The sequence below is a fragment of the Kribbella sp. NPDC051137 genome (assembly GCF_040682535.1).
Lineage (GTDB): Bacteria > Actinomycetota > Actinomycetes > Propionibacteriales > Kribbellaceae > Kribbella > Kribbella karoonensis.
Genome location: NZ_JBFBBI010000009.1, coordinates 111,765 through 166,890, shown reverse-complemented (window position 1 = coordinate 166,890; position 55,126 = coordinate 111,765). Strand labels below are relative to the sequence as shown.

Below are 55,126 nucleotides of genomic sequence, written 5' to 3'. Positions count from 1 at the left end.
GTACGCCGTGCGCGTGCAGCCCGTCGGTGAGCGTCCGCGGCAGCGTCGTCGCCAGCCCGGCGATCATCATCGTGAAGAACACGCCGATCGACAGCGACGTACCGGAGTTCAGGAATGTGCCGCGCATGCCGGACGCCGCGCCGCGGCGGTTGGCCGGCACGCTGTTCATGATCGCGGTGGTGTTCGGCGCCGAGAACAGGCCGGAGCCGACGCCGTTCAGGACCAGCAGGCCGGCGAACGCCCAGTAGCTGAAGTCCGTTGGCAGCGCCATCAATCCGGCGAAGCTCACGGCGACCAGAATCAGCCCGCCGGTCGCCAGAGTGCGAGCGCCGAGGCGGTCGGAGAAGTAGCCCGACAGCGGTCCCGCGATCAGGAACGCGATCGTCAACGGCAGCAGGTAGATGCCGGCCCACAACGGCGTGCTCTCGAAGCTGTAGCCATGCAGCGGCAGCCAGATGCCCTGCAGCCAGATGATCAGCATGAACTGCAGTCCGCCACGGCTGACCGACGACAGAAGGCCTGCGAGATTGCCCGCGGAGAACGCCTGGATCCGGAACAGCGACATGTCGAACATCGGATCCGTCGTCCGCGACTCGACGATGCAGAACGCCACCAGCAGAACGAGTCCGGCGATCAGCCCGCCGAGGACCCACGGACTGGTCCAGCCCATCTCGTGCCCGCCGTACGGCTGGATCCCGTACGTGATCGCGACCAGGATCGCGGTCACGCCGACCCCGAACAACGCGTTGCCCCACCAGTCGATCCGGGCCGCCGTACGGGCGCTGGTCTCGCGCAGGCTGTGGTACGACCAGACCGTGCCGAGCAGGCCGAACGGGACCGAGACGAAGAAGACGAGCCGCCAGTCGACCGGCGCCAGGACGCCGCCGACGATCAGCCCGATGAACGAGCCGCCGATCGCGGCCACCTGGTTGATCCCGAGCGCGAAACCGCGGCGGTCCGCCGGGAACGCGTCGGTGAGGATCGCGGTGGAGTTCGCGAACAGCATCGCGGCGCCGACACCTTGGACGACCCGCCAGACGATCAGCCAGAGCGCACCGGCTCCCTGCGTCAGCGGATCGAACACCAATGCCAGGGAGCCGATCGTGAAGACCAGGAATCCGAGGTTGTAGATCCTCACCCGGCCGTAGATGTCGCCGAGCCGGCCGAGCGTGACGACCAGTACGGCGGTCACCACCAGGAAGCCCATCAGCATCCAGAGCAGGTAGCTGACGTTGCCCGGTCGCAGCGGGTCGAGCTTGATGCCGCGGAAGATGTCCGGCAGCGAGATGATCACGATCGACGAGTTCACCGTCGCCATCAGGACGCCCAGCGTCGTGTTGGACAGTGCCACCCACTTGTACCGAGGGTGGTCCTTCTCGACCGAGAAACGACGTGAAGTCACAACAGCACTTCCCCAGGAGAGAGAAAATTGCTTAGCAATGCTAAGTATATCTCGCTACCCGGAGGCCGACCTCCGGTGGGGTGGTCACGGCACCACGACGACGACCGGGGCGTCCTTGCGGCAGGTGAGCCGGTGGCCCAGGGAACCGGTCAGCCGGTGCCAGCGCTTCGCCGACCGGCCGACCACGACCAGTCGCGCGTCGACCTCCCGTGCCACGTTCGACAGCGTGCCGATCGCGTCGCCGAACTCGCTGACGAAGCTCAGCTGTACGCCGGTCTCCTGCGCGCGGCGTTCCGCTTCCGCCTCGATCTCGGCGGCCAGTTGCTCGCGGTTGTCCTGCGCGGCGGCGTAGTCGTACGGAACACCGAGGGCGGCGGTCGGATCGGCGTACGGCATCACGTAGACCGCGACCAGGCGGCCGTCGGTGCGCTGCGCCTCGCCGGCCGCCCAGGCGAACGCGTCCCAACTGGTGCCGGAGCCGTCGAGGCCGACGACGATCGCCGGTTCCCCGAGGCGGCGGATCGGCGGGTGGGAAGTGCGCCGGGCTTCGGCGTCGTAGTTCATCTGGTCACCTCTTCGGCAACGGGGTGCGGCTGTCCTGGTCCTCGCCCGCCAACTGGATCAGGCGGAGGAGTGCGGGGGTGGCGTCGTGCAGCGCGTCGGCGTCGGAGTCGTCGAGCTTGTCGATCAGGTCGGTGATCGTGGCCGCGCCCTCGGCCCGCATGTCGCGCAGCCGGCGGCTACCGGCGGCGGTGATCGCGACGAGCACCACGCGGGCGTCGGCCGCGTCCCGGCGGCGCTCGGCCAGGCCCTGGTCGGCGAGCTGGGTGACCAGCGCGGTCATCGACGGCTGGGTCACCTCTTCGCTGACGGCCAGGTCGGTCAGCCGCCGCGGGCCGGTGCGTTCCAGCGTCGACAGCACCGAGGCGGCGGTCAGGCTCAGCGTCCGCGGCCGGCGCCGGATCGCGACCGTGGCCAGCCCGAACAACGCCTCGCCGATCGTGGCCGTCCGAGTACTCATGCGACAAGTATAGGCACAGTTATATAGATCAGACTATGTGAACGGCCCCGGTCTAGGCTGGTCCTCATGTGCGGTAGGTATGCCTCCAGCCGGTCGCCGTCGGACCTCGTCGCCGAGTTCGAGATCGAGGCCGGCAACGTGCGCGAGTCGGTCGAGGAGCTCGGCGAGAACTACAACGTCGCGCCGACCAACCAGGTGATGGCGGTGGTCGAGCGCAAGGACCGCGAGCAGCCGGACACCACGGTGCGGAAGCTGACCACGGTCAAGTGGGGGCTGGTGCCGTCCTGGGCGAAGGACACCTCGATCGGCAGCCGGCTGATCAACGCCCGGATGGAGACCGTGGCGGAGAAGCCCGCGTTCAAGAAGGCGTTCCAGAGCCGCCGCTGCATCCTCCCCGCCGACGGGTACTACGAGTGGTACACCGCCGAGGAGAAGCTGAACGGCAAGCCCGTCAAGCAGCCGTACTTCATCCACCCGCCGGACGGCAGCGTGCTCGCGATGGCCGGGCTGTACGAGATCTGGCGGGACAAGTCGGTCGCCGACCCGGAGCAGGACGCGGCCTGGCTCTGGACCTGCACGGTGCTGACCACCTCGGCCACCGACGACCTCGGCCGGATCCACGACCGGATGCCGCTGCTCGTCGAACGCGAGCGGTACGACGCCTGGCTCGACCCGCTGTCCTCGGACCCCGACGACCTGCTCGAACTCCTCGTCCCCGCCGCCCCGGGCCGCCTCGAGGCATACGCCGTCTCGAAGGCGGTCAGCTCCGTCAAGAACAACGGCCCCCACCTCCTCGACCCCCTCCCACCCGACGCCGAAGACCCCCAAGACACCCCCACCACCCTCTTCTGACCCACCCACCCCCCCGCACACTCCGCCTTCAGCCCCCGCACCCCCTGCACCCCCCCCCGCACCCCCCGCACGCCGCGTACTCCGCGCCCCGCCCGCACGCCGCCCGCGTCCCGCGTGCAACCCCCGGCGCCTTCCCCGGTTCCGGCGGGCCGACAGCTTGCGCACAACCCGTCCCGTACAACCCTCCACTTGAGGGGTTGGCCCCTGAAGTGGGGGGTTGCCCCGTTGGAATTCCAGGGGGCAACCCTCCACTTGAGGGGGCAACCGCGGCGTCGTCGCCGGGTGTGTGGTCGGGGATCGCGGGGTGGGTGATGACAGGATGGGGCGGGTGACCGACGAACGGATTGTGGGGACGCCGCACGGCGAGGCCCGGATCGTGGCGCACCGCGCCCGCCGCCCGGTGGCGACGCTGGCCCTCGGTCACGGTGCCGGGGCCGGGATCGAGTCGGGCGACCTGGCCGCACTGGCCGCGCGACTGCCGAAGCAGGACATCAACGTGTTCCTGATCGAGCAGCCCTGGCGGCGCGCGGGCAAGAAGCTCGCCCCGGCGCCCAAGGTGCTCGACGAGGCGTGGATCGCGATCATCGGGCAGCTCCGGGTCCGTACGCCGCTGGTGATCGGCGGGCGGAGCGCCGGCGCCCGGGTGGCCTGCCGGACCGCGAGCAGCCTCGGTGCTTCCGGCGTACTGGCGTTGGCCTTTCCGCTGCATGCCCCCGGGAAGCCGGAGAAGTCGCGGGTCGACGAGCTGCTCGGCGCCGGGCTGCCGACGCTGGTCGTGCAGGGGGAGCGGGACCCCTTCGGTACGCCGGAGGAGTTCCCGCCGCTGACCGAGATGGCCGTCGTACCGGACGCCGACCACTCCTTCAAGGTGCCGAAGCGCGCCGAGCTCGACCAGCAGGAGACGTACGACCTGCTGGTCGAAGCTGTGTTCGAATGGGTCGGCCGCGAGGTGTCCGGCTAGCACCCGGGAATGCCCCCGTGGCCGGGCGTGTTGTGACGGTCATGATGGCGACGAGCGAGGCTCCGGCGAGGACTTCTGGGAAGATCCCGGTATTCTCGATCCCGATGCCGACTCCCACCACGACCGAGACTCCCGAGCAGCGCACCGCGCGGTTCGAGCGCGAAGCGCTGCCGTTCCTGGACCAGATGTACGCCGCGGCGATGCGGATGACCCGTAATCCGTCGGACGCCGAGGACCTGGTGCAGGACACCTTCGCCAAGGCGTACAGCTCGTTCCACCAGTTCACGCCGGGCACGAACCTGAAGGCCTGGCTGTACCGGATCCTGACGAACACCTTCATCAACGGATACCGGAAGCGTCAGCGGCAGCCGACGCAATCGCCGACCGAGGAGATCGAGGACTGGCAGCTGACCGCTGCCGAGTCGCACACTCCCGGCGGCCTCAAGTCGGCCGAGGCGGTCGCTCTCGAGCACCTGCCCGACTCCGACGTGAAGTCCGCCCTGCAGGCCATCCCGGAGGACTTCCGGCTGGCCGTCTACCTGGCCGACGTCGAAGGTTTCGCCTACAAGGAGATCGCCGAGATCATGGGCACCCCGGTCGGTACCGTGATGTCGCGGCTGCACCGCGGCCGGCGCCAGCTGCGCGACCTGCTCGGCGACTACGCCCGGGATCGCGGCCTGATCCCGCCGGACGACAGCACGGACGCGGCGACGTCGGACTCCGACGCGACCGCGGAGAAGGAGGAGTCGTGAGCTGCGGCGAGCCCCACGACGCCGACTGCGGGGAGATCCTGCAGCGGGTCTACGTCTTCATCGACAACGAACTCGAAGACGCCAGTTCCGAAGAGATCCGCCAGCACCTCGAAGAGTGCGCCCCGTGCCTCGACGAGTACGACCTGGAACGCTGCGTCAAGAAACTGGTCCACCGCTCCTGCGGCTCCGACCACGCCCCCGACGCCCTCCGCCAGAAAATCCTCCTCCGCCTCACCCAAATCCAAATAGAAACGACCACCATCACCACCACCGACTGATTTGGTAATCAGGTCAGAGCGCGAAGGTGGGGATCTCGTAGTCGGCCTTTTCTCCACGGTGGAGTTTTTCCAGTAGCCGGCGCGCATCTGCGAGGTAAACCTTGGGTGCGTTCTGAAGCAGCGTGATGGCCTTGTTCAACTGCTCGTTCGCGGAGGCCGTGTTGTTCCTCGCGGCCTCGATTCTCGCCAACTCGACGTACAGCCGCCCTTCTCGCTCGGTGTCGTGAGTGATGAGCGTCGTCTGCAGGCCGGCCTCGACGTGGCTGACGGCCGTGCTGAAGTCTCCCTGAGCGGCGTACGCGATCGCGAGAGTGTGGTGCGCCTCGGCCTGAAAGGTGGCATCGCCTGCCTGCTCGACAAGACCAAGGCCGGCGAGGCCCATCTGGACTGCCTCCGCGTACCGACCGACCTGGACATGGGCGAAGGCCGCGTTAGCGCGCCGTTTGAAGACTGCTCGGGTGTCACCTGCCCGCTCGGCCAGCGCGATGCCTGCGGCGAAGGCCTCGTCCGCCCGGGCGAAGTCTCCGATGCGGTCGTAGAGGCTGCCGACCGCGATCAGCGCGACTCCCTCGAGGGTCGAGTCATGGATCGTTCGGCTCAACGACAGTGCGATTCGCCCGTACGCCAGCGCGTCGTCGATCTGCCCCTCCATGCCGAGCAGGTAGGCAAGGGACGAGCAGCACCGTGCCTGACCGAAGAGATCGTCGATCGCGGCGAACATCTGCAGGGCGACCTGGATGGTGTCGATTGCCGCGCCGACGGCACCGTTCTCGGCGTCCGGGATGGCGCTGTCGTGCTGCAGCCAAGCGGCGGTCGCTAGTCGGCCGTGCCGGCGGGCGAGTTCTGCGGCGCCGGCCCCGAGCTCACGCATCTCCTGCCACCGTCGTCGGGACTCGAGATAGCCGAACAGTGCAAGTGGCAGCTCCGCGAGCAGCGCACTGTCCCCGTGACCCGACTGGCGGATCTGCCGATAGCGGTCCATGAGGTTGCGCTGCTCCGCGTCCAACCAGCGCAAGGCCAGTTCCCGGCTGCTGAAGCTCGGAAGCAGCCCGCTGACTCCAGCAGTCGCCAAGGGCAGCCTTGGGCTGGTCGGGTGCGTGAAGGTTTGTGCAGTCCAGCCTGCCTCGATGTAGTACCGGAGAACTCGATCCAGTGCGTCCTCACGCTCGGCCGGCGAACCGATCCGCTCGGCGAGTTCCCGGCCGTAGGCCCGGATGAGGTCGTGGAAGCGATAGCGCGCTGGGGCGAGGGATTCCAGCAGATTCAGGTCGACGAGGCGCTCGACGATCGAGACGGCGCGGCTGAGCGGGACCTCGAGCAGCGCGGCCGCGACGCCGGTCGTGATGTCGGAGCCGTCCGGTATCGCCAGCCACGGTAGGGCTGCAGCCGCCTGGCGGTCGAGGTCGCGGTCGCTGCTTTCCAGGAAATGCACGGAGCTGGCGATGCTGGCGCGTACGCCGGTCTCGTCGGAGCCGAGGCTGTCGAGGCGGCGTTCCTCGTCCTTCAGCAGGTCGACGAAGTGCTGGATCGGCCAGGTCGGCCGGGTTGCGAGCCGGCCGCCGACCAAGCGGATCGCCAGCGGTAGACGGCCGGCGTACCTGGCGAGGACCTCCGTGGCGCCGGGCTCGGCGACGACCCGGGTCTGGCCGATCACCCCCGCCAGCAGATCGACCGACTCCGATTCCGACAGGGCGTCCAGCAGGATCTGCCGGGCACCCGGGAGATTGGCGAACGAGCCCCGGCTGGTGATGATCGCCGAGGACCCTGCATGCCCCGGCAGCAGCGGCAGCACCTGGGTGATGTCCGCCGCGTTGTCGAGCAGCATGAGCACACGCCGGCCGGCCAGTTGGCTCCGCAACAAGGCCGTTGCCTCGTCGACGTTGTCGGGGATCGAGGCCACGTCGGACCCGAGCGAGCGCAGCAGGTGACGCTGGGCGTCCGTCGGAGTCATCGGCTCGCCCGGGCCGTAGCCGCGGAGGTTCAGGTAGAGGTGGCCGTCCGGGTAGCTGTCGGCCAGTTTGTGGGCGGCGTGGACGGCCAAAGTGGTCTTGCCGATGCCGCCCATCCCGGTGATGGCGACGAGCCCGACGGACGGCGGATCGCGAAGTACTGAAAGGATTGCGCCCACCTGCGCGGCGCGGCCGGTGAAGTCCGGGGCGGCAGGTGGCAGCTGCCAGGGAGTCGGGGCCTGGTCGGTCGCGGGATCCTTCGGCTGCGTGCGCGGCTTGCCGAGCTTGCCGCGGGCAACGGTGCGGAACTGGTCGGCTTCGGAGGGTGTCAGGGCGAGTGCCTGGACGAGGGCCCGGACGGTGTCGGCGCGTGGGCGGCTGCGGGTGCCGCGTTCCAGGACGCTGATGGCTTGTTCGCTGAGGCCGGCCTGCTCGGCGAGGGCGGCCTGGGTGAGACCGGCACGAGTACGGAAGGTACGGAGCAGCTCGCTCAGCGTCGGCGTAGCCGGCTCGTTCACTCCCGCCCTCCTCGGATCCATATCGGTCAGTACCGGAAACTTCCGGAGCTAACTCTAGGGGGATCCGCCACCGCGTGCTGCCGGTTGTCCACAGGGAGCGCCGAAGGTCCAACGATCGTTTGAAAGATCGCATTAAGTATGCGACTGAAGACTCTTCGAATACAGGACCTCTGATTAGCTGGTCTGCTCTAAACCTGTGACCAAATCGCAAAGACCCCGGATTTCTCCGAGGTCCTCGCTGTCTGTAGCCGCCTGCGTCAGGCGTTGGGGCGCTTGCCGTGGTTTGCGCCCTTCTTCTTGCGTGCACGGCGCTTCCGGCCGGTCTTTCCCATTCCTAAGCCTCCTTGAAACAACTGCAAAGAGTCACAGTCTCTCATACCATGCCGGGTTCCTCACGTTCTCCGGCGGGTCACGGTTGGGCTTACAGTGTTTCGGCGCGGGCCTGATGAGCAAAATTGAGACGAGTCAGCGAAGAGCTGTCTGCCCCCTACGTCCGGTGATCGCCGTACGTAAGACCGCGACCGCTGATCGGAGGTGACGTATTATGACCGGCGACGTCTGGGACTGGTGAACCTTCTGTCGTGGAGGGCATGGGATGACGTGGCGCCCTCGGGTCGGGACGCTGCGGCTCGTTGTCTCGGTGACAGCGGCTGCTGCTCTCGCAGCGTTGGGTCTGGCGCTGTCGAGCCTCGATAACCCCCTGGTTGTAGCTGGGCTGTGTGTTGTCGCGCTCGTCGCGAGCTCGCTGCGATCGGTGCACACACAGCGACAGATCGAACTGGTGTCCGTTGTTCTCGTCGCGGTCTATGTCATTGCGGGGCCAGGCGCCGCGGTTGTGGTCGCCGCAGCTGGATCCCTCGTTCAAGCCCCGGCGCCGGCGATCAAACGCATCTTCAACAGTGCTCAGCGTGTGCTGTCGGCCGGTGGCGGCGCGCTCGCGTACGCCGCTCTCGGCGGTCCTGTGGGAGCCGAGGTGCTGGACCGGATCCCGGGTGCCATCATGGCGACGACCGTAGCGAGCGTCGCGCTGCAACTGGTGAATGCTCTGTTGATCTCGATGGTGCTCGGCTTGGAACGCGGCCCGAACGGGGTTCGGGAGTTTCTTCGGTACGTTGTCCGGACGACCGCGATCCCGGTACTCGGATACGGACTGCTGGGCCTGTCGATGGGCGTGATCTGGATCGGCGGACTGAACATCATCGCCGGGGTACTCATCCTCGGCCCGCTGCTGGTTGCCCGCTGGGCGTTGTCGCAGTACGAGGCTGAGCAGAAGGCGCAGGCCGCGACACTCCGCGCGTTCATTCAGGTCATCGAGACCAAGGACCTGTACACCCGTGGCCATTCCGAGCGGGTCAGCGAAGGCGTCGGTATGCTCGGCCGGCAGTTGGAGTTGCCGAGTGACCGGCAGCAGGCGCTGGAACACGCCGGACTTCTGCACGATGTCGGGAAGGTCGGCGTGCCGACGAGCATCATTCGTAAACCTGGGCGGCTGGACGACTCCGAGATGGACGCGATCCGGCTGCATCCCGCTCGAGGAGTCGAGCTGATCGGGAACATTCCGTTCCTCGAGGAGGTCAAGTCCGCGGTCCTCCACCATCACGAGAAGTACGACGGGACGGGGTATCCGGCGGGGCTGAGCGGCACGAACATTCCGTACTTCGCGCGGATCATCGGGATCGTCGACGCCTTCGACTCGCTGACCTCGACGCGGTCGTACCGACCTGCGCGCACCGTGGCCGAGACGATCGCGATCCTGCGGCAGGACAGGTACACCCACTTCGATCCAGGACTCGTCGACGCGTTCGTCGAGGTTCTCGAACGCGACGGCTGGAGGCCCGCCGCGGTTGAGCAGCCTGCCCCGAACGCGGAGCACGTCACGCCCATTGATCACGACGACTTGAGTCTCGGCAGCGGCGGCGGCGCCACCGGATCGGCGGCCGGACCGGAATGAGTGTGTCGAGTGAGACCGAGGGGCTCGGGTACCGGAGTTCCGGAAGCGGTGTGGTGATCCTGGTCGCGGGCGCCGTGCTCGGGATCATGGGTATCGCCATGACCGCCCACCGTGGGGTCACCGACTGGCCGGTCGCACTCACCTTCGGGGTGCTGATCGCCGTCGGCGAGATGGTTCAGTTCAGGGTCGATCTGACGCGCAACCGGGCCCCGATCGCGACGAGTGCCGCTCTTGGTTACTGCCTGCTGCGACCTCCGGACGTGCCGGTCCCCCCGGAGGTCGCGCAGATCGTGGCCGTGACGGTGGTTGCCACCGCCATCGGTGTGCTGCCACGGATCATCGCCGGACTCTGGTGGGACGCCGTCGTCTCGTGCCGTCGACTGCTGTCGGTCGGTGCGGCCGCGGTGGTCTTCGCCGCGATCGCCCCTGATGAGCTTTTGTGGGACGGTTCCGTGCAGCACGCGCTGCCGTTGGGCGGGGCGATGCTGCTCGCGGTCTCGTCGGCGGCAGCCCTCGATGCCATTGTCGGAGCGGGACAGGCCACCGAGCGGAACAGCAAGCCGTTCCCCGCGGCGTTACGCGATGAGCTCGGTGTGACCGCACGGATTGGGATGGCCATGGCCATCAGCGGCATGCTGCTCGCGGCAGGAACGTCGATCGTCGGCCTCTGGGCGCCACCGTTGGTGCTGGTGCCGTTGCTGTTCACCCAGTTCGCATTCCGGCGGTATTCGTCGGCGCAGCGGACTTATCGGACGACGGTGCGGTCGATGGCTCGGAGTACGGAGATTGCTGGGTTCAGTAGTCCGGGGCAGAATGCGCGGACCGCGGCGCTGGCGGTGGCGATCGGGAACGATCTGGGGCTGACGCCGGCGCGGATGGAGGCGCTGGAGTATGCGGCGTTGCTGTCCGGGGTGGGGCAGTTGGCGTTGGCGGATCCGAGTCCTGGTGGGGCTTCGTTGTTGCGGACCCGGGAGGAGCGGCAGCGGGCGGCGGAGATCGGGGCGGCGGTGATCGAGCGGTCGGGGGTGCTGGACCATGTGGCCGAGATCGTGCGGCACTCCAACGATCCGTACCGGCACGGGCGGGCGAACGACTCGTCGATCCCGGTGGAGAGCGGGATCGTGAACGTTGCGCTGGCCTACGAGCAGCTGGTGGGGGAAGGGTCGGGGCAGTCGCCGGACAAGGCGATGGAGTCGATCGGGCTGGGGATCGGGGCGGAGTACGACCCGGTGGTGGTGGACTCACTCCGGCGGGTCGTCGGGCGCGGCTTCCGCTTCTGAGGAGGAGAGCTCGCGGCCAGCCTTGGCGGAGAGCTGGAGCAGGGCCGGAGTACCGGCGCACGGTTCGAGGTCGTCCCAGACCGGGGCGGTCGACGCGGGGACGCGGCCGTCGGCGCCCATGCCGGCGTACAGCAGCAGCCCGGCGCCGGCGGCGATCAACACGTCGCCTGGGCTGATCGCCTGACCCAGGTTCGGAAGGGCCACGGGTACGACGTCTCCCAGCCAGCGCAGGCGGGTCGTCGGGCCGGCGATCTCGTGGCGGGCGTCCGTGATGACCGCGGCGCCGACGCCCGCGCGTTCCAAGGCGCGCAGGGAGACGGGCATCGCGCCGTTCAGTGCGACGACGACCGCGTTGCAGAAGAAGCCCAACGCCAGCAGGCCGACGCCGGGATGTCGCAGGTTCAGACGCAGGAAGACCGCGATGCAGACGGCGGATCCGATCAGCCCGACCGGGTACGCCGTACCGCCGATGAGGGAGCCGAGAAGCTGGCCGATCGCTGCCGCAGCGAGCCAATGGACGCCGGTCAACGTGTTGCCGGCCAGGTTGCCGAAGCGTCCGCCGGTCGCGAGTGCCGCCCCGCACGCGAGCACCATGACGAGGAGGACCAGCAGCACGGGGGTGATTCTGCCGAATCAGCGGCCCGAAACCGGGCAAGCTGACCCCGCAGCGTGTCGACTTAACCGCAAGAAGTAGCGGCGGCCCGGGAGTCCCGGACCGCCGCCATGGACAACGGCTCAGGGCTTGACCGGCGCCGGCCCTTCCTCGATCACGTCGGCCACGCCCGGGTCGCCCCGGTCCGCGGTGTAGTCCGACGGGTGGGTGGTGTCCTGCCCGTCGGCGACCTTCAAGGCCCGGAACAGGAACGTCAGCACGATCACCACGATCACGTTCAGCACGAACGCGGTCAGGGCGATGTACGCCTGGGTGTCCGTGAACGGGATCTTCGCCAGCGATCCGCCGAAGTGTTTCTTGGTCGCCGGGTTCACCACGTTGTACGCCGAGATCGTGCCGAACACCATCGCCACCGCCCAGCCGGCCAGCAACGCGTACCGGTGGAACCAGCGGGTGTAGAGCCCGACCACGATCGCCGGGAACGTCTGCAGGATCCAGATCCCGCCGAGCAACTGCAGGTTCAGCGCGATCGTCTTGTCCATCCCGAGCACGAACACCAGCGCGCCGACCTTCACCAGGAGGGACGCGAGCTTGGACACCTTGGCCTCCTCCTTCGGCGTCGCCGAAGGCTTGATGAAGGCGCGGTAGATGTTCCGGGTGAACAGGTTCGCCGCCGCGATCGACATGATCGCCGCCGGTACCAGCGCGCCGACCGCGATCGCCGCGAACGCGATGCCCGCGAACCAGGACGGGAACTCCTGGTCGAACAGCCGGGGGATCGCCAGCTGCGGGTTCGCCAGGCCGTCCAGGCCCTTCACGTTCACGTTCGCCTTGATCGCCATGAAGCCGAGCAGGGCGAGCAGACCGAGCAGCAGCGAGTACGCCGGGAGGATCGCTGCGTTGCGCCGTACGACGTTCCGCGTCTTGGTGGACAGGACCGCGGTCACCGAGTGCGGGTACATGAACAGCGCCATCGCGGAACCGAGGCCCAGCGTCCAGTAGGACACGTAGCCGGCGTCGCCCGGGATGAACGCCCCGGTCGGTTTGCCGGTCACCGGGTTCGGCTTGGCCATCTTCTCCTGGGCCGCGTTGAAGATCCCGTCCCAGCCGCCGAGCACGTGCGGCAGGTAGAAGATCGCGACCAGGATCACCACGTAGATCAGGAAGTCCTTGACGAACGCGATCATCGCCGGCGCCCGCAGACCCGACGAGTACGTGTACGCCGCCAGTACGGCGAACGCGATCAGCAGCGGGAGGTCCTTGGCCAGCGTGTTGTTGCCGCCGAGGCCCATCGTCTCGAACACGGCCTGCATACCGACCAGCTGCAAGGCGATGTACGGCATCAGCGCGAGGATGCCGGTGACCGCCACCGCCAGCGAGAGCAGCTTGCTGCCGTAGCGTCCCTGCACGAAGTCCGCCGGCGTCACGTACCCGTGCCGGTGCGAGACCGACCACAACCGGGCCATGAAGATGAACACGATCGGGTACGCCACGATCGTGTACGGCACCGCGAAGAACCCGCTGATCGCACCGGTGGCGTACATGGCGGCCGGTACGGCGATGAACGTGTACGCCGTGTACAGGTCACCGCCGAGCAGGAACCAGGTGATGAACGTGCCGAACCCGCGACCGCCAAGACCCCATTCGTCGAGGCTCTCGAGGTGGCCGGCGCTGCGCCAGCGAGCGGCCATGAAGCCCATCGCCGTGACGGCGGCGAAGATCACCACGACGATGATCAGCTGCACCCAGTCGATGTTGGTGTTCACTGCTCACCGTCCTTGTCCGGGTCGCCAAGGCCCTGCTCGGCCCGGCGCCGGCGCTCCTCGGCGCGGAGCAGACGGTAACTGATGCTGACCAGGATCGCGGACAGGAAGACCCACAGCAGCTGGTACCAGTAGAAGAACGGGAAACCCCACAGGTGCGGGTCCTTCCTGGCGTACGTCGGCACCAGAAGTGGTACGACAATAGCCACCACCAGGAGCACACCGGAGATCCAGTACGCGGGTCTGATCGCGGACAATCGGGACACTGCAAACCTCCTCGGAGGGACACACAGGCGCAACGGAGCACGCTACCGTTCGTCCGGACAAGCGACCAGACCATCGGCCAGGTGCATGGATAACGAAAAGGCATGGTTCGTCCGGCGGCTCGTGCTGTCCGTACTGTTCCTCATCATCGTTGCTCTGCCGCTGTTTCCGGAACTGTTCGGGCTCGACGAGCTGACCCCGTTCACGCAGGTCGCCGCCTTCCGCCCGCAGGCCCTGGCGGTCGTCCTGGTGCTGGCCCTGCTGATGCTGGTACGCCGGGGCTGGCGGATCGCGTCGGCGCTGATCGGCGTACTGGCGTTGAGCGGTGCCGCGCTGACCGCGCCGCGGCAGTTCTCCTCCGCGAGGCCGGCGCCGGCCGGGGCGCGGGTGCTGACGATCATGGTCGCGAACGTGCTCGGCGGCGGCGCCCGGGCCGCGGACGTGGCCCAGTTGATCCGTGACCGGAAGCCCGATCTGGTTTCGTTGCCGGAGGCACAGGCCGACGTCCGCGAGCAGATCCGCGCGCTGCTGCAGGACCAGCAGTACAAGGGATACACCGCCCAGCCGAGCGGTGCGGCGCCGAGCGCGACGAGCGTGCTGGTGTCACCGGCGCTCGGCGACGTCGCGTTCAGGTCCGAGCCCGGGACGACGTTCGGGAACGTCGTGGTGACGGGTGGCAACCTCGGCGCGGCCCGACTGATCGCGTACCACGGCTACCCGCCGCTCCCGGACGCCGTGACGACCTGGGCGCACGACCTGCTGAAGGTTCGCGAGTGGTGCTCGCAGGATCCACCGACGGTGATCGCGGGCGACTACAACGCGACCGCCGACCACGCGGAGTTCCGGGCCGCGCTCGGCGGGTACTGCCGCAGCGTCGGGCCGTCCGTCGGCGGCGGGCTACAGGGCACCTGGCCGGCCGACCAGCCCGCCGTGCTGCGGACGCAGATCGACCACGTCGTGGTGACGCGACAGGTCGAGCCCGAGGACTTCACGACGTACCCGATCCACGGCACCGACCATCGCGCCGTGGTCGCCACGGTCGCGGTGAAGCCCTAAGAGGTCGTCGCGGGCCGGTAGATGTACGGCTGCGAGGCCTGCACTGCTTCGGTCAGCATCAGCAGCAGGTCCGCGCGGGCCTCGATCGGGCGGCCGAACAGTTCGTCGTCGCCGGGGATCGGGAACCCCTTCACGCCGATCGCGAGCTGGCTGAGCAGGACGTGCAGCACGCCGCGGGCGTTGAACACGTTCGGCGACGGCCACTCCGGGAGCGTCTCGTGCATCAACGGCTGCTGCCCCGCGGTCGCCGCGATCGGCTTCAGCCAGCGCTCGAGCTCGTCACTGGACAGCATGTTCCGGTGCAGGATCGTCATCACCGCGTGCGCCACCCGGTCGTGCTCCTCGTGCACCCAGCGGTACGGCGTCTCCTTGACGATCCGGTCCGCCAGTACGTCGAGCAGCGCCCGCAGCACACCCGCGTCGCAATGCCGGGACCGCGCCAGCGCACCGATCGCGTCGGCGCCGTGGGCAACGGCATGCGCCCACCCGCAGTCCTGCACGTAGCCGCGCAGGTCGCGCTCGCGCAGCAGCCAGGTCGCCAGCCGGTCGCCCCAGCGCATCACCACCTCGTCGTGCACCAGGAACTCGGCGTTGTCGCGGTGGATCACCTCCGCCAGCGTCAGCGCGGTGAACGAGCGGCGGAAGACCGTATCGGTACCGTCCTCACCGAGCCCGTAGTTCAGTCCGGCGCACAGGCCGTCCCCGAAGCCGGGCAGCAGATCGTCGTACACCCCGCGCTCGAGCCAGGTGGCGAGCGTCGGGTAGGCGAGGGCGTCCCGGACCTGCGGGTTGGTGCTGGCCAGACCGCGGACGAGCTCCTCGGTGAGATCGGTCAGCGTACGGTCGTGCGGTACCGCGTAGTCCGCGGCCATCACGTCCTGCCAGTACGTCGACTCCACCCGAGCATCCTTTCATCTGTCGCTGCTCAATCAACACCCACACACGCCAACTTGTCGAGCGGACCACTGATCACCCTGGTATAAGCCGATCGATACCATCGGACCGTGCCGTCTTTGACCGATGTGGCGCGCAACCACACCACGCTCGACCAGGCCGACCTGGACCGCCTGCAACTGCTCGTCTCGGACTGGCAGATGCTCGCCGACCTGTCGTTCGCCGACCTGGTGCTCTGGCTCCCGGACACCGAGGGGCTGGGCTTCTGGGCCGGTGCGCAGATGCGTCCCACGACCGGGCCCACCGCGTACCTCGACGACATCGTCGGCAGCTTCATCCCGCGCGGCCGCCGGCACCTGCTCGACCAGGCGTACGACGGCGGCCGGATCTGCCGCGAGGGCGACCCCGAGTGGCGCGACGACGTACCCGTCCGGGTCGAGACGATCCCGGTACGGCGCGGCTCCCGGGTGATCGCGGTGATCGCCCGGAACACCAACCTGCTCGGCGTCCGGACCCCGTCCCGGCTGGAGATCGCGTACCTGCAGAGCGCGACGGACCTGGCCCGGATGATCACCGACGGCATCTTCCCGTACGGCGGCGAACGGCTGCTGTCCACCACCCCACGGGTGGGTGACGGCTGTATCCGGGTCGATCGGCACGGGATGGTGACGTTCGCCAGCCCGAACGCGTTGTCGGCGTACCGGCGGATGGGGCTGGTTACCGATCTGGTCGGCTCCCGGCTGAAGGACATCACCGCGGAGCTGCTGCATTCCGGACACAAGGTCGACGACGTGCTCGCATCGGTGGTCACCGGCCGGGCGGCCAAGGAGATCGAGATCGAGAACGCCGACGCGACGCTGTTCCTGCGGGCGATCCCGTTGCGCTCGGACGGCCAGCACGTGGGGGCGCTGATCCTGCTCCGGGACGTCACGGAGCTGCGCAGCCGGGAACGGGAGTTGGTCACCAAGGAGGCGACCATCCGGGAGATTCATCATCGCGTCAAGAACAACTTGCAGACGGTCGCCGCGTTACTCCGGATGCAGGCCCGCCGGATCACGGTGCCGGAAGGACAGGACGCGCTGGCCGAGGCGGTCCGCCGGGTCGGGTCGATCGCGATCGTGCACGAGACGCTGTCCGAGTCGTTCGACGAGCACGTGGACTTCGACGACGTGGCGGACCGGGTCGGGGCGATGGTCGCGGACGTGTCGACGGTCGCGACCGCGGTGGAGACACGACGTACCGGGTCGTTCGGCGTGCTGGACTCCGAAGTCGCGACTCCGTTGGCGATGGTGCTGACCGAGCTGATGCAGAACTCGGTGGAGCACGCGTTCGGGGCGCGCGACGGGGGAGCCGCCAGCGGGACGATCGAGCTGGTCGCCGAGCGGGCGCTCGGCCGGCTGCACATCGACGTACTCGACGACGGCAAGGGGCTGCCGACGAACTTCGACAGCGAACTCTCCGGCAATCTCGGCCTGTCCATCGTCCGCACGCTGGTGATCGGCGAGCTCGACGGGACGCTGGAGTTCGGCTCCCGGCATGACGGGAAGCCCGGTACGCAGATCACGCTGGACATCCCGGTCAGCGAATGACTGTGCTCACCACGCAACGGGGAAACACAAAGGCCCCGCGGTGCGTTCCGCGGGGCCTCGAAGAGGACTTGCTCAGGCGGTGCGAATGCGTTGCCGGGCGTTGCGGCGCTTCAGCGCACGACGCTCGTCCTCGCTCAGGCCGCCCCAGACTCCGTGGTCCTGGCCGGCTTCCAGCGCCCACGCCAGGCACTGCTCACGCACGTCGCAGCGACGGCACACCTGCTTGGCCTCCTCGATCTGCATGATCGCGGGCCCGGTGTTGCCGATGGGGAAGAACAGTTCCGGGTCCTCGTCGAGGCATACGGCCCGGTGGCGCCAATCCATGGCGGATCCCATCTCTCTCAGTAGTTGACGTATGCTGACGGGTAGGTCTGTGCCCAATCAGCGGTGCTGTACTCGTCGGTTCGTGAGGCACGGGGTTTGGTGCCCGCGTTCGTTGTGAACGCTTTCACGAACGAGACCATGTTCCCAATCTTGGGGGATCGAAACAAGGGTTATTGAGTTGTCGATCCGATCACAACGCTTCCTTAACACTCCGAACTGGCACGCAGCGGCACTCTTCATCCGGTTATCGGACGAAGCGGCCCGTCTGCATGTACCCGTTCACTGCAGGTAACCGTTCCAACCATCTTTTGGTTACGCAGAACCTCAAATCCCTGTGGGGCCGGGGTTTCGCGTGCCGCCCGGGCCGACGGCACTAAGCTGGTGAAGTGCCGACCGACTCCCCAGTTGCCGCAGTCCCGAGACCGCTCAAATTAGCGGCGGTAGTGGTCGCTGTGGAAGGGCTGGTGCTCATCGTTCTCGGAATTGCCCAAGCCTTGACGGTCGACAGTTCCCGCCTGGTGCTCGGACTGACCACCACCGGCTTCTTCCTGGTGTACGGCGCCGGCCTCGTCTTCGTCGCGGTCCGCGGCCTCTGGAAGGCCGCGCGCTGGAGCCGCGGGCCGACGGTGTTCACGCAGCTGATCCAGCTGCTGATCGCCTACAGCCTGTGGGACGGCGGTTCCAAGGCAGTTGCCGCCGGCCTCGCCGTACTCGCTGTCGCGATCCTGGTGTGCGTTTTCCAGAAGGCGTCGACCGACGCCCTGACCGCTGGTGACTCCAACGATCACGTCCTGTAGCACTACTCCTTGAGCAGCCCGGTCCGGAGTTCGGTGAGGGTCCGGGCGAGCAGCCGGGAGACGTGCATCTGCGAGATCCCGATCTCCTCGGCGATCTGGGACTGCGTCATCCCGCGGAAGAACCGCAACGTCAGGATCCGCTTCTCCCGGGTGTCCAGCTGGGCCAGCAACGGCTTGAGGGACTCCCGGTACTCGACGCTCTCCAGCGCCTCGTCCTCGCCGCCGAGCCCGTCCAGCACAGTGGTGGCGTCGGTCTCGTTCTGATCGGGAGCGTCCAGGGACAAGGTGTTGTACGCGTTCGCGGACTCCAGGCCCTCGATCACCAGGTCCGGCGACAGCCCGAGGCGGTCGGACAGCTCGGCCACCGTCGGCGCCCGACCGAGTTCCTGGGTCAGCTCGGCGGTCGCCGCGGTCAGCGACAGCCGCAGCTCCTGCAGCCGCCGCGGCACCCGGATCGCCCAGCCCTTGTCCCGGAAGTACCGCTTGATCTCGCCGAGGATCGTCGGCGTCGCGTACGTCGAGAACTCGACGCCGCGGTCCGAGTCGAACCGGTCGATCGCCTTGATCAGCCCGATCGTCGCCACCTGGACCAGGTCGTCGTACGGCTCGCCGCGGTTCCGGAAGCGGCGGGCCAGGTGCTCCACCAGCGGCATGTGCAGCGCGACCAGGCCGTCGCGCGCCACCGGGTACGCCGGATCCCGCGGCCCGGCCGCCATCCGCTGGAACAGGTCCGCGGTCCGGGTCCGGAGATCAGGCGATTCCTGTGTCTGCTCGTCGGTCACGCCTTCGCCTCGCTGGCGCTCGGCGCAGACCTGACCGATAGCGGTGCTGTGCTCATGGTTCGCTCGCTCACAAGCTCTCCGTGGCGGAGGCGGTGGCCGTCACGGTGATCGTCAGCCGGCCGTCGATGGTCTCGGCGGCAGCCGACTCCACCAGAGCGGTCAGCACGGTCCAGCCGAACGAGGTGGTGTCCGGCCGCCAGCCGTTCGGCACGACGGCGCTCGTCCGCACCGTGAGCTGCGGCGGGGCGATCTGGAACACGCATTCCAGCTCCCCGTCCGCGGACTGCGGCAGCAGCAGCGCGCACGCTTCGTCGACCGCGATCCGCAGGTCGTCGATCGCGTCCAGCGTGAAGTCGTTGCGGGCCGCGAGGTTACCCACCACCGACCGCGGCACGGCGATGTACGCACTGTCCGCCGGGATACTCAGGCGAACCTCGGCGGCCCCTGCGCTGCTGCTCACGTCGTCTCCCTCGTATCGACCCACTCGCCGTACATCATCCAACCTCAAAGGGTTTGATGCACGGCGAACGGGGTCGATCGAGGCGAGAAAAGTACTACGGGTGTTCGTGTTCGGAGCGGAGGCGGGTGAGGAAGGTCTTCGTGCGGGAGTGTTGCGGGTTGCCGATCACGTCTTGTGGCGGGCCGGACTCGACGACTACGCCGCCGTCCATGAACACCACGGTGTCCGCGACCTCCCGGGCGAACGACATCTCGTGGGTGACCACGATCATCGTCATCCCGTCCAGCGCGAGCTCGCGCATCACCGCGAGCACCTCGCCGACCAGTTCCGGGTCGAGCGCCGACGTCGGCTCGTCGAACAGCATCAGCTTCGGCTGCATCGCCAGCGCCCGGGCGATCGCCACCCGCTGCTGCTGACCGCCCGACAGCTGCGCCGGGTAGGCGTTGCAGCGGTCCGCCAGGCCGACCCGGTCGAGCAGCTTCATCGCCCGCTCGCGGGCACCCTTCTTCGCTTCTCCCCGGACCTGGGTGGGCGCCTCGACGATGTTCTCCAGCGCGGTCATGTGCGGGAACAGGTTGAACCGCTGGAACACCATCCCGATCTCGCGCCGCTGCGCCGCGATCTCCTTGTTCTTCAAGCGGTACAGCTTCCCGTCCCGGTCGGCGTACCCCATCAGCTCGTCGTCGACCCAGATCCGGCCGCCGTCGATCGTCTCGAGCTGGTTGATACAGCGCAGGAACGTGGTCTTCCCGGACCCGGACGGGCCGAGCAGACAGACCACCTGCCCGCGCTCGACGTCCAGGTCGATGCCCTTCAGTACTTCGTTGTGGTGGAACGACTTGGTCACGTTGACCGCGTGCACCAGCGGCATCAGGCGCCTCCTGCCCCGGCCGGACGCGCAGCGCGCGGCGCCTTGGTACCGAACCCGCGGCCGAAGTGCCGCTCCAGGAAGTACTGCCCGACCATCAGCACGCTGGTCGCCGCCAGGTAGTACAGCGTCGCCGCCACCGCGATCGGGAACGTCTTGTAGAAGTTGCTGCCGATCGACTGCAGTTGGTAAAAGAGCTCGCCGATCACCGGCACCGCGACCAGCAGCGAGGTGTCCTTGAGCATCGCGATGGTCTCGTTGCCGGTCGGCGGCACGATCACCCGCATCGCCTGCGGCAGCACCACCCGGCGCATCACCTTGCCACTGCTCATGCCGAGCGCCTGCGCGGCCTCGGCCTGGCCCTTGTCGACGCTCATGATCCCGGCCCTGGCGATCTCCGCCATGTACGCCGCCTCGGACAGGCCGAGCCCGATCACACCGGCGACCAGGCCGGTGAACACCTGGTTCGCGTCCAGGTTCAGGAACCGCCAGTCGCCGGACAGCCCGAACCAGTCGATCAGCTTCCAGTCGAACGGCACACCGAGCGCGATGCCCTTCGGGAACAGGATCCCGAGCGTACCCATCGTGAACAGCAGGATGTACCGCGGGATGCTCCGGAAGAACCAGGTGAACACCCACGAGACACCGGACAGGATCGGGTTGTCCGAGAGCCGCATCACGGCGAGCAGTACGCCGCCGCCGACCCCGACGACCATCGACAGCGCGGTGACCAGCAGCGTGCCCTTCAGGAAGCCGTTGATGACCGGCTGCTGGTTCATCGCCTGGAAGACGAACTTCCAGTCGAAGGCGCTGTTCGTCACCAGTAGGTGCAGCAGCATCGCGGCCAGCACCGCGATCACGGCGATCGCGACCCAGCGGCCGGGATGCCGCACCGGCACGGCCTCGATCGCGCCCGGCCGCTGAGGAGCGTCCTGCGGCCGGGCTTCGGTTTCGGTACTCATCTCTCAGCTCACGGGTTGACGGCGAAGTCGGTGATCGCACCCGAGTCGTTGTTCCACTTCTGCAGAACCGACTTGTAGGTGCCGTCGGTGTTCAGTGCCTGCAGCGCCTTGACGAGCGCCTGGGCGAACGCCGTCTCCGACTTCGGGACCACGTACCCGTACGGCGCCGCGTCGTAGATCTGGCCGAGCTGCTCGAGCTGGCCGTTGGTCTGCTTGATCGCGTCCAGCACGACCGGGGAGTCGGCGAGCATCGCGTCGGTCTTGCCGGACGCCAGGTCCGCGGTCGCCTGATCCTGCTTGTCCCGCGGCAGCACGTTGATCGCCGGCTTGCCGGCGTCCTTGCACTTCTTCTGCCGGACCGGCAGGTCGTCCTGCTGCTGCGTCGTACCGGTCTGCACGCCGATGGTCTTGCCGCACGCGTCGTCGGCGTTCACGCCCTTCGGGTTGCCCTTCTTGACGGCCCACAGCGTGCCGGCGCTGAAGTAGCTGACCATGTTGACCTGCTTCTTGCGCTCGGCGTTGATCGTGAACGACGAGATTCCCATGTCGTACTTGCCACCCTGCACGCCGGTGATGATCGTGCTGAACGTGGCCGGCTGCCACTCGACCGTGACCCCGAACTTCTGCGCCACGGCGTTGAAGAGGTCGACATCCATGCCGACCACGGTCTTGCCGCCCTGCAGGAACTCGTTCGGCCGGTAGGTCGCGTCGACGCCGACGACGATCTTGCCGGCCGCCTTGATCTTCGGCGGCAGCGAGCCGCTCAGGTCCGGGCCGTTGCTCGCCGGTGCGCTGGAGGGGGCGCTGGACGGAGCGGTCGACGGCGACGTGGACGAGCCCCCGTTCTCGAGTGAGTTCGAGCCGCAGCCGGCGGCTGCGAGAACCAGGACGCCGGACAGCACCAGCGTCCTTCGCAGGACAGACATCTGGTCCTCCAAAACCGGGCACCGGTCGGCCCGGTGCCGTGTGTCCGCATCTTGACACAGCGCCCTGCGGACAACGCACGGACCAACCCGGAACAGAGACCTATTCGTAGTCTGGTGCGTGGTCTGACCGGGGCCACGCTGCGTATCCGTCGATCACCCGGACACACAGCGTGACTCAGCTTGCTCTCAGGTCTCCACGTGGGTCGGATCCAGGACCCGGCGGAGGAAGGTGCGGGTGCGCTCCTCCTTCGGGGCGCCGATCACGTCCGCGGGCGGGCCCTGCTCGACGATCACGCCGCCGTCCATGAACACCACCCGGTCCGCGACCTCGCGGGCGAACGCCATCTCGTGGGTGACGACCAGCATGGTCATCCCGTCAAGCGCGAGCTTGCGCATCACGGTCAGCACGTCGCCGACCAGCTCCGGGTCCAGCGCGGACGTCGGCTCGTCGAACAGCATCAGCGCCGGGTCCATCGACAGCGCCCGGGCGATCGCGACCCGCTGCTGCTGGCCGCCGGACAACTGGGCCGGGTACGCGTCGATCTTGTCGCTCAGCCCGACCCGCTCCAGGTTCGCGCGGGCGACCCGGTCCGCGTCCGCCTCGGTGCGCTTCAGAACGGTGCGTTGGGCAACGGTGCAGTTCCCCAGGACGGACAGGTGCGGGAACAGGTTGAACTGCTGGAACACCATCCCGATCTGCTGCCGGGCCGCGTCCAGGTGACAGTCGGGGTCGGTGATGTCCTCGCCGCGGACGATCACCTGTCCCTCCTGGGGCGCCTCCAGCAGGTTCACGCAGCGCAGCAGTGTGGACTTGCCGGACCCGGACGGGCCGATCACGCACACCACCTCGCCCTGCTCGACGGTGAAGTCGATACCGCGCAGGACGTGGTTGCTGCCGAACGACTTGTGCAGGTTCTTGATTTCCACCAGTGCCATCAGCGGGTCCTCGCAGTACGGGCCTCGAGCCGGCGGGCGAGGATGCCCAGCGGCAGGGTGATCACCAGGTAGCAGAAGCCGCAGACCACGATCGGCGTCAGGTTCGAGTCCGTGTTCGCCAGGTCGCGGCCGAAGCCGGTGAGTTCGTACCCGTCCGCGGCGACGCCGATCATGAACACCAGCGACGAGTCCTTGACCAGCAGGATCAGGTCGTTGGTCAGCGGCGGCAGCACGATCCGGAACGCCTGCGGCAGCACGATCTTCCGCATCGCCAGCCCGGCCGGCATGCCGAGCGAGCGGGCCGCCTCGACCTGTCCCTTCGGCACCGCCTGGATGCCGGCCCGGATCACCTCCGCCATGTACGCCGACGCGACGATGCCGAGCGCCAGCCAGACCACGCCGTACGGGTCCCAGGGAATCGTCAGCCCCGGGAACGCCAGCGGCAGCAGGCTGAACGCGATGAACACCACGATCGCCGGCAGCCCGCGGAAGAACTCGATGTACGCCGTCGCGATCCAGCGGTACGGCGCCACCTGGCTGAGCTTCATCAACGCCAGCAGGGTGCCGCCGGTGAGGCCGATCACGAACGCGCCGGCGGTGTACTCGAGCGTCTTCACCAACGCCAGCAGGACCCCGTTCTCGAACGTCGACTTGATGAACGACGGCCGGAAGAACACGCTCGCGATCTGGTGCCAGTTCGCCGAGAACACCGCGGCGACGATCAGCACGACGAGGATCGCGTACTGGATCCAGCGGGACCGCTGGGCCCGCTGCCGCGGGCTCAGTCCCTTTCGGTCAACGGTTTGGGTAGTCACTTCTTCGGCTCAACCCCGAACCACTTCTTGTAGATCTCGTTGTACTTGCCGTCCGACTTCGCCTTCTTCAGCAGCTCGTTGAACTTGGCCACCAGCTTCGGGCCGCTGCCGTCCTTGAGCGCGCCGAACCCGTACTGCTCGCCGGTGTTGAACTCGGCGACCACGCCCATGTCCGGGTTGTCCTTGACGTAGTCGTACAGCACGCCGTTGTCGTTGATCGCGGCATCGACCCGGCCCGACTTCACGTTGTTCTCCTGCAGCGCGAGGTCGTTGAACGGGATGACCGTGTAGCCGTTCGCCTGGGCGTTCTTGTCGGCGTACGCCTTACCGGTGGTGTCGGCCTGCGCGCCGAGCTTCTTGCCGCGCAGGTCGGCCAGCGACTTGATGCCCGAGTCCTTCTTCGCCATCAGCACCTGGGTGGCGTCCATGTACGGGTCGGTGATGCTGATCGCCGCCTGGCGGGCCGGCGTGATCGTCATCGCGCCCATGCCCATGTCGCACTTCTTCGCCTGGAAGGCGGCGCCCGAGGTGACCTGCGACCACTCGATGTTGACCACGTCGTACTGCACGCCGAGGTCCTGGGCGACCAGGTCGAGCAGGTCGACGTCGAAGCCGACGACCTTGGTGCCGTCCTTGTACTGGAAAGGCTTGTACGGGAGATGCGTGCAGATGGTGAGCTTGCCGGGCTTCACCAGTGTGATGCCGGCCGCCTTCGCCTTGTCGTCGGATCCGCCGCTGCCGGAACCGCCGCAGGCGGTGAGCGCGAGCGCGAGTACGGCGACCGAGGCGACAGCCTGCGCCCGGCGCTTGCGGAGAGTGGGGACGATGTTCATCGCGGATTCTCCTCGACAGGGGTTGTGAATCCCCGCATCCTGGCACACCCCGGGATGATGTGGGGCCCCTCACAGCAGACCAGTTGGTGCTGTGGTTTACTCGTGGGAGACGGGTGACCCCCTGGCAACGGCGCCGTTCGACGCACCCTCATCGAACGCCCACCACTTCACGTTCCGCTCGATTTCCCGAAGGGTCCCCGCATGGTCGCCCAAGCTGTTGAGTCTCCCGTTCCCTCTGACCGGACTGCTGCCGACGCGTTCGGCGGTGACGCCGTGTTCGAGCTGCACCGCGGCGGCAAGATCGAGGTCACGTCGTCGATCCACGTCCGCGACGCCGACGACCTCTCCAAGGCGTACACCCCCGGCGTCGCGCGGGTCTGCACCGCGATCGCCGAAGACCCGTCGCTGGTACGGCGGTACACCTGGAAGTCCAACGTGGTCGCGGTCGTCACCGACGGCACCGCGGTCCTCGGCCTCGGCGACATCGGTCCGGCCGCGTCGCTGCCGGTGATGGAGGGCAAGGCCCTGCTGTTCAAGGAGTTCGGCGGCGTCGACTCGGTGCCGATCGCGCTGGACTGCACGGACGTGGACGAGTTCGTCGAGACGGTCGCGCGGATGGCGCCGACGTTCGGCGGCATCAACCTCGAGGACATCTCCGCGCCGCGCTGCTTCGAGATCGAGCGCCGGCTGAAGGAGCGGCTCGACATCCCGGTGTTCCACGACGACCAGCACGGTACGGCGGTCGTCGTACTGGCGGCGCTGCAGAACGCGCTCAGGGTGACGGGCAAGGCGATCTCCGAGATCCGCGTGGTGATCTCGGGGGCGGGCGCTGCCGGGGTCGCGTGTGCGCGGATCCTGCTGCAGGCGGGCGTCGGCGATCTCGCGGTGGTCGACAGCAAGGGAGTCCTGCACGAGGACCGCTCCGACCTGAACCCGGTCAAGCTGTCGCTCGCCCGCGACACCAACACCGGCGGGCTGTCCGGCCGGCTGGTGGACGCGCTGGCCGGTGCCGACCTGTTCCTCGGGGTCTCCGGCGGCACCGTGCCCGAGGAGGCCGTCGCGCGGATGGCACCCGGCGCGATGATCTTCGCGCTCGCGAACCCGAACCCCGAGGTCCACCCCGACATCGCCCACCGGCACGCCGCGGTGGTCGCCACCGGCCGCTCGGACTTCCCCAACCAGATCAACAACGTCCTGGCCTTCCCCGGGATCTTCCGCGGCGCCTTCGACGCCAACGCCTCCCGCATCACCGAAGGCATGAAACTCGCCGCCGCCAATGCCCTCGCCGACCTGATCACGCCCGAGGACCTCCGCCCGGACTACATCATCCCGTCCCCCTTCGACCCCCGCGTCGCCCCCGCCGTAGCAACCGCCGTAGCCACCGCCGCCCAGACGGACGGCGTAGCCCGCCCGTAACCCGCCCCCACCACCCCACCCATCTCCGGCGGGGCGTCCGGCCCCGCCTCCGGTGGAGCGTCCGTCACCCGGCGTCCGGTGGAGCGTCCGTCACCCGGCGTCCGGTGGAGCGTCCGTCACCCGGCGTCCGGTGGAGCGTCTGCCACCCGACGTCCGGTGGAGCGTCCGCCACCCGCGCCCGGTGGAGTGTGCGTCACCGGCGTCCGGTGGAGTGTGCGCCGCCCGCGTCCGGTGGAGCGTCCGCCGACCCTCGAACCAGGAGGGCAGGCTCTCGTGGCACCCCCCGAAGGCCTTGGCCTTCGGCTGGGGAGGGTGGTGATGTCGGTTACTGAGGGGCGGGGTCGTGGGGCCTAAGGTGGTTCGCATGCTTGCTGCCTACGCTGCCAAGTTCGACGCCGAGAACCCCGTCGCCGCCCTGGAGGTGGGGGAGCGCCCCGAGCCGGCCGTGCCGGACGGGTGGGTGACGATCGACGTACGGGCGACTGCGCTCAACCATCACGACCTGTGGTCGCTGAAGGGCGTCGGGCTGGCCGAGCAGAGTCTGCCGATGATCCTCGGCTGTGACGCGGCCGGCGTGGACCCGGACGGGAACGAGGTCGTCGTACATGCGGTCGTCTCGGACCCGGCGTGGAAGGGCGACGAGACGCTCGACCCGAAGCGGTCACTGCTCAGCGAGCGGTACCAGGGCACCCTCGCCCAGAAGGTCGCCGTACCGGCGCGGAACGTCGTACCGAAGCCCGCCGGCCTGTCCTTCGAGCAGGCGGCATGCCTCCCGACCGCCTGGTTGACGGCGTACCGGATGCTGTTCACCCAGTCCGGCCTCAAGCCGGGCGACACCGTGCTCGTGCAGGGCGCGGGAGGCGGTGTCGCGACCGCGCTGATCACGCTCGCGCGGGCCGCCGGGATCCGCGTCTGGGCGACCAGCCGGGACGAGGGCAAGCGGGCGAAGGCGCTCGAGATCGGCGCGCACGACGCGTTCGAGTCGGGTGCGCGGCTGCCGGAGCGGGTCGACGCCGTGATGGAGACCGTCGGCCAGGCGACCTGGTCGCACTCGCTGAAGTCGCTCAAGCAGGGCGGCACGCTGGTGATCTCCGGCGCGACCAGCGGCCAGGCCCCGAAGTCGGCCGAGCTGAACCGGATCTTCTTCCTCCAGCTCCGCGTCCAGGGCTCCACGATGGGCACCCGCACCGAGCTCGCCGAGCTGGTCCAGTTCATGGCGAACGCCGGGATCGCCCCGCACATCGACACCGTCCTCCCGCTGGCCGACGCCCGGACCGGCTTCGAGAAGATGAATGCGGGCGACGTCTTCGGCAAGATCGTCTTTACTGTCTGAGTGCATCAACCCGAGATCAGGCCCGCGACGGTCGATGACGCCGAAGCGGGAGCGTGGTGTCACCTGCTGTGCTGGCGGGAGGCGTACGCCGGTCTCGTGCCGGCTGACGTGCTGCTCGAGCGTACGTCGGACATCGCCCGGCGTACCGAACGCTGGCAGGCCAACCTCGGCGCCGGGCGGACCCGCTGGATCGCGCTGAACCCGGACCCGTCGGCGCCCGTCGAGGACCGGGTCGCCGGTTTCATCGGCACCGGACCGGGGCGGGACGACGATGCGCCGGTCGCGTTCGAGCTCGAGGCGATCTACACCCGCCGGGCGTTCTGGAAGACCGGCCTCGGCACCCGCCTGCTGGACGTTGCCGTGGGCAAGCAGCCAGCGTTCCTGTGGGTCTTCGAGGGCAACACCCGGGCGCGCGCCTTCTACCAGCGCCACGGCTTCGCACCCGACGGCACCGCGAAGTACGACCCGTACTTCGACCTCCAGGAGATCCGCATGGTCCGTCACTAAGTTTCATGCCTGAAACATTCGCGTCGCACCGAGGCAACGCGATGGGGTGAGGCTGTTCCTACCGCCCGAGCGACGAGGAGCAGCTGATGAGGCCTACTTTGACGGTGATCGTTGACCCGGCCGACAACTGGATGACGAAGGCCGCGTGTGTCGGGCACGCGCCGTCGTACGACGAGACGGCCAGCCCGTGGGAGCAGCGGAAGGCGCAGGCGATCTGCCTGACGTCCTGCCCGGTGATCGATCAGTGCCGCGAGTGGGCCCGCCGGACCAAGTTCACCGGCACCGCCGCCGGCGAGAAGTTCCTCTCCGGCCGTCGCCGCGGCCGCCCCGGCCCGCAGGAACGCCGTACCCGCCCGCCGGTCCTGACCCCCGACATCCTCGGCGACCAGCAGGCCAGCTAGCGCTAGGCGTTGACGAGCTCGCGATCCGCCTCGGCGACGTCGGCGGTACGGCGGAACGGGGCGGTGATCGTGGGGATCAGCTGCTTGCGGTTGTGGATCGCCGCGCCGACGGCCAGCACCAGGTAGATCGCGCTGATCACGTAGCGACCCGTCTGGCCTGGTACGGCGAACTGGACGGCGAACAGGCCCAGCAGCGTGCAGGCCGCCCAGCGGGGGAAGCGCAGGTTCAGCAGGATCGCGATGCCCAGCAGGGTCTGCGTCGCGGTCAGCAGGAACTCCTCGACCTGCCGTCCGTCCAGGTGCAGCGCGGCGCCACCGCCGCCGATGCCGTACGCGATCGGCAGGCTGCCGATCAGCAGGGTCCACTGGTTCACCTTCGCGGAGATCAGCAGGCCGAGCGCCGCCGCGCCCTTGCCGCGCCACGCGAACAGGATCGCGACGATGAACTCGGGCGCCTCGGACGCCAGCGGCGCCAGCCACTGCACCAGCAGGAACTGGTCGATCCCGAGCGCCTGACCGCCGGCGACCAGCGAGTCCGCGAACGGCTCAGCGGCCGCCAGGATCACCCCGGCGGAGACCAGGAACATCGAGGTCACCAGGATCCGGCGCTGCAGCCGCGGCAGGGCCCCGATCGTCGCGGCCGGGCCGATCAGGTCCGGCTCGTCGTCGTGGCCGGCGGTGGCCGCGCGGTACAGGTAGAAGGCGAAGAACGCGAGCAGCAGTACGCCGAGCACCAGGTGGATCTGCCCGGTGACCGGGATCACGAACGCGACCACGCCGGCGACCGCGAGGAAGCCCAGCTCGCGGCGGTAGCCGGAGTCGAGGACCAGCGACTTCACGGTGCGCCCGCTGCGCCGCGAGGCGACGTACAGGCTGATCAGTACGACGACCGACCAGCCGAGGCCGAGGAGCAGGCGGTTCGACCCCGTCATGTTGGCGGCGGCGTACTGCACGTAGTCCGGGTTCGAGCCGGCGGTGTGCGCGAAGTACAGGTCCACCGCGTACTCCGGCAGCACCGCGATCACCGCGAGCAGCGCGATCGCCAGGCCGCCCGAGATGTCCATCTCCGCGGCCTCGGCGGCCCAGGCGAGCACGAACGACGCGGCGACCACGGCGAGGCCGAAGATCGCGATCGAGGCGGCTGCCGGCGGATGGGTGCCGGTGAGGCGCAGCACGACCGCGGGGATCGCCACCAGGAGCAGCAACAGCACGGGGCGGATCGCTCGGAGCATGGTTCCAGCCTGCCACCGTTTTGATAGTTTCGCAATTGCGAAAGTATGAGACCGTGCTCACCTCGGCACGCCGGACTGCCCACGGACCGCTCGACCGGTCACAATGACTGCGCGATGACCAACCCTGATCCGACGAAGGCGCAGCTCGAATCCGCCGCGGGCACCTTCGCCATGCTCTCCGCTCCGGTCCGGCTGCACCTCGTGTCGCTGGCCGCACAGGGGGAGTACGACGTCGGCACCCTGGCGGAGCGGGTCGGCGTGAGCATCGCCACCGCAAGTCAGCACCTCGGCAAACTCCGCCTGGCCGGCATCATCACCGCCCGCCGCGAAGGCCGCCGCCACATCTACACGGTCGACGACCCCCACGTCCTCAACCTCGTCGACCAGATCTTCGAACACATCGCCCCCGACGGCTCTCTGGCCCCCGACCCACCCCTCCGCACCCGACCACCACACACGGACTAGAGGACGTGCCGGAGGTACCGCTCGGGGGCCTGGAGGTAGGACTTCCAGTTCTGGACGAGTTGTAGGTCGTCCCAGGTGGTGCGGCGGATGCCCCAGTCGCCTACTTCGAGGATGGTGGCGCCGGGGAGGGCGGCGATGACGGGGGAGTGGGTGGCGCAGAGGACCTGGGAGCCGGACTCGGCGAGGCGGCCGAGGACGCCGACGACGGCGAGGCTGCTGGAGAACGAGAGGGCTGACTCGGGTTCGTCGAGGCAGTAGAAACCCTGGCGGGTGAAGCGGTCGTTGATGAGGGTCAGGAAGCTCTCGCCGTGGCTGAGCTCGTGGAAGACCGGCTCGGGCGGGCCGGACTCCTTCGGGTTGCGTTCGAGGTAGCTGTAGAAGCCGTGCATCGTCTCCGCGCGGAGGAAGAACCCGGCGCGTTTGCCGCCGACCCCGCGGGTCAGCTGGAGGTCGTCGGCCAGTGAGGACTCGGTCGCGCGGGTGGTCAGCCGGGCGCCGGTGGAGCCGCCCTCGGGGGACAGGCCGAAGGCGACGGCGATCGCCTCGACCAGCGTCGACTTCCCCGCGCCGTTCTCCCCGACCAGGAACGTCACCCCCGGGTCGAGATCCAGCCCGTCGGTCAGGAGCTGGCGTACGGCGGGAATCGTGTGCGGCCAGGCCCCGGACACACGAACGCCCTCCGCCGCGGCGACCCGTCGTACGGGCTGCGTGGCGAAGGGCATTCGCACAGATTAACTACTCGTCCTCGTCGTCCAGCCTGGCGAGCCAGGTGGCGAAGCGTTCGACGGGGGTCTCGAACTCGGGGTTCAGGTCGACGAACTCACGGAGCCGCTCGGCGACCCACGCCAGCGTGACGTCCTCCTCGCCACGCCGCTTCTCGAGTTCCTCGATCCCGCGGTCGGTGAAGTACATGTCAGCTGAACGCCTGCTTCAGCAGCGTGGCCTGCTCGGTGCCGTGCACACCGTGCGAGCCGACCGCCGGAGCGGACATCGCCGGCCGGGACACCCGGTAGAACGGCTTGCCGCCCAGGTGCTCGGTCAGGTTCAGCGCCATGAACGGCCACGGACCCTGGTTCGCCGGCTCGTCCTGGACCCAGCGGATCTCGGTCGCGTTCGGGAACTTCGCCAGTTCCGCGACGATCTCCTCGTGCGGCAGCGGGTACAGCTGCTCGACCCGGAGGATCGCGGTGCTGATCTTGTCCGGCTCGACCTTCTTCCGCTCGGCGAGCAGGTCGTACACGATCCGGCCCGAGGCCAGGATGACGCGCTCGACGGCGGCCGGGTTCGCCTCCGCCTCGGCGTCGCCGAGCACCGGCCGGAAGGTGCCGTGGGTCAGCTCCTCCGGCTGCGACACCGCCTCCTTGCGCCGGAGCAGCTGCTTCGGCGTGAAGACGATCATCGGGACGTGCTCCTCGCCGAGCGTGTGCCGGCGGAGCAGGTGGAAGTACGACGCCGGCGTCGACGGCTGCGCGACGGTCATCGCGTCCTCGGCGCACAGCTGCAGGAACCGCTCGATCCGAGCCGAGGTGTGGTCCGGGCCCTGGCCCTCGTAGCCGTGCGGCAGCAGCAGCACGACACCGGACTTCTGGCCCCACTTCGCCTCACCGGACGAGATGTACTCGTCGATGACCGACTGGGCGCCGTTCACGAAGTCGCCGAATTGCGCCTCCCAGAGCACCAGCGCCTCCGGTCGCGCCACGGAGTACCCGTACTCGAAGCCGAGCGCGGCGTACTCGCTGAGCAGCGAGTCGTAGACGAAGAAGCTGGCCTGGTCGTCGTCCAGGTGCTGCAGTGGGACGTGGTCCTGGCCGTTCACCCGGTCGATGATCGCCGCGAACCGCTGGACGAACGTACCGCGGCGGCTGTCCTGGCCGGCGAGCCGGACCGGACGCCCGTCGAGCAGCAGCGAACCGAACGCGGTGATCTCCGCGCTGGCCCAGTCCAGCGGGCCTTCGGTGATCGCGTGTGCCCGGCGCTGCAGCTGCGGCTGCACCTTCGGGTGCACGGTGAAGCCCTCCGGCAGCGTGGTGTACGCGTCGGCGATCTTCTTCAGCACCTCGCGGCTGATCGCGGTCGCGTCCGGGCCTTCCGGCTTGTTCGGGTAGACGGGGACGGTGACGTACGGCGCCGGCGTCTCCGGCTCGTTCTTCGCGTCCCGGACCTCGGCGAACACCCGCTCGAGGCGCTGCTGGAAGTCCTGCATCGCCTGCTCGGCCTCTTCGATCGTGATGTCGCCACGACCGATCAGGGCCTCGGTGTACAGCTTCCGGACCGAGCGCTTCTGCTCGATCAGGTCGTACATCAGCGGCTGCGTGAAGCTCGGGTCGTCGCCCTCGTTGTGACCGCGGCGGCGGTAGCAGACCAGGTCGATGACGACGTCCTTGTTGAACGCCTGGCGGTACTCGAACGCGAGGTCCGCGACCCGGATGCAGGCCTCGGGGTCGTCGCCGTTCACGTGGAAGATCGGCGCCTGCACCATCCGCGCGACGTCGGTGGAGTACATCGACGAGCGGGACGAGGCCGGTGAGGTGGTGAAGCCGACCTGGTTGTTCACGATCACGTGGATCGTGCCGCCGGTCCGGTAGCCGCGCAGCTGGGACAGGTTCAGCGTCTCCGCCACCACGCCCTGGCCGGCGAACGCCGCGTCACCGTGGACGAGCACCGGCAGCACCGGGAAGGCCGCGCCGCGGTCCAGCAGGTCCTGCTTGGCCCGGACGATGCCCTCGAGCACCGGGTCGACGGTCTCCAGGTGCGACGGGTTCGCCGCCACCGAGACCTTGATCTTGTCGCCGAACTCGGAGACGAACTCGCCCTCCGCGCCCAGGTGGTACTTGACGTCGCCGGAGCCCTGCACGGTCCGCGGGTCGATGTTGCCCTCGAACTCGCGGAAGATCTGGCCGTACGACTTGCCGACGATGTTCGCCAGCACGTTCAGCCGGCCGCGGTGCGCCATCCCGATCGCGACCTCGTCCAGCCCGGCGCCGGCGGCCTCCTCGCAGAGCTCGTCGAGCAGCGGGATGGTGGTCTCCGCGCCCTCGAGCGAGAACCGGCGCTGACCGACGTACTTGGTCTGCAGGAAGGTCTCGAAGGCCTCGGCCTCGTTCAGCTTGGCCAGGATCCGCAGCTGCTCCTCGCGCGGCGGCTTGGTGTGCGGGCGCTCGACCCGCTCCTGGATCCACTTGCGCTGCTCCGGGTCCTGGATGTGCATGTACTCGATACCGGTGGTCCGGCAGTACGAGTCGCGCAGGATGCCGAGGATCTCGCGGAGCTTCATGAACCGCCGGTCGCCGCCGCCGAACGAGCCGGTGGCGAACTCGCGGTCCAGGTCCCAGAGCGTCAGGCCGTGGGTGGCGACGTCCAGGTCCGGGTGGCTGCGCTGCTTGTACTCCAGCGGGTCGGTGTCGGCCATGATGTGGCCGCGCACCCGGAACGCGTGGATCAGCTCCAGGATCCGGGCCTGCTTGCTGATGTCCTCCTCGTGGCTGTGCGGGAGGTCGGCGGCCCAGCGGATCGGCTCGTAGGGGATCCGCAGCGACTGGAAGATCTCGTCGTAGAAGCCCTCGCCGCCGAGCAGCAGCTGGTGGATCCGGCGCAGGAACTCGCCCGACTGGGCGCCCTGGATGATCCGGTGGTCGTACGTCGAGGTCAGCGTCATCACCTTGCTGACCGCGAGCTTGGCCATCGTCTCGTCGGCCGCGCCCTGGTACTCCGGCGGGTACTCCATCGCGCCGACGCCGATGATGCAGCCCTGGCCGGTCATCAGCCGCGGCACCGAGTGCTGGGTGCCGATGGTGCCCGGGTTGGTCAGGCTGATCGTGGTGCCCTGGAAGTCCGGCAGCGCGAGCTTGTTGTCCCGGGCCCGGCGGACGATGTCCTCGTAGGCCATCCAGAAGTCCGCGAACGTCATCGACTCGGCGGCCTTGATCGACGGCACCAGCAGCTGCCGGGTGCCGTCCGGCTTCTGCATGTCGATGGCCAGGCCCAGGTTGATGTGGGCCGGCTGCACGTGCGTCGGCTTGCCGTCGGTCTCGTCGTACGACGCGTTCATCTCCGGCAGCGTCTTCAGCGCCTTGACCAGCGCCCACCCGATCAGGTGGGTGAAGGACACCTTGCCGCCACGGGCGCGCTTCAGGTGGTTGTTGATGACGATCCGGTTGTCGATCAGCAGCTTGACCGGCACCTGGCGGACGCTCGTCGCGGTGGGGACCGTGAGGCTGGTCTCCATGTTCTGCGCGGTGCGCGCGGGGGCGCCGCGGAGGATCTGCCGCTCGGAGTCCGCGCTGGTCGCGGGGGCCGGCTTGGCCTGGGCGCTGGGCGGCTGGTTCACCGTGCCTCCGGTCGGGGCGCCGGACTTCGCCGGTGCTTGCTTCGCTGCGGGCTGGGTCTGCGGCTGGGCGGCCTGCGCAGCGGCCGGGGTGGGCTGGGTCGCGGCGGTGGTCGCCGCGGGTGCGCTCGAAGCCGGCGCGGACGTCGCCGTACCGCGGCTCGGCGCCTCGGGCGTCTTGTTGTCGGACACCGGGTCCGGTCGGGGAGCGTCGGCCGGGGTGGTCGTCACCGGCTTCGCTGCACCATCGGGGTTGTACGTCTTGAAGAAGTCGTGCCACGCCGGATCCACCGAATTCGGGTCCTGCTGGTACTTCTCGTACAGCTCGTCGACCAGCCATTCGTTCGCACCGAAGGCTGCTAGGGGATTGGTGTCTGATGGCTCGGTGGCCACTTGGCAGTTCGCCTCTTCCGATTTCGGGTCCGGTACCACGGGTTGGTTAATGCTGATGTTATGGGTGGTGCCCCAAGCAAAGGCTAATAGCACGCGGAGTACTTCCACAGCCGGGGACCACCGGACCAGTGTGTCGAGTGGTCGGGCGTCGGCGGGACGATCCATCGGCGCCTGAAACACTGCCCACAAAGGTGTTTCAGGCCACACGCCCTCCTCTCACCTTTGCCGGATGCGGAGAGCGACGGCCGGGGGTCCGAGACCCCTTGCAGTTGTGGATTTCCGGCACCCTTTCCGGTCGCGTCCGGATGCTCCGGTGAGCGTGGCTGCCCACTGTATGCAACTGTGCACTCGCCGCGGGTGATGATCAGCACTGTGCAGAAGTGTGGCCAACGTCACGCTCCGAATCAGTCCACCTGGGCATGATTGGCCTTCCGCCCTCGGGCGCCGGCACCGCCGGCGCCATACTGAGGGGATGGCGCTGACGGATGAGGCGATCGTCAAGATCAAGGGGATGATCACCTCGGGGGAGCTCGGACCGGGGGACCGGCTGCCGAAGGAGGCGGACCTGGCCGCCCGGCTGGGGCTGTCCCGGAACTCGCTGCGGGAGGCCGTCAAGGCGCTCACGCTGGTCAACGTGCTGGACGTCCGGCACGGCGACGGGACCTATGTGACCAGCCTGGACTCCGCGCACCTGCTGGACGCGCTGAGCTTCATGGTCGACCTGCACCGCGACGACTCGGTGCTGCAGTTCTTCGAGGTACGCCGGTTGCTCGAGCCGGGCGTCGCCGCGCTGGCCGCGACCCGGATCAGCCCGGAGCAGGTCACCGGGCTGCGGCTGTTGTGCAGTGATCTCGCGCCGGACGCCGGGGTCGAGGAACTGGTCGCCAACGACCTGCAGTTCCACCGCGGGATCGCCGAGGCGACCGGCAACCAGGTCGTCTGTTCGCTGCTCGACGGCGTCTCGGGTGCCACCCAGCGGGCCCGGATCTGGCGGGGTGTCACCCAGGCCGGGGCGGTCGAGCGCACGCTGTCCGAGCACGCCGCGATCCTGGACGCGATCGAGAGCGGCGACGCGGAGGCGGCCCGGGCCTGGATGACCGCCCACATCGCCGGCGTCGAAACCTGGCTGCGCAAGGCGCCCTAGGGCCATGTACGAACCGCCGCCACCTCGTAGCGCGTTGACGTTGCGGGTCGTGCTGTCGGCGTTCGGGGTGGCGCTGTTCGCGGCGTCGACCGTGCTGGCGGTCTGGTTCGGGTTGCCGTTCGGTTGGGTGATCGTGTTCGGGCTGCTCACCGGGGTCGCGCTGGTGGATCTGGTGGTGGTTGCCTGGCGCAAGCACTCCGAAAACGGTTGAACGGTCCGGCCGGACTCCGTAAGCTTCAGGAGTCACATTCCCGACGACAGGGGTTCGAGTTGTCGAACTGAGGTCCTCTCTGCAGCCGATCGATCGCCGCCGTTCTGGCGCGCGATCTCGTCCGAGACCTCAGTGGGAGTCGACACCTCATGAGCTTTTCCCTGTCCTGTACCGACCTGTCCTTCGCCTGGCCCGACGGCGAGGTGCTCTTCGACGGCCTGACGTTCGTCGCCGGCCCGGTCCGCTCCGGGCTGGTCGGCCGCAACGGCGCGGGCAAGTCGACGCTGCTCCGGCTGATCGCCGGCCGGCTGACTCCGCAGCGCGGGGCGATCCGCGTCGCCGGCGAGCTCGGGTACCTGCCGCAGGACCTGACCCTCGACACGTCGCTGCGGGTCGACCAGGCGCTCGGCATCGACGCCGTACGGCGGGCCGTGACCGCGATCGAGTCCGGTGACGCCTCCGAGCAGAACTTCGCGATCGTCGGCGACGACTGGGACGTCGACGAACGCGCCGAGGCGATGCTCGGGAAGCTCGGCCTGGGCGCGATCGGCCTCGACCGCAGCGTCGGCGAGCTGTCCGGCGGCGAGACGATCCTGCTCGGGCTCGCGGCGGAGCTGCTCCGGCGACCCGACGTACTGCTGCTCGACGAGCCGACCAACAACCTCGACCTACGGGCGCGGCGGCACCTGTACGACGCCGTCGACCAGTTCCGCGGTGCGTTGCTGGTCGTGTCGCACGACCGGGAGCTGCTCGACCGGGTCGAGCAGATCGGCGATCTCCGCAAGGGCGAGGTCACCTGGTACGGCGGCAACCTGACCGCGTACGAGGAGGCGGTCGCGATCGAGCAGGAGGCCGCGGAGCGGATGCTCCGGGCGGCGGAGGCCGACGTACGCAAGCAGAAGAAGGATCTGGTCGAGGCGCGGACGAAGATGGACCAGCGCCGGGCCCGGGGGCAGCGGGCCTTCGAGCAGGGCGGGATCCCGAAGATCATCGCCGGCGGGCTGAAGCGGTCCGCGCAGGTGTCGGCCGGCAAGCACCTCGGGATGCAGTCCGAGCGGCTCGAGTCCGCACAGGAGGCGCTCGCCGACGCGGAGGAGAAGGTCCACGACGACGACACGATCCGCGTCGACCTGCCGAAGACCGCCGTACCCGCGGGCCGGATCGTGCTCCGGCTGGAGGATCACGTACTGCGGACCGGGGCACACGTCGACCTGGAGATCCGCGGACCGGAGCGGATCGCGCTGACCGGGCGGAACGGCGCCGGGAAGACCACCCTGCTGCAGTCGGTCGTGGCGGGGGAGCTGCCGGTGGTGCCGTTCCGGTATCTGCCGCAGCGGCTGGACCTGCTCCGGGACGACCTGTCGATCGTCGACAATCTCGCGTTGCTGGCACCGAGTACGGAGAACCAGGAGCGGCGGGCCCGGCTGGCGCGGTTCCTGTTCCGCGGGCGGGCGGCGGATCAGCTGGTCAGTACGTTGTCGGGTGGGGAGCGGTTCCGGGCGACGCTGGCGGCGCTGCTGCTCGCGGAGCCACCGCCGCAGCTGCTGATGCTGGACGAGCCGACGAACAACCTCGACCTCGCAAGCATCGGGCAACTGAAGGACGCGCTCGCGTCGTACAACGGAGCCCTCGTCGTCGCGAGCCACGACGTACCGTTCCTCCGCGACATCGGCATCACCCGCTGGCTGGACCTGACACCAGAGGGACTCTCCGACACCGATCCGCTGTAGGTCGCGGTACCAGCCCCGTCACCCCGTCGGGTGGCGGGGCTTCTCTGTGCGCTTGAACTTGATACCCCCTAGGGGTATGGTCTGAGGCATGGACGAGCACGAGCAGCATCAGCACGGTGGACACGAAGGCCAGATGAGCCACGGTGGGCACGACGGGCATGGTGGGCACGGGGATCATGCGGCGCAGTTCAAGGATCGGTTCTGGATCAGCCTGGTGCTGGCGGTGCCGGTGGTGGTTTTCAGTCCGATGTTCGGGGATCTGCTCGGGTACATGCCGCCGGAGTTCCCGGGTTCGGGGCTGATCGCGCCGGTGCTCGGCACGGTGATCTTCCTGTACGGCGGGCAGCCGTTCCTGACCGGCGGCTGGAGCGAACTGAAGACGCGCCGTCCCGGGATGATGCTGCTGATCTCGATGGCGATCACGGTGGCGTTCGTCGCCTCCTGGGTGACGACGCTGAAGCTCGGCGGGTTCGACCTGGACTTCTGGTGGGAGCTCGCGCTGCTGATCGTGATCATGCTGCTCGGGCACTGGCTGGAGATGCGGGCGCTCGGCGCCGCCTCCGGAGCGCTCGACGCACTGGCCGCGTTGCTGCCGGACTCGGCCGAGAAGGTGACCGACGACGGTGTGGTCGAGGTGTCGCTGCACGAGCTGGAGGCGGGTGACGTCGTACTGGTGCGGTCCGGCGGACGCGTGCCTGCCGACGGAACGGTCATCGAGGGGCAGGCGGAGGTCGACGAGTCGATGATCACCGGCGAGTCGCGGCCGGTGTCGCGCACCGTCGGAGACCCGGTCGTCGCCGGGACCGTTGCCACCGACAACGCGTTGCGCGTCGAGATCACCGCGGTCGGCGACGACACCGCGCTGGCCGGCATCCAGCGGCTGGTCGCCGAGGCGCAGGCGTCCTCGTCCCGGGCGCAGGCGCTGGCCGACCGGGCGGCGGCGTTCCTCTTCTACTTCGCCTCGATCGCGGGGCTGATCACGTTCGTGGTGTGGGCGTTGCTGGGCAAGCTGGACGAGGCCGTCACGCGGACCGTGACCGTGCTGGTGATCGCCTGCCCGCACGCCCTCGGGCTGGCCATCCCGCTGGTGATCGCGATCTCGACGGAGCGGGCCGCGCGGGCCGGCGTACTGGTGAAGAACCGGTTGGCGCTGGAGCGGATGCGGACGATCGACGCGGTGCTGTTCGACAAGACCGGCACGCTGACCAAGGGCGAGCCGGCCGTGACCGGGGTCGCCGCCGTGGGAGCGGTCTCGGAGGACGAGCTGCTGGCGCTGGCCGCGGCGGTCGAGGCGGACAGCGAACACCCGTTGGCGAAGGCGATCGTCCGAGCACACGCGACTCACCCCGCCGCCGCCCGGGTCGGCGGGGGCGCGACGAACGGCACGACGAACGGGACGGCGGGCGGTGGCGGCGGTGGGGTTGCTCGTGGCAACGGCGGGCTTGTTGCCTCGGACTTCCGGTCGTTGACCGGGCGGGGTGTGCAGGCGGTCGTGGACGGGTCTGAGATCGCGGTCGGCGGGCCGGCGTACCTTCGGGAGAACGGTCTCGGAGAGCCGGACGCGTTGGCGGCCTCGGTAACGGAGTGGAAAGAGCGGGGTGCCGCGGTCCTGCATGTCGTGCGGGACGGGCAGGTGCTCGGGGCGATCGCGCTCGAGGACGAAGTCCGCGAGGAGTCCCGGCAGGCGGTCGCGGCGCTGCACCAGCGGGGCGTGAAGGTCGCGATGATCACCGGTGACGCACACCAGGTGGCCGATGCGGTCGCGCGGGAGCTCGGGATCGACGAGGTGTTCGCGGAGGTACTGCCGCAGGACAAGGACGCCAAGGTCGCCGAACTGCAGGCGCGCGGGCTGAAGGTCGCGATGGTCGGCGACGGCGTCAACGACGCGCCGGCGCTGGCCCGGGCCGAGGTCGGGATCGCGATCGGCGCCGGGACGGACGTCGCGATCGAGTCGGCCGGGGTGGTGCTCGCCGCGGACGACCCGCGCGCGGTGCTGTCGGTGATCGAGCTGTCGAAGGCGAGCTACCGCAAGATGTGGCAGAACCTGGTGTGGGCGACCGGGTACAACGTGATCACGGTCCCGCTGGCCGCCGGCGTCCTGGCCTTCGCCGGGGTGGTCGTCTCACCGGCCGTCGGGGCGCTGCTGATGTCGATCTCGACGATCGTGGTCGCGCTCAACGCGCAGCTCCTCCGCCGGCTGGACCTGTCACCGCGGCGGCTCGTCGCGTAGTCCGCTCAGAGTCACCGCCACCAGGCGCCGTACCGCCGCTTTCGACGGTACGGCGCCTGCCGCGCCGAGGGCGTGCACGGCGTAGGCCGCCAGCTCCTTCTTCGGTACGTCGGTCCGCACGTCGCCGAGGCGCTCCGCGACGAAGTCGATCAGGTGCGAACGCGCGTGGTCGACGTGCTGCTCCCGATGCAACGACGGCGCTGCCGTCGGTGGGTGTTCGTGGCAGATGAAGGCGTAGGCCTCGAGTACGTCGTCGATCCGCTTCGTCCGCTCCCACACCTCTTCGAGCTGCCGCAGATGCGCGGTCACCTGACGCTGATGCCACCCGGACAGCACCGCGTCGACGTCCCCGAAGTACTTGTACAGCGTGGCCCGCCCGACCCCGGCCCGCTGCGCGATCTCCGCCATGCTGACGCCGGCCGGCCCGCCCTCGGCCACCAGCACGGCGGCCGCGTCGAGGATCGCCTCCTGGACGGCGGACCGATGCGAGGCGATCGTGTGCTCCCACAACTTCGGCATATCTGGATTCTAGCTGGCCACTCTGCCTATGATCGAGACACAGTGTCTCGAAAAAGGAGTCCGCCGTGCCTGCTCTCGAAGCCCACGTGGAAACCGCGCGCGCCGATCGCTACCTAGCCCAGCTGACCAGCCACCTCGGCCACGGCCCCGGCGGACTCCGGGTCCTGTCCGAGTCCCCCGACGAGCTGGTGGTCGACCTGGGCGCCGCAACCTGGACGATCCGCTCGACCCCCGAGCAGCTGATGCTGCACCTGGAGGCGGACGACCCGGTCGCCCTGGAAGAGCAGAGCAACCGGGTCGCCCACCGGGTAGAACAGCTCGGTCGCCGAGACGACCTTCGAGTCAGCTGGCAAGCATCCTGACGGGGACGGACGGACCGGCGGACCGGCGGCCGGCCCCGACCTGCGCCTGCTCCGCGGTCGTCAGGCTGTTGGGAGTCCGCGCAGTAGGCGTTGCATGGTGGTGATTTCGGTGGTCTGGGCTGCTTGGATCTTCTTGGCGAGAGCGACGGCGGCTGTGTCCTTGCCGGTTGTCTCTTCGGTCTTGGCCATCGTGACCGCGCCCTGGTGGTGCTTGATCATCATCGTGACCCACATGCGGTCGTACATGCTGCCGTCCGCCTTGGAGAGGTCGTCCATCTCCTGCGGGCTCATCATCCCGGTCATGGTGTGACCGGCGTGTTCGCCAGGTGTCGGGACCGGCTTGCCCCAGGCGGTCAGCCACCCGGACATCAGCTTGATCTCCGGGTCCTGTGCCGCCTTGATCGCGGTCGCCAACTGCTTGACCTCCGCGTTCGTCGCCTTCCGCAGCGCCGAGTCGGCCATCACGACGGCCTGCTGGTGGTGCGGGATCATCTGCGACGCGAACATCACGTCCGCGTCGTTGTGGCTCGCCGACGGAGTTGCCGACGTACTCGAATGGCTCATCCCCGGCATCGACCCGGAGTCCGAGGAGCCGCAAGCGGTTGCGCCGAGCAACAGGAGAAGTACAGCGGTCGTACGGTAGACGTGCGTCATCACATTCCTTGGGTAGTTGTGGGTACGGCGGAAGCAGGCGCACGTCGGCCTATATCCGCAGTACTCCCAAGGAAGACAGCACCGGTCCCGGCGGCGATCGCTCGCTCCGGACGCGACCCGGCGCGTAGGCCGGCACTTCCACCGCACGCCATACCAACAGGCTGCGCAGCCCGAGCATGAGCGCGAGCAGCAGCACGAGCCCGGTCAGCACCGCGACGCACGCCCCGCCCATGCCGGCCATCTCCTCGGCCGGAGTGACATGCACGTCGGCAGGGGCAACGGGCGCGATGTGAACGGCCATCGCGGCGTCGTGGTTCGATGTGAGGCCGTGCATGGCGAAGACACCGGCGACCACGGTGAGTACGCCGAGGACGCGAAGCAGTCGCGCTCCGCAGTCGGGTAAGTGTCCGGCCATCGCGACAAGAGTACCGAGCTGGGCGAGATGCACAGTCAGCACGCGCCGGGTGTGCACACTGGACGGTGAGGCAGGGCCGCCGGCAGACGTACGTTCGGTGAAATCCCAGAGCTGGAGGTTCCACCATGGCCGGTTCTTCTGTTGGTGCTGACGACTACGCGCTCGCCCGGGTCCCGGAGCACGCGCGCTACTCGTGGTGGTCCGTCGCGACCCAGCGGTTCGGGCAGATCTCCGCGCTCAGCCAGTTCCTGCTCGGCGCGACGCTCGGGTTCGGGATGAGCTTCTGGCACGCGTTCTGGGCGCTCACCCTCGGCGCGGTCATCCTCGAGCTGGTCGCGATCCTGATCGGCGTGATCGGTGCGCGTGAGGGACTGCAGACGTCGGTGATCGCGCGCTGGACCGGGTTCGGTCAGGCGGGGTCGTCGCTGATCGGGCTGGCGATCGGGATCAGCCTGATCGGGTGGTTCGGGATCCAGTCCGCGGTTTCCGCGGCCGGCCTCAGCCAGCTGATCGGCGTACTCCCGACCTGGGGCTGGTCGCTCGTCTTCGGTCTCGCGGTGACGCTCGTCGTGCTGCGCGGCTTCCACTCGATGGCATGGGTCGCCTACGTGACGGTGCCGGCGTTCCTGGTCCTGGTCGGATGGTCGATCATCAGTGAGCTGTCCGACCACAGCCTCGGTTCGCTGGTCGCGTCGGCGCCGCCGGGTCCGCACCTGAGCCTGCTGCAGGGTACGACGCTCGTCGCCGGCGGGTTCATCGTCGGTGCGGTGATTACCCCGGACATGACCCGCTACAACCGCAGCGTCGGCGACGTGGTCAAGCAGACCGTCCTCGGCATCACCCTCGGCGAGTACGTGATCGGCCTGGTCGGCGTACTGCTCGCGCATGCCGTTGGCTCGGCCAACGTGATCACGATCGTCACCTCGTCGGTCGGCTGGGTCGGCACGCTGGTGATCATCCTGGGCACGATCAAGATCAACGACTGGAACCTCTACAGCTCCGGTCTCGGCGTGGTGAACTTCATCGGCACGGTCTTCGGATGGCGGGTCAACCGGGCCGTCGTGACACTGGCGGTCGGTGTTCTCGGCAGCGTACTCGCGGCCGGCGGGATCCTGGACAAGTTCACCGAGTTCCTGATCGTGCTCGGGGTCGCGTTCCCGCCGATCGCCGGGATCATGGTCGCGGAGTACTTCGTGGTCAAGCGCTGGCGCCCCGACCTGGACGCGACCCGGACCGCGGGCACCCTGCCGGCGACCGCCCCGACGTGGGTGCCGGCCACGCTGGTGATCTGGATCGGCGCCGCCCTGATCGGCAAGTACGTCGCGTGGGGCCTGCCGAGCATCAACTCGCTCGTCGTCGGCTTCCTCGCGTACGTCGTCGCGGGCAAGCTCGGCCTGATCCGCGGCCTCGGTACCAGCCGCACCATGGAGAGTGCGCCGACCGGAATCACTACCGCCGTACAACCTGGGAGGATCTGAATGCGTATCGGCATCGATGTCGGTGGCACCAACACCGACGCCGTGCTGCTGGACGGCAGCACCGTGCTGGCGGCGAACAAGTCCGCGACCAGCGCCGACGTGACGGCCGGCATCATCGACACCCTGGACCGGCTGCAGGCGGAGCGATCCTTCGACCCGGCGCAGGTGCAGGCCGTGATGATCGGCACCACGCACTTCATCAACGCGCTGATCGAGGCCCGCCGCCTCGCGCCGACCGCGGCCCTGCGGCTCGGTCTGCCCGCGACCGCGTCCCTGCCGCCGCTGGTGGACTGGCCCGAGCGGCTGGTCGAAGCGATCAGCGGGCGCAGCTACCTGGCGCACGGCGGGCACGAGTTCGACGGCCGGCACATCGCGGAACTGGACGAGGACGAGCTGCGCCGGCACGCCGACGACATGCGCCGGCACGGCGTCCGGTCGGTGGCGATCTCGTCGGTGTTCTCGCCGGTGAGCAACGAGTTCGAGCTGCGTGCCGCCGAGATCCTGCGCGCCGAGCTCGGCGACGACGTGGCGATCTCGCTGTCCCACGAGATCGGCCGGATCGGCCTGCTGGAGCGGGAGAACGCGACGATCATCAACGCCGCGCTCCGCGAACTCGCCGCATCGATCGTCGACGGACTGGCCAGCGCCGTCGAGGGTCACGGCATCTCCGCGCCGCTGTACCTGAGCCAGAACGACGGCACGCTGATGGACGTCGACTTCGCCCGCCGGTACCCGGTCGCCACGTTCGCGTCCGGCCCGACGAACTCGATGCGCGGCGCGGCGCTGCTGTCCGGCCTGGACACGTGCGCGGTGGTGGACGTCGGCGGTACGACGAGCGACGTCGGCGTCCTCACCCACGGGTTCCCGCGCGAGGCGACCACCGAGGTGGACGTGGCCGGCGTACGCACGAACTTCCGGATGCCGGACGTGCTCAGTATCGGCATCGGCGGTGGCAGTTTGGTGGCCGAAGGCAACGGTCAGGTGACGGTCGGGCCGCGGTCGGTGGGCTACCGGCTGACCGAGGAGGCGCTGGTCTTCGGCGGCCGGACGGTGACGGCGACCGACATCGCGGTCGCGGCCGGGCGGGCCGAGGTGGGTGACGCGGACGCGGTGGCCGACCTGGATCCGACGCTGGTGAAGGCCGCGCTCGCCCGGGTGGCCGCGGACATCGCGGACGCGGTGGAGCGGATGCGTACGTCGCCGGACCCGCTGCCGGTGGTGGCGGTCGGCGGCGGGTCGATCCTGCTCCCGGACGACCTGCCCGGCAGCCTCGCGGTGCACCGGCCGGAGAACTTCGCGGTCGCGAACGCGATCGGTGCCGCGATCGCGCAGGTCGGCGGCGAGGTCGACCGGGTGTACGCGATCGACCCGGGTCGCCGCGACGCGGTCGTCGACGAGGCCCGCCAGGAGGCCGTCGACCGCGCGATCGCGGCCGGCGCCGACCCCGCGGCCGTCCGGATCGTCGACTTCGACGAGGTCCCGATCCCGTACCTGCCCGGCAACGCGACCCGGATCCGCTGCAAGGCGGTCGGCGACCTCCGCCTGGGGGTGGCGTGATGGCCTGGGCATCCGGAGTGGAGTGGTTGCGATGAAGTTGCGGGCTGAGGACCTGGGAGCGCTGGCCCGTGGGGCGGCTGTGCTGGGCACCGGCGGTGGCGGTGATCCGCATATCGGGCGGTTGCTGGCGCAGCAGGCGTTGAAGGAGCACGGGCCGGTGCAGGTCGTTGCCGTCGGCGACCTCCCGGACGACGCGTGCGTACTGCCGGTCGCGATGATGGGTGCGCCGACGGTGATGGTGGAGAAGCTGCCGTCGGCCGACCAGATCTCGGTCGCCGTCCAGACCCTCGCGAGGTACGTCGGCAAGACCCCGACGCACCTCGCCTGTATCGAGGCCGGCGGCGTGAACTCGACCGTACCGGTGATCGCCGCCGCACAGCTCGGCCTGCCCCTGGTGGACGGTGACGGGATGGGCCGGGCGTTCCCCGAGTTGCAGATGGTGCTGCCGACGCTCGCCGGGATCGAGGCGACGCCGATGGCGATCGTCGACGAGAAGGGCAACCGCGGCGTCTTCGACACGGTCACCAACGAATGGGCCGAACGCCTCGCCCGTTCCGCCACCGTCGACATGGGCTGCTCGACGATCGTCTCGCTGTACGCGATGACCGGCGCCGAGGTCCGCGGGGCGTTCGTCGCCGGCACGCTCAGCAAGTGCGTCACGATCGGCCAGGCGATCGAGCGGGCGCAACGCGCGCACACCGATCCGGTCGCCGCGGTCGTGGACGAACTCGGCGGCCGCCTCCTGCACGTCGGCAAGGTCGTCGACGTGCAACGCCGTACGACGACCGGTTTCGCCCGCGGTGACGCGGTCGTCGACGGGCTGGACGCGTCGCACGGGCGGATGCTGACGCTGCGCTTCCAGAACGAGCACCTGGTCGCGGAGCTCGACGGTACGGCGGTGGCGACGACGCCGGACCTGATCATCGTGCTCGACACCGAGTCCGGCGAACCGATCACCACCGAGGCGCTCCGCTACGGCCACCGGGTCAGCGTGCTCGCCGCCCCCGCCGACGAACGCTGGCACTCGCCGGAAGGCATCGAGCTGGTCGGCCCGCGGTACTTCGGCTACGACCTCGACCCGATCCGCGCCCTGGAGACGGTATGAGCCGGCAACTCGGAATCGAGCACCTGAGGGATCTCGCCCGCGGTGCGGCGATCCTCGGCACCGGCGGTGGCGGCGACCCGCTGATCGGGCGGCTGCTGGTCGAGCAGGCGATCCGCGAACACGGGCCGGTGACCGTTCTCGACCCGGACGAGCTCGACGACGACGCGTTCGTGATCCCGACCGCGCAGATGGGCGCGCCGACGGTGATCGTGGAGAAGATCCCGCGCGGCAGTGAACCGGTCGGCGCACTGCGGGCGCTGGAGAAGCACCTCGGCCGCCGCGCCGACGCCACGATGCCGATCGAGTGCGGCGGCATCAACTCGATGATCCCGCTGCTGGTCGCGGCCCGGACCGGGCTGCCCGTCGTCGACGCGGACGGGATGGGCCGGGCGTTCCCGGAGCTGCAGATGGAGACGTTCTCGGTGTACGGCGTACCGGGGTCGCCGATGGCGATCGCGGGGGAGCACGACGAGACCGTGGTGATCGACACCGGTACGGACAACCGGCAGATGGAGTGGCTGGCGCGGGGGATCACGATCCGGCTGGGCGGGGTCGCGCACATCGCGGAGTACTCGATGACGGGTGCCGAGGTGAAGCGGACCGCCGTACCGCGGACCCTGTCGCTCGGGCTGTCGATCGGCCGCGCGGTGCGGGAGGCGCGGGCGGCGCACGAGGACCCGGTCGAGGCGGTCCGGGAGGCCCTGGCGCCGACGCTGTACAGGCATCTGCGGGTGCTGTTCCGCGGGAAGGTCGTCGACGTGGAACGGCGTACGGTCGAGGGCTTCGCGCGTGGTCGGGCGAGGTTCACCTCGTACGACGGGACCTCGCAGCTGGAGTTGCGGTTCCAGAACGAGAACCTGGTCGCGGAGGTGGACGGCGAGGTGGTGTGCACGGTGCCGGACCTGATCTGCGTCCTCGAAGGGGACACCGCGGAGCCGATCACCACCGAGGGTCTGCGCTACGGGCAGCGCGTGACGGTCGTGGGCATCTCGACGCCGGACCTGATGCGGACGCCGGAGGCGCTGGCGGTCTTCGGCCCGTCGTGCTTCGGTCTCGACGTCGAGTTCAACCCCGTCGAGCGGCACGCCCTCGTTCTCTAGCCCCCTGGCCCGCCGTGCTGACCCCTCCGCGGCGGGCCGGGGTTCCACCCGGACTTCCAGCACTCAGCAACCTCGGGGCGCGGGCCCGTGCCACGCTCAGGGGTAGCGTGGCGTGGCCGGTTCGGCGCAGTTGATGAGTGGTGGAGGTCCGCGGTGGGAGGATCGGGCCATGAGCACGGTCGTCCGGGAGCGGGATCTGGGGGCGTTGGTTGTCGGGGTCACGCTGCTCGGCTCCGGCGGTGGTGGTGACACGGGGGCGTTCGGGCGGATGTTGCGGCGGCGGCTCGGGACGGGGGAGCTGGTGCTGCGGGACGCGGTGGACCTGCCCGGCGTCTCGGTGAGTCCGATCGGTGTCGTCGGGGCGACGAGTGTGTTGATGGAGAAGCTGCCCAGCGGTGGGGAGTTCGAGACTGCAGTACGGGCGGTCGGCCGGTGGACCGGGGCGGACGTGACCGGGTTGATGTCGCTGGAGGCCGGCGGACTGAACGGGTTGACGCCGTTGATCGCCGCGCTGGACCTGGGTCTGCCGGTGGTCGACGCGGACCTGATGGGGCGGGCGTTGCCGCGGCTGGACCAGTTCTCGTGGGCGGTGGCGGGCCGGTCGCTGACGCCGTGTGCGCTGAGTGAGCCGAGCGGGCAGGTGATCGTGGTCGACAACGTCGACGCTGCCGGGCTGGAGCGGGCTGTGCGGAGCTTTGTTGCGCAGACCGGTGGATGGGCCGTGCTGGCCCTGGCGCCGACGCCGATCGAGGCTGCGGCGGTGGACGCGGTCGAGGGGAGTCTCACGCGGGCGTTGGCGCTTGGGCGGGCACATGCCGCGCTCGAGCCGGGTGCGTCGCCTGCTGCTGTGGCCGGCGGTCTGGGTGGGCGGTTGCTGGGGAGCGGGCGGGTGGAGGAGGTCGCTCGGCATGTCATCGCTGACGGGGGTGCGGCGTTCGGCCGGGGGAGCTTGTGCGTGGTGGACACCGCCAGCCGAGCAGTCATCCGCATCGAGACCGAGAACGAGTATCTGCTCGCGTTGGTCGACGGTACGCCGGTTGTCACCACGCCAGACCTCCTGTGCGTCCTGGACCACCGCACGCTCCAGCCGATCGCCGTGGACGCCGTACGCACCGGCGACGAGGTCGTTGTACTGGCCCTTCCCGGTCCCACCTGGTGGCGTCGCCCTGACCGTCTCCGGCACGTAGCGCCAGAAGCCTTCGGTCTGGCCTGCGATCCCCAACTCCTGGAAGCCTCGTGACAACCCCGCTGACCGCCATGCTCACCTCCCCGGGCTGGCGAGACGTAGTCGTCCTGGCCGGCCCTCCGCTCGAGCAGGGTGTGCGGCTTACCGGGTCTTCTGTGGTGTTGGGCCTCGGAGCCCGGCCGGAGAGACTCGAGGGGCGAGTGCTGGTGGTGTTGGTGGTTGAGGACCACCGGGACTGGCGAGTGGATGCTCTGATCAGCCGGGCCTCGGCTGCCGGTGCTGCAGCCTTGTTGCTGGCGGGAACCGAGCCGCTGGGACGTGGGGCTCAACTGCTGGCGGAGCGGTTGCAGCTGCCTGTGTTGGGCTGTCCCGATCCGCTGGCGGCCCACGAGTACCTGCGACGGGTGACGGCCGAGCCCGACGTGGTGCGTTCGGACCTCGTACTGCGGGCCGTGTCCGAGCTCAGGCGGGCCGACCGCGACCTCACCTCGGTACTGCGGACGACGTCCACCGTGCTGGACCGTCCCGTGACGCTGGCCGGTGCGGACGGCGGCACGCTCGCCGGAGACCCGCTGGACCCGGCGGACCGCGCAGCACTCATCGACGTGCTGCCGCGAGTACCGGTCGCCTGGGCTGCGCCGTACCGGGTCGATCTGCAGGGCGGTGCGGTCCTGGTCGCTGTTGCAGTCCTCAGCGCGGGTCCTGTGTGCTGGCTGGTCGCACGGCTGCCCGGTGTGGTCCCGGCTGAGGTTGCCGCCGTACCTGAGGTGCTGTCGGTGGTCGCGCCCGCGGTGGGGGAGCGGCTGGCGCTCAGACGGCTGGAGCTGGAGCGGGACGCGCGTCAACGTACGTCGTTGCTCGGCGAACTGCTGCACGGTGAGCCGTCGGAGGCGACACGACGGCGGGCGGTCGACCTGGGCTGGCAGCTCGACGGCTGGCACACCGGGATCCGGATCGGCGCCGACGGGCAGGTGGACGTGGCCGGTCGGCGTACGGACGTGGTGGAGGCCTTCGACGCCGAGGGGCTGCGGGCGGTGGTGGTCGAGCAGGGTGACGGCTGGTCCGCGTGGATCACCGCCGTACGCGAGCCGACCGCCACCGAGGTGCAGCAGCAGGCCGCCGCGATCCGCCGCGTCCAGCGCAGGCTGGCGCAGACTGTCGACACGTACGTCGGGGTCGGCCGGGTCCAGCCCGGTCCGAGTGGTATCGCCACCACGTTGGCGGAGGCAGGCGACGCGGCCGGGCTGGCCCGGGGACGGGCCGAGACCGGGCGGTTCCTGCATGTCGACCGGCTCGGACTGGCGCAGTTGTTGCTCGCGTGGACCCGCACCGACACGTTCCAGCCGGCGGCGCAGGCGCTCCTCGCCCCGATCAAGGACCAGCCTGGCGATCTGGTCACCACGCTGGCCGTTTACCTGGACACAGAGTCGTCACTTGCGGAGACAGCAGCAGTGCTAGGCATCCACCGCAACACGGCGTCGGCCCGCATAGCCAAGATTCAGCACCTGCTCGGCGTAGACCTCACCAACCCGGACGAGCGCCTGGCACTCCACCTCGCCTCCCGCACAACGCCTACGGAGTAGGAAGCTACCTACGGGGTGGGTGCGTCTGCTCGCAGCAAGCCCGCTGACTTCAGGTCTGACCAGAGAGCTGACGGGACCTCTGCTCGCGCCAGCGTTGCGTTCGTGTGGACCTCGTCTGCGTTGCGGCAACCTACTGCGATGCCTGCGACGGCCGGGTGCGCCAACGGGAACGCCAGCGCCGCCGCCGGAAGCGTGGTGCCGTGGGACTCGCAGACGTCCGCCAGCTTGTTGGCCTTGTCGACCAGTGACTGTGCGGCCGGCTCGTAGTTGAACGTCGCCCCGGCAGCCGGCCGGGGCTGGGACAGCAGACCGGAGTTGAAGATGCCGACGGCAACCACCTGGACGTCGTTCTCGACACACGCCGGCAGTACGTCGTCCAGCCCGTCCGGGTCGATCAGTGAGTACCGCCCGGCCAGCATGATCACGTCGATGTCGATCTCCCGGACGAACCGGGTCAGCATCGCGGACTGGTTCATCCCGGAGCCGATCGCCCCGATCACGCCCTGCTCGCGGAGCTCGATCAACGTCGGGAACGCGGTCGCGACCGCCTCCTCGTAGTGGTCGTCCGGGTCGTGCACGAACACCACGTCCAGCCGGTCGGTCCCGATCCGCCGCAGCGAGTCCTCGATGCTCTGCAGGACGCCGTCCCGGGAGAAGTCCCACCGCCGGCGTCGCGTCGTACTGACGTCGAACCCCTCGTCGTCCGGCGCCGCGCTGTCCGACGAGTAGATGATCCGCCCGACCTTGCTCGACAGCACGTACTCGTCCCGCGGCTTGCCGTGCAGGGCGCGACCGAGCCGTTCCTCGGCGAGCCCGAGCCCGTAGTGCGGGGCGGTGTCGAAATACCGCCAGCCTTCGTCCCAGGCGGCGTTCACCGCGGCGACGGCGTCGGCCTCGTGGACCTCACCGAGCAGATTGCCCAGCGGGGCGCTGCCCAGCCCGACGCGCTGACCTTCCGGAAAGAGCCTCATGACTTCACCGCCGGGAGCCGCAGGTTCTGCATGCCGCCGTCGACGGCGAGCGCCGTACCGGTTGTCGACCCCGACAGCGGACTGGCGAGGTACGCGATCGCGGTCGCCACCTCGTCCGCCGACACCAGCCGGCCCATCGGCTGCCGCGCCTCGAGCGCCGCGCGCTCCGCGGCCGGGTCCGCCGCGACGTCGAGCAACCGCCCGACCCACGGCGTGTCCGCCGTACCGGGGTTCACGCAGTTCACCCGGATGCCCTCGCGGACGTGGTCCGCGGCCATCGCCATCGTCAGTGCCAGTACGGCGCCCTTGCTGGCCGAGTACAGCGCCCGGTTCGGCAGGCCGGCGGTCGCGGCGATCGAGCAGGTGTTGACGATCGCGGCCGCGGACGACTTCCGCAGGTGCGGCAGCGCGGCCCGGGAGACGCGGGCGATGCCGACCACGTTCACGTCCAGGACGCGGTGCCATTCGGCGTCGTCGTTCGCGCTCACGTCGCCCTGGGCACCGATGCCGGCGTTGTTCACGAGTACGTCGATGCCGCCCAGTTGCAGCGCCGCCGCGGCGACCGCGTCCCGGATCGAGCCGTCGTCGGTGACGTCGGCCGCGATGCCGGTCAGCGGCGCGTCCACGTCCGGCTTCAGGTCGAACACGACCACCTGGGCACCCCGGGATGCCAGCAGTTGAGCCGCCGCGAGCCCGATCCCGGATGCGCCTCCGGTGACAACAGCCCGCAGACCGTCGAAGTCGCTCACTTGTTCTCCTTCGTCAGATCGGTCCAGATCTTGCCACCCGGGTACCGGAAGTCGGTCAGCGTCTCGGCATCCATCTCCGCGCCGAACCCGGGCCGTACCGGTGCCACGTAGTGCCCGTCCCGGATCACCACCGGGTCCAGGAAGTGCTCGTGCAGGTGGTCGACGTACTCGATCACCCGGTCGTCCACCGATCCGCTCACCGCGACGTAGTCGAACATCGACAGGTGCTGGACCAGCTCACACAGTCCTACCCCACCCGCGTGCGGACACACCGGTACGCCGAACTTGGCCGCCAGCAGCAGGTTCGCGATGTTCTCGTTGACGCCCGCGACCCGGGCCGAGTCGATCTGCAGGAAGGACAGCGCCTCCGCCTGGAGGAGCTGCTTGAACACCACCCGGTTCTGCACGTGCTCGCCGGTGGCGACCCGGATCGGCGCGATCGCGCGGGCGATCGCGGCGTGCCCGAGGATGTCGTCCGGGCTGGTCGGTTCCTCCACCCACCAGACGTCGTACGGCGCCAGCGCCTCGATCCAGCGGATCGCCTCCGGGACGTCCCAGCGCTGGTTGGCGTCGATCGCGATCCGGATGTCCGGGCCGACCGCCTCGCGGGCCAGTCGCATCCGGCGGACGTCGTCGTCCAGGTTCGCGCCGACCTTGAGCTTGATCTGCGTGAACCCCGCGGCGACCGCCTCGTGGCACAGCCGGACCAGCTTCGCGTCGTCGTACCCGAGCCAGCCAGGGGTCGTTGTGTACGCCGGGTAACCGCGGTCGCGCAGTACCGCCTCGCGCTCGGCCCGTCCCGGCTCGGCCGCGCGCAGGATCCGCAGCGCCTCCTCCGGGGTCAGCGCGTCGGTCAGGTACCGGAAGTCGACCAGGTCGACGATCTGCTCCGGCGTGAGATCCGCGAGCAGCTTCCAGAGCGGTACGCCGGCGCGCTTGGCGGCCAGGTCCCACACCGCGTTCACGACCGCGCCGATCGCCATGTGCATGACGCCCTTCTCCGGGCCCAGCCAGCGCAGCTGCGAGTCGTGCACAAGCGACTTCCAGAACCCGCCGAGGTCACTCAGCGTGGCCTCCAGGTCGAGCCCGACGACGTGCTCGCGGAGCGCCTCGATGGCCGTGGTCTGGATGTCGTTGCCGCGGCCGATCGTGAACGCGAACCCGTGCCCCTCCAGCCCGTCCCCGGCGTCGGTCCGGAGGATGACGTACGCCGCGGAGTAGTCCGGGTCGGTGTTCATCGCGTCGGACCCGTCCAGGTCCAGGGACGTGGGGAAGCGGACGTCGTACGTCTCGAACTCGGTGAATCGTGCCATGCGGGAGCCGTTCTACGCGGGCGGGTGTCGACCAGATCCTATAGGATATGTGGCAGGTTTGGGCAGTCAGGCGCCTGTCGTCGCTCCGGCGGACGCCCGCGGGCGCCCGGGCGTACCCTGAAATTGCCGGACGTCGCGACTCGGTCGCCGTCGACCTGGGGCGGTACTGGATTCCATCGGTCTGCGGGATCGAGGTGGGGGAGTGTCCGGCGACGAACAGGTGCCGTTCGCCGACGCGTTGCGCTCGGTGCAGTCGCTGCTGCTGTCCGGTCCCGATCTGGAGGACCTGCTCGCGAAGGTCGCCGACGTCGCGGCGAAGATCGTCGAGCCGCCGGCGTCGTGCGGGATCACCACACGGTACGACGGCGAGCCGGTGACCCTGGTGGCCAGCGATCCGCGGGCGGCCCTGATCGACGAGCGGCAGTACAGCCTCCGTGAGGGGCCGTGCCTGGACGCGCTGGACAGTGGTGCCGCGGTCGAGGTCCCGGACCAGGAGCGCGACCGGCGATGGAGCCGGTACGGCGTCGCGGCGCAGGAACTGGGAGTGAAGGCGTCGCTGGCGCTCCCGTTGGTGGTCGACGGGAGCACGATCGGCGTGCTGAACCTCTACGGCTACGACCGTCCGGACACCTTCAGCGAGGCCGATCGGGAGCGCGCGGTGGCCTATGCCGACCAGGCGGCGCGAACGCTCGCGCTGGCCGCGCGGTCGGTGCGGCAGTCCCAGCTCGGCGCGGAGCTCGAGCAGGCGCTGGCGTCGCGGTCGGTGATCGACCAGGCGCTGGGCGTGCTGATGGGGCAGCAGCGGTGCGACGCCCGGACCGCGTTCGAACTGTTGCGCCGGCACTCGCAGAACAACAATCGCAAGTTGCGCGACGTCGCCGCGGACCTGGTCGCGAAACTGACCGGACAGCCGGCGGTCGACAGCCGGGCCTTCGAGTCCGGACTCGAGCGCCCGCCGGGGAGTGGTGACGCCGGCGCATGACCCTCCACACGCCTGCCCTGGCGTCCGACGGTGCACCATCGGACGCCAGGGCCGGCGACACCCGTTCGCGGGGAGGCGACCCGGCCCGCCGTTCTGGCCGCACACCTCCGGGCGACGATGTCGCCGGATCCTCGTCAGCGGTCTTGGCCGGCACCTCCTGTCCGGTCGTGCGACAGCCGGCTGCTCGCCAGCTCACACACCACGTCTTGATGACCCGTTCTGGCGTCCGCGAGGCAGGACCACCTCCACGTCCGGGCCCGTGCACCGCCGATCGGATGCAGGACGGTCTCGAAGACCGGCGCTTCGCGGGCAGGCAGGTACAGCCCCAGCCAGATGGTGATGACCGGCGCGCGACCTCCGGCGAGGTCGACGAGGTCGCTCGCGATCACGACGTACTCGGGCCGCGCCGACAGGGCGCGCCACGTCGTGCGATTGATCCGGTGCCCGTGCCGATCGACGTAACCGATCCTGGCCGGCGAGGTCATCGCCGTTCCTACCGGGCCTCAGCTCCCGAATCTCGTTGCTCGGCGCAACCATTCGACGCCGGTCGCGGACTGCTGAGACGGGTTGTGTACCGGGAGTTTCATCAGCTTCCCCTGTGTTCGCTACACAGTTGGCCCCTGGACACGGGCCGCAGGCTGTTCTCCCAACCCGCAGCCACCATAGACAGCAATCACCTTCCTGACAAGGTTTGTCCGGTCTACGGAGTCTGGCGCGGCGCCCGCGCCGCCCGCCCCGTACAGTCTGTTGGGTGGCAGACGACGGCACCCTGCGGCTGGGCAAGCGGGCGTTCGGGCCGGGGGAGTTCGCGGTGATGGCGATCGTGAACCGGACCCCGGACTCGTTCTTCGACGGCGGCGCGACGTTCGCCACCCAGGCGGCGCTGACCGCCATCGACCAGGCGGTCGCCGACGGCGCGG

At 69.2% G+C, this 55,126-nt stretch carries 55 protein-coding genes (2 of these 55 only partly in view); 27 read left to right on the top strand and 28 right to left on the bottom strand.

Features of this window, described 5'->3' with window-relative positions:
* The 3 genes from AB0M51_RS40735 to AB0M51_RS40725 form a co-directional block, all read right to left on the bottom strand.
* Positions 1 to 1,402 carry the 5' portion of an MFS transporter gene (locus AB0M51_RS40735; RefSeq protein WP_344202318.1) on the bottom strand. It extends 320 nt beyond the left edge of the window, so the window shows 1,402 of its 1,722 coding nt (coding positions 1-1,402); its start codon is at positions 1,400 to 1,402; the stop codon falls past the left edge of the window.
* An 84-nt stretch (positions 1,403 to 1,486) separates the two neighbouring features.
* The gene (locus AB0M51_RS40730; protein ID WP_344202321.1) at positions 1,487 to 1,966 is read right to left on the bottom strand and encodes a universal stress protein; all 480 of its coding nucleotides are present in this window, start codon (positions 1,964 to 1,966) and stop codon (positions 1,487 to 1,489) included.
* 4 nt (positions 1,967 to 1,970) lie between these two features.
* Positions 1,971 to 2,423 carry a MarR family transcriptional regulator gene (locus AB0M51_RS40725; protein WP_344202323.1) on the bottom strand — a complete coding sequence of 151 codons (453 nt, stop codon included), beginning with the start codon at positions 2,421 to 2,423 and terminating at the stop codon, positions 1,971 to 1,973.
* Positions 2,424 to 2,489: 66 nt separating this feature from the next.
* On the opposite strand from AB0M51_RS40725, the gene AB0M51_RS40720 reads away from it, so the two are divergent.
* The 4 genes from AB0M51_RS40720 (at position 2,490) to rsrA (ending at position 5,266) form a co-directional block, all read left to right on the top strand.
* Positions 2,490 to 3,275, top strand: a complete 786-nt coding sequence (locus tag AB0M51_RS40720; RefSeq protein ID WP_344202326.1) for an SOS response-associated peptidase — start codon at positions 2,490 to 2,492, stop codon at positions 3,273 to 3,275.
* Positions 3,276 to 3,594: 319 nt separating this feature from the next.
* The gene (locus AB0M51_RS40715; protein ID WP_344191439.1) at positions 3,595 to 4,236 is read left to right on the top strand and encodes an alpha/beta family hydrolase; all 642 of its coding nucleotides are present in this window, start codon (positions 3,595 to 3,597) and stop codon (positions 4,234 to 4,236) included.
* 104 nt (positions 4,237 to 4,340) lie between these two features.
* On the top strand, positions 4,341 to 4,988 hold the full coding sequence (locus AB0M51_RS40710; protein ID WP_344191433.1) for a sigma-70 family RNA polymerase sigma factor: 648 nt from the start codon (positions 4,341 to 4,343) through the stop codon (positions 4,986 to 4,988).
* The gene (gene rsrA / locus AB0M51_RS40705) at positions 4,985 to 5,266 is read left to right on the top strand and encodes a mycothiol system anti-sigma-R factor (protein WP_344191431.1); all 282 of its coding nucleotides are present in this window, start codon (positions 4,985 to 4,987) and stop codon (positions 5,264 to 5,266) included. Before AB0M51_RS40710 ends, rsrA begins: the two co-directional genes overlap by 4 nt.
* 13 nt (positions 5,267 to 5,279) lie before the next feature.
* On the opposite strand, the gene AB0M51_RS40700 is transcribed toward rsrA, so the two are convergent.
* Positions 5,280 to 7,733 (bottom strand): helix-turn-helix domain-containing protein, encoded by a 2,454-nt coding sequence (locus AB0M51_RS40700; RefSeq protein WP_344191429.1) that lies wholly within the window; start codon positions 7,731 to 7,733, stop codon positions 5,280 to 5,282.
* Positions 7,734 to 8,487: 754 nt separating this feature from the next.
* On the opposite strand from AB0M51_RS40700, the gene AB0M51_RS40695 reads away from it, so the two are divergent.
* Entirely contained in the window at positions 8,488 to 9,684 is a 1,197-nt protein-coding gene (locus tag AB0M51_RS40695) for an HD-GYP domain-containing protein (RefSeq protein ID WP_363754106.1), read from the top strand.
* Between the two features lie 2 nt (positions 9,685 to 9,686).
* Positions 9,687 to 10,964, top strand: a complete 1,278-nt coding sequence (locus AB0M51_RS40690; RefSeq protein WP_363754103.1) for an HD domain-containing phosphohydrolase — start codon at positions 9,687 to 9,689, stop codon at positions 10,962 to 10,964.
* Here AB0M51_RS40690 and AB0M51_RS40685 read toward each other — a convergent pair.
* The 3 genes from AB0M51_RS40685 to AB0M51_RS40675 form a co-directional block, all read right to left on the bottom strand.
* Positions 10,926 to 11,579, bottom strand: coding sequence for a DUF5317 domain-containing protein (locus AB0M51_RS40685; RefSeq protein ID WP_344191423.1), 654 nt, complete (start codon positions 11,577 to 11,579; stop codon positions 10,926 to 10,928). The two genes, AB0M51_RS40690 and AB0M51_RS40685, sit on opposite strands and share 39 nt — an antisense overlap.
* A gap of 120 nt (positions 11,580 to 11,699) precedes the next feature.
* Positions 11,700 to 13,343: a monocarboxylate uptake permease MctP gene (mctP, locus tag AB0M51_RS40680; protein WP_363754099.1), complete on the bottom strand. Its 1,644-nt coding sequence runs from the start codon at positions 13,341 to 13,343 to the stop codon at positions 11,700 to 11,702.
* On the bottom strand, positions 13,340 to 13,606 hold the full coding sequence (locus tag AB0M51_RS40675) for a DUF3311 domain-containing protein (protein WP_344191421.1): 267 nt from the start codon (positions 13,604 to 13,606) through the stop codon (positions 13,340 to 13,342). Before AB0M51_RS40675 ends, mctP begins: the two co-directional genes overlap by 4 nt.
* A gap of 85 nt (positions 13,607 to 13,691) precedes the next feature.
* Between AB0M51_RS40675 and AB0M51_RS40670 the strand changes: the two genes are divergently transcribed.
* On the top strand, positions 13,692 to 14,660 hold the full coding sequence (locus tag AB0M51_RS40670; protein ID WP_344191419.1) for an endonuclease/exonuclease/phosphatase family protein: 969 nt from the start codon (positions 13,692 to 13,694) through the stop codon (positions 14,658 to 14,660).
* On the opposite strand, the gene AB0M51_RS40665 is transcribed toward AB0M51_RS40670, so the two are convergent.
* Positions 14,657 to 15,559: a DUF2785 domain-containing protein gene (locus tag AB0M51_RS40665; protein ID WP_344191417.1), complete on the bottom strand. Its 903-nt coding sequence runs from the start codon at positions 15,557 to 15,559 to the stop codon at positions 14,657 to 14,659. The genes AB0M51_RS40670 and AB0M51_RS40665 overlap by 4 nt on opposite strands.
* 105 nt (positions 15,560 to 15,664) lie before the next feature.
* On the opposite strand from AB0M51_RS40665, the gene AB0M51_RS40660 reads away from it, so the two are divergent.
* Positions 15,665 to 17,143: a histidine kinase N-terminal domain-containing protein gene (locus AB0M51_RS40660; protein WP_344191415.1), complete on the top strand. Its 1,479-nt coding sequence runs from the start codon at positions 15,665 to 15,667 to the stop codon at positions 17,141 to 17,143.
* Between the two features lie 72 nt (positions 17,144 to 17,215).
* Here AB0M51_RS40660 and AB0M51_RS40655 read toward each other — a convergent pair whose 3' ends face one another.
* A complete protein-coding gene (locus AB0M51_RS40655) occupies positions 17,216 to 17,467 on the bottom strand; it encodes a WhiB family transcriptional regulator (protein ID WP_130383822.1) in 252 nt (83 codons plus the stop codon).
* Between the two features lie 464 nt (positions 17,468 to 17,931).
* On the opposite strand from AB0M51_RS40655, the gene AB0M51_RS40650 reads away from it, so the two are divergent.
* A complete protein-coding gene (locus AB0M51_RS40650) occupies positions 17,932 to 18,264 on the top strand; it encodes a hypothetical protein (RefSeq protein ID WP_344191413.1) in 333 nt (110 codons plus the stop codon).
* Between the two features lie 2 nt (positions 18,265 to 18,266).
* On the opposite strand, the gene AB0M51_RS40645 is transcribed toward AB0M51_RS40650, so the two are convergent.
* The 8 genes from AB0M51_RS40645 to AB0M51_RS40610 form a co-directional block, all read right to left on the bottom strand.
* Positions 18,267 to 19,046: an RNA polymerase sigma factor SigF gene (locus AB0M51_RS40645; RefSeq protein ID WP_344191411.1), complete on the bottom strand. Its 780-nt coding sequence runs from the start codon at positions 19,044 to 19,046 to the stop codon at positions 18,267 to 18,269.
* Positions 19,047 to 19,113: 67 nt separating this feature from the next.
* Positions 19,114 to 19,506: an anti-sigma regulatory factor gene (locus AB0M51_RS40640; protein ID WP_344191409.1), complete on the bottom strand. Its 393-nt coding sequence runs from the start codon at positions 19,504 to 19,506 to the stop codon at positions 19,114 to 19,116.
* A 94-nt stretch (positions 19,507 to 19,600) separates the two neighbouring features.
* Complete coding sequence (locus tag AB0M51_RS40635) at positions 19,601 to 20,377, bottom strand: amino acid ABC transporter ATP-binding protein (RefSeq protein ID WP_344191407.1); 777 nt, start codon at positions 20,375 to 20,377, stop codon at positions 19,601 to 19,603.
* Complete coding sequence (locus AB0M51_RS40630) at positions 20,377 to 21,336, bottom strand: amino acid ABC transporter permease (protein ID WP_325037423.1); 960 nt, start codon at positions 21,334 to 21,336, stop codon at positions 20,377 to 20,379. Before AB0M51_RS40630 ends, AB0M51_RS40635 begins: the two co-directional genes overlap by 1 nt.
* Before the next feature lie 8 nt (positions 21,337 to 21,344).
* Positions 21,345 to 22,262 (bottom strand): ABC transporter substrate-binding protein, encoded by a 918-nt coding sequence (locus tag AB0M51_RS40625; protein ID WP_344191402.1) that lies wholly within the window; start codon positions 22,260 to 22,262, stop codon positions 21,345 to 21,347.
* Between the two features lie 186 nt (positions 22,263 to 22,448).
* On the bottom strand, positions 22,449 to 23,198 hold the full coding sequence (locus AB0M51_RS40620; RefSeq protein WP_344191400.1) for an amino acid ABC transporter ATP-binding protein: 750 nt from the start codon (positions 23,196 to 23,198) through the stop codon (positions 22,449 to 22,451).
* Positions 23,198 to 24,013, bottom strand: a complete 816-nt coding sequence (locus AB0M51_RS40615; RefSeq protein ID WP_344191398.1) for an amino acid ABC transporter permease — start codon at positions 24,011 to 24,013, stop codon at positions 23,198 to 23,200. Before AB0M51_RS40615 ends, AB0M51_RS40620 begins: the two co-directional genes overlap by 1 nt.
* Positions 24,010 to 24,846, bottom strand: a complete 837-nt coding sequence (locus tag AB0M51_RS40610) for a transporter substrate-binding domain-containing protein (protein WP_344191396.1) — start codon at positions 24,844 to 24,846, stop codon at positions 24,010 to 24,012. Before AB0M51_RS40610 ends, AB0M51_RS40615 begins: the two co-directional genes overlap by 4 nt.
* A 201-nt stretch (positions 24,847 to 25,047) precedes the next feature.
* Between AB0M51_RS40610 and AB0M51_RS40605 the strand changes: the two genes are divergently transcribed.
* The 4 genes from AB0M51_RS40605 to AB0M51_RS40590 all read left to right on the top strand — a co-directional run bounded on the left by AB0M51_RS40605 (position 25,048) and on the right by AB0M51_RS40590 (position 28,503).
* On the top strand, positions 25,048 to 26,262 hold the full coding sequence (locus tag AB0M51_RS40605; protein WP_344191394.1) for an NADP-dependent malic enzyme: 1,215 nt from the start codon (positions 25,048 to 25,050) through the stop codon (positions 26,260 to 26,262).
* A 364-nt stretch (positions 26,263 to 26,626) separates the two neighbouring features.
* The gene (locus tag AB0M51_RS40600) at positions 26,627 to 27,595 is read left to right on the top strand and encodes a zinc-binding dehydrogenase (protein ID WP_344191392.1); all 969 of its coding nucleotides are present in this window, start codon (positions 26,627 to 26,629) and stop codon (positions 27,593 to 27,595) included.
* Positions 27,596 to 28,102: a GNAT family N-acetyltransferase gene (locus AB0M51_RS40595; RefSeq protein WP_344191390.1), complete on the top strand. Its 507-nt coding sequence runs from the start codon at positions 27,596 to 27,598 to the stop codon at positions 28,100 to 28,102. It begins immediately after the preceding gene.
* A gap of 86 nt (positions 28,103 to 28,188) precedes the next feature.
* Entirely contained in the window at positions 28,189 to 28,503 is a 315-nt protein-coding gene (locus AB0M51_RS40590; protein WP_344191388.1) for a WhiB family transcriptional regulator, read from the top strand.
* 2 nt (positions 28,504 to 28,505) lie between these two features.
* Here the strand turns inward: AB0M51_RS40590 and AB0M51_RS40585 are convergent, their stop codons facing one another.
* A complete protein-coding gene (locus AB0M51_RS40585) occupies positions 28,506 to 29,735 on the bottom strand; it encodes a sodium:proton exchanger (RefSeq protein WP_344191386.1) in 1,230 nt (409 codons plus the stop codon).
* Positions 29,736 to 29,849: 114 nt separating this feature from the next.
* Between AB0M51_RS40585 and AB0M51_RS40580 the strand changes: the two genes are divergently transcribed.
* A complete protein-coding gene (locus AB0M51_RS40580) occupies positions 29,850 to 30,200 on the top strand; it encodes a metalloregulator ArsR/SmtB family transcription factor (protein WP_344191384.1) in 351 nt (116 codons plus the stop codon).
* Here AB0M51_RS40580 and AB0M51_RS40575 read toward each other — a convergent pair.
* From AB0M51_RS40575 to AB0M51_RS40565, 3 genes are read right to left on the bottom strand one after another with little or no spacing between them, the layout of a single operon-like run.
* A complete protein-coding gene (locus AB0M51_RS40575; protein ID WP_363754083.1) occupies positions 30,197 to 30,922 on the bottom strand; it encodes an AAA family ATPase in 726 nt (241 codons plus the stop codon). The two genes, AB0M51_RS40580 and AB0M51_RS40575, sit on opposite strands and share 4 nt — an antisense overlap.
* Before the next feature lie 13 nt (positions 30,923 to 30,935).
* On the bottom strand, positions 30,936 to 31,112 hold the full coding sequence (locus tag AB0M51_RS40570; protein WP_185759093.1) for a DUF6104 family protein: 177 nt from the start codon (positions 31,110 to 31,112) through the stop codon (positions 30,936 to 30,938).
* 1 nt (position 31,113) lies between these two features.
* Complete coding sequence (locus AB0M51_RS40565; RefSeq protein ID WP_344191371.1) at positions 31,114 to 34,917, bottom strand: multifunctional oxoglutarate decarboxylase/oxoglutarate dehydrogenase thiamine pyrophosphate-binding subunit/dihydrolipoyllysine-residue succinyltransferase subunit; 3,804 nt, start codon at positions 34,915 to 34,917, stop codon at positions 31,114 to 31,116.
* A gap of 472 nt (positions 34,918 to 35,389) precedes the next feature.
* Here AB0M51_RS40565 and AB0M51_RS40560 point away from each other — a divergent pair, with 472 nt between their 5' ends.
* The 4 genes from AB0M51_RS40560 to AB0M51_RS40545 all read left to right on the top strand — a co-directional run bounded on the left by AB0M51_RS40560 (position 35,390) and on the right by AB0M51_RS40545 (position 40,232).
* Positions 35,390 to 36,061 carry a FadR/GntR family transcriptional regulator gene (locus tag AB0M51_RS40560; RefSeq protein ID WP_344191369.1) on the top strand — a complete coding sequence of 224 codons (672 nt, stop codon included), beginning with the start codon at positions 35,390 to 35,392 and terminating at the stop codon, positions 36,059 to 36,061.
* Between the two features lie 4 nt (positions 36,062 to 36,065).
* The gene (locus tag AB0M51_RS40555) at positions 36,066 to 36,272 is read left to right on the top strand and encodes a DUF6343 family protein (RefSeq protein ID WP_344191367.1); all 207 of its coding nucleotides are present in this window, start codon (positions 36,066 to 36,068) and stop codon (positions 36,270 to 36,272) included.
* Between the two features lie 149 nt (positions 36,273 to 36,421).
* The gene (locus AB0M51_RS40550; protein WP_344191365.1) at positions 36,422 to 38,002 is read left to right on the top strand and encodes an ATP-binding cassette domain-containing protein; all 1,581 of its coding nucleotides are present in this window, start codon (positions 36,422 to 36,424) and stop codon (positions 38,000 to 38,002) included.
* A gap of 88 nt (positions 38,003 to 38,090) precedes the next feature.
* Positions 38,091 to 40,232 (top strand): heavy metal translocating P-type ATPase, encoded by a 2,142-nt coding sequence (locus tag AB0M51_RS40545; protein ID WP_344191363.1) that lies wholly within the window; start codon positions 38,091 to 38,093, stop codon positions 40,230 to 40,232.
* On the opposite strand, the gene AB0M51_RS40540 is transcribed toward AB0M51_RS40545, so the two are convergent.
* The gene (locus AB0M51_RS40540) at positions 40,209 to 40,751 is read right to left on the bottom strand and encodes a TetR/AcrR family transcriptional regulator (RefSeq protein ID WP_363754075.1); all 543 of its coding nucleotides are present in this window, start codon (positions 40,749 to 40,751) and stop codon (positions 40,209 to 40,211) included. The two genes, AB0M51_RS40545 and AB0M51_RS40540, sit on opposite strands and share 24 nt — an antisense overlap.
* 65 nt (positions 40,752 to 40,816) lie before the next feature.
* Here AB0M51_RS40540 and AB0M51_RS40535 point away from each other — a divergent pair, with 65 nt between their 5' ends.
* A complete protein-coding gene (locus tag AB0M51_RS40535) occupies positions 40,817 to 41,113 on the top strand; it encodes a DUF2218 domain-containing protein (protein WP_363754072.1) in 297 nt (98 codons plus the stop codon).
* A 60-nt stretch (positions 41,114 to 41,173) separates the two neighbouring features.
* On the opposite strand, the gene AB0M51_RS40530 is transcribed toward AB0M51_RS40535, so the two are convergent.
* Both AB0M51_RS40530 and AB0M51_RS40525 read right to left on the bottom strand, forming a co-directional pair.
* A complete protein-coding gene (locus AB0M51_RS40530) occupies positions 41,174 to 41,767 on the bottom strand; it encodes a DUF305 domain-containing protein (protein WP_363754069.1) in 594 nt (197 codons plus the stop codon).
* A gap of 49 nt (positions 41,768 to 41,816) precedes the next feature.
* Positions 41,817 to 42,224, bottom strand: a complete 408-nt coding sequence (locus AB0M51_RS40525; protein WP_344191355.1) for a DUF6153 family protein — start codon at positions 42,222 to 42,224, stop codon at positions 41,817 to 41,819.
* An 83-nt stretch (positions 42,225 to 42,307) separates the two neighbouring features.
* On the opposite strand from AB0M51_RS40525, the gene AB0M51_RS40520 reads away from it, so the two are divergent.
* The 6 genes from AB0M51_RS40520 (at position 42,308) to AB0M51_RS40495 (ending at position 50,191) form a co-directional block, all read left to right on the top strand.
* Positions 42,308 to 43,660 (top strand): cytosine permease, encoded by a 1,353-nt coding sequence (locus AB0M51_RS40520; protein WP_363754065.1) that lies wholly within the window; start codon positions 42,308 to 42,310, stop codon positions 43,658 to 43,660.
* On the top strand, positions 43,661 to 45,217 hold the full coding sequence (locus AB0M51_RS40515; RefSeq protein ID WP_363754062.1) for a hydantoinase/oxoprolinase family protein: 1,557 nt from the start codon (positions 43,661 to 43,663) through the stop codon (positions 45,215 to 45,217).
* A gap of 31 nt (positions 45,218 to 45,248) precedes the next feature.
* Positions 45,249 to 46,322, top strand: a complete 1,074-nt coding sequence (locus AB0M51_RS40510) for a DUF917 domain-containing protein (RefSeq protein ID WP_363754059.1) — start codon at positions 45,249 to 45,251, stop codon at positions 46,320 to 46,322.
* A complete protein-coding gene (locus AB0M51_RS40505; protein WP_363754056.1) occupies positions 46,319 to 47,422 on the top strand; it encodes a DUF917 domain-containing protein in 1,104 nt (367 codons plus the stop codon). The genes AB0M51_RS40510 and AB0M51_RS40505 overlap by 4 nt, the downstream gene beginning before the upstream one ends.
* Before the next feature lie 169 nt (positions 47,423 to 47,591).
* Positions 47,592 to 48,662: a DUF917 domain-containing protein gene (locus AB0M51_RS40500; RefSeq protein WP_363754053.1), complete on the top strand. Its 1,071-nt coding sequence runs from the start codon at positions 47,592 to 47,594 to the stop codon at positions 48,660 to 48,662.
* Positions 48,663 to 48,850: 188 nt separating this feature from the next.
* On the top strand, positions 48,851 to 50,191 hold the full coding sequence (locus tag AB0M51_RS40495; protein ID WP_363754050.1) for a helix-turn-helix domain-containing protein: 1,341 nt from the start codon (positions 48,851 to 48,853) through the stop codon (positions 50,189 to 50,191).
* Between the two features lie 8 nt (positions 50,192 to 50,199).
* On the opposite strand, the gene AB0M51_RS40490 is transcribed toward AB0M51_RS40495, so the two are convergent.
* Genes AB0M51_RS40490 through AB0M51_RS40480 form a run of 3 tightly spaced genes read right to left on the bottom strand, consistent with a single transcriptional unit; the run spans position 50,200 to position 53,224 of the window.
* Positions 50,200 to 51,162: an aldo/keto reductase gene (locus tag AB0M51_RS40490; RefSeq protein ID WP_344191341.1), complete on the bottom strand. Its 963-nt coding sequence runs from the start codon at positions 51,160 to 51,162 to the stop codon at positions 50,200 to 50,202.
* Positions 51,159 to 51,911 (bottom strand): SDR family oxidoreductase, encoded by a 753-nt coding sequence (locus AB0M51_RS40485; RefSeq protein ID WP_363754046.1) that lies wholly within the window; start codon positions 51,909 to 51,911, stop codon positions 51,159 to 51,161. The genes AB0M51_RS40490 and AB0M51_RS40485 overlap by 4 nt, the downstream gene beginning before the upstream one ends.
* Complete coding sequence (locus tag AB0M51_RS40480) at positions 51,908 to 53,224, bottom strand: L-fuconate dehydratase (protein WP_344191337.1); 1,317 nt, start codon at positions 53,222 to 53,224, stop codon at positions 51,908 to 51,910. The genes AB0M51_RS40485 and AB0M51_RS40480 overlap by 4 nt, the downstream gene beginning before the upstream one ends.
* A gap of 202 nt (positions 53,225 to 53,426) precedes the next feature.
* On the opposite strand from AB0M51_RS40480, the gene AB0M51_RS40475 reads away from it, so the two are divergent.
* Complete coding sequence (locus AB0M51_RS40475; protein ID WP_363754042.1) at positions 53,427 to 54,206, top strand: GAF and ANTAR domain-containing protein; 780 nt, start codon at positions 53,427 to 53,429, stop codon at positions 54,204 to 54,206.
* 134 nt (positions 54,207 to 54,340) lie between these two features.
* Here the strand turns inward: AB0M51_RS40475 and AB0M51_RS40470 are convergent, their stop codons facing one another.
* The gene (locus AB0M51_RS40470; RefSeq protein WP_344191333.1) at positions 54,341 to 54,691 is read right to left on the bottom strand and encodes a hypothetical protein; all 351 of its coding nucleotides are present in this window, start codon (positions 54,689 to 54,691) and stop codon (positions 54,341 to 54,343) included.
* Between the two features lie 266 nt (positions 54,692 to 54,957).
* Between AB0M51_RS40470 and folP the strand changes: the two genes are divergently transcribed.
* On the top strand, positions 54,958 to 55,126 hold the 5' end (the start) of the coding sequence (gene folP / locus AB0M51_RS40465; protein ID WP_344191331.1) for a dihydropteroate synthase. It continues 707 nt past the right edge of the window; 169 of the gene's 876 nt are visible here — the first part of the coding sequence; the start codon lies at positions 54,958 to 54,960; its stop codon lies beyond the right edge, outside the window.

What these genes read in the sequence shown, in the direction of transcription:
- AB0M51_RS40730 (WP_344202321.1), bottom strand. Translation starts at nt 1,966, where the DNA reads ATGAACTACGACGCCGAAGCCCGGCGCACTTCCCACCCGCCGATCCGC.
- AB0M51_RS40725 (WP_344202323.1), bottom strand. Translation starts at nt 2,423, where the DNA reads ATGAGTACTCGGACGGCCACGATCGGCGAGGCGTTGTTCGGGCTGGCC.
- AB0M51_RS40720 (WP_344202326.1), top strand. Translation starts at nt 2,490, where the DNA reads ATGTGCGGTAGGTATGCCTCCAGCCGGTCGCCGTCGGACCTCGTCGCC.
- AB0M51_RS40715 (WP_344191439.1), top strand. Translation starts at nt 3,595, where the DNA reads ATGGGGCGGGTGACCGACGAACGGATTGTGGGGACGCCGCACGGCGAG.
- AB0M51_RS40710 (WP_344191433.1), top strand. Translation starts at nt 4,341, where the DNA reads ATGCCGACTCCCACCACGACCGAGACTCCCGAGCAGCGCACCGCGCGG.
- AB0M51_RS40670 (WP_344191419.1), top strand. Translation starts at nt 13,692, where the DNA reads ATGGATAACGAAAAGGCATGGTTCGTCCGGCGGCTCGTGCTGTCCGTA.
- AB0M51_RS40655 (WP_130383822.1), bottom strand. Translation starts at nt 17,467, where the DNA reads ATGGATTGGCGCCACCGGGCCGTATGCCTCGACGAGGACCCGGAACTG.
- AB0M51_RS40635 (WP_344191407.1), bottom strand. Translation starts at nt 20,377, where the DNA reads ATGCCGCTGGTGCACGCGGTCAACGTGACCAAGTCGTTCCACCACAAC.
- AB0M51_RS40630 (WP_325037423.1), bottom strand. Translation starts at nt 21,336, where the DNA reads ATGAGTACCGAAACCGAAGCCCGGCCGCAGGACGCTCCTCAGCGGCCG.
- AB0M51_RS40625 (WP_344191402.1), bottom strand. Translation starts at nt 22,262, where the DNA reads ATGTCTGTCCTGCGAAGGACGCTGGTGCTGTCCGGCGTCCTGGTTCTC.
- AB0M51_RS40620 (WP_344191400.1), bottom strand. Translation starts at nt 23,198, where the DNA reads ATGGCACTGGTGGAAATCAAGAACCTGCACAAGTCGTTCGGCAGCAAC.
- AB0M51_RS40610 (WP_344191396.1), bottom strand. Translation starts at nt 24,846, where the DNA reads ATGAACATCGTCCCCACTCTCCGCAAGCGCCGGGCGCAGGCTGTCGCC.
- AB0M51_RS40605 (WP_344191394.1), top strand. Translation starts at nt 25,048, where the DNA reads ATGGTCGCCCAAGCTGTTGAGTCTCCCGTTCCCTCTGACCGGACTGCT.
- AB0M51_RS40600 (WP_344191392.1), top strand. Translation starts at nt 26,627, where the DNA reads ATGCTTGCTGCCTACGCTGCCAAGTTCGACGCCGAGAACCCCGTCGCC.
- AB0M51_RS40590 (WP_344191388.1), top strand. Translation starts at nt 28,189, where the DNA reads ATGAGGCCTACTTTGACGGTGATCGTTGACCCGGCCGACAACTGGATG.
- AB0M51_RS40585 (WP_344191386.1), bottom strand. Translation starts at nt 29,735, where the DNA reads ATGCTCCGAGCGATCCGCCCCGTGCTGTTGCTGCTCCTGGTGGCGATC.
- AB0M51_RS40580 (WP_344191384.1), top strand. Translation starts at nt 29,850, where the DNA reads ATGACCAACCCTGATCCGACGAAGGCGCAGCTCGAATCCGCCGCGGGC.
- AB0M51_RS40575 (WP_363754083.1), bottom strand. Translation starts at nt 30,922, where the DNA reads ATGCCCTTCGCCACGCAGCCCGTACGACGGGTCGCCGCGGCGGAGGGC.
- AB0M51_RS40570 (WP_185759093.1), bottom strand. Translation starts at nt 31,112, where the DNA reads ATGTACTTCACCGACCGCGGGATCGAGGAACTCGAGAAGCGGCGTGGC.
- AB0M51_RS40560 (WP_344191369.1), top strand. Translation starts at nt 35,390, where the DNA reads ATGGCGCTGACGGATGAGGCGATCGTCAAGATCAAGGGGATGATCACC.
- AB0M51_RS40555 (WP_344191367.1), top strand. Translation starts at nt 36,066, where the DNA reads ATGTACGAACCGCCGCCACCTCGTAGCGCGTTGACGTTGCGGGTCGTG.
- AB0M51_RS40550 (WP_344191365.1), top strand. Translation starts at nt 36,422, where the DNA reads ATGAGCTTTTCCCTGTCCTGTACCGACCTGTCCTTCGCCTGGCCCGAC.
- AB0M51_RS40545 (WP_344191363.1), top strand. Translation starts at nt 38,091, where the DNA reads ATGGACGAGCACGAGCAGCATCAGCACGGTGGACACGAAGGCCAGATG.
- AB0M51_RS40540 (WP_363754075.1), bottom strand. Translation starts at nt 40,751, where the DNA reads ATGCCGAAGTTGTGGGAGCACACGATCGCCTCGCATCGGTCCGCCGTC.
- AB0M51_RS40530 (WP_363754069.1), bottom strand. Translation starts at nt 41,767, where the DNA reads ATGACGCACGTCTACCGTACGACCGCTGTACTTCTCCTGTTGCTCGGC.
- AB0M51_RS40520 (WP_363754065.1), top strand. Translation starts at nt 42,308, where the DNA reads ATGGCCGGTTCTTCTGTTGGTGCTGACGACTACGCGCTCGCCCGGGTC.
- AB0M51_RS40515 (WP_363754062.1), top strand. Translation starts at nt 43,661, where the DNA reads ATGCGTATCGGCATCGATGTCGGTGGCACCAACACCGACGCCGTGCTG.
- AB0M51_RS40510 (WP_363754059.1), top strand. Translation starts at nt 45,249, where the DNA reads ATGAAGTTGCGGGCTGAGGACCTGGGAGCGCTGGCCCGTGGGGCGGCT.
- AB0M51_RS40505 (WP_363754056.1), top strand. Translation starts at nt 46,319, where the DNA reads ATGAGCCGGCAACTCGGAATCGAGCACCTGAGGGATCTCGCCCGCGGT.
- AB0M51_RS40500 (WP_363754053.1), top strand. Translation starts at nt 47,592, where the DNA reads ATGAGCACGGTCGTCCGGGAGCGGGATCTGGGGGCGTTGGTTGTCGGG.
- AB0M51_RS40490 (WP_344191341.1), bottom strand. Translation starts at nt 51,162, where the DNA reads ATGAGGCTCTTTCCGGAAGGTCAGCGCGTCGGGCTGGGCAGCGCCCCG.
- AB0M51_RS40480 (WP_344191337.1), bottom strand. Translation starts at nt 53,224, where the DNA reads ATGGCACGATTCACCGAGTTCGAGACGTACGACGTCCGCTTCCCCACG.
- AB0M51_RS40470 (WP_344191333.1), bottom strand. Translation starts at nt 54,691, where the DNA reads ATGACCTCGCCGGCCAGGATCGGTTACGTCGATCGGCACGGGCACCGG.